General features: G+C 29.1%; 52 protein-coding genes, 6 tRNA genes and 2 riboswitches (1 of these 60 cut by a window edge). Of the genes, 2 read left to right on the top strand and 56 right to left on the bottom strand.

What is annotated here, in order from left to right; translation table 11 throughout:
* The 16 genes from guaA to BN8917_RS05200 form a co-directional block, all read right to left on the bottom strand.
* Positions 1 to 485, bottom strand: partial view of a glutamine-hydrolyzing GMP synthase gene (gene guaA, locus BN8917_RS05275; protein ID WP_066871611.1) — the 5' portion only. It extends 1,045 nt beyond the left edge of the window; only the first 485 of its 1,530 coding nucleotides appear in the window; the start codon lies at positions 483 to 485; its stop codon lies beyond the left edge, outside the window.
* A gap of 41 nt (positions 486 to 526) precedes the next feature.
* Positions 527 to 1,981, bottom strand: a complete 1,455-nt coding sequence (gene guaB, locus BN8917_RS05270) for an IMP dehydrogenase (RefSeq protein WP_066871608.1) — start codon at positions 1,979 to 1,981, stop codon at positions 527 to 529.
* 177 nt (positions 1,982 to 2,158) lie between these two features.
* Positions 2,159 to 2,257: riboswitch (purine riboswitch) on the bottom strand.
* A gap of 229 nt (positions 2,258 to 2,486) precedes the next feature.
* On the bottom strand, positions 2,487 to 4,565 hold the full coding sequence (locus BN8917_RS05265) for a vWA domain-containing protein (RefSeq protein WP_066871605.1): 2,079 nt from the start codon (positions 4,563 to 4,565) through the stop codon (positions 2,487 to 2,489).
* Positions 4,566 to 4,595: 30 nt separating this feature from the next.
* Positions 4,596 to 5,198, bottom strand: coding sequence for a prepilin-type N-terminal cleavage/methylation domain-containing protein (locus BN8917_RS05260; protein WP_159426728.1), 603 nt, complete (start codon positions 5,196 to 5,198; stop codon positions 4,596 to 4,598).
* Between the two features lie 24 nt (positions 5,199 to 5,222).
* Positions 5,223 to 7,631 (bottom strand): type IV pilus modification PilV family protein, encoded by a 2,409-nt coding sequence (locus BN8917_RS05255; RefSeq protein WP_066871598.1) that lies wholly within the window; start codon positions 7,629 to 7,631, stop codon positions 5,223 to 5,225.
* Between the two features lie 13 nt (positions 7,632 to 7,644).
* A complete protein-coding gene (locus BN8917_RS05250; protein WP_066871590.1) occupies positions 7,645 to 8,607 on the bottom strand; it encodes a type II secretion system protein in 963 nt (320 codons plus the stop codon).
* 18 nt (positions 8,608 to 8,625) lie between these two features.
* Positions 8,626 to 9,912 carry a hypothetical protein gene (locus BN8917_RS05245; protein ID WP_066871587.1) on the bottom strand — a complete coding sequence of 429 codons (1,287 nt, stop codon included), beginning with the start codon at positions 9,910 to 9,912 and terminating at the stop codon, positions 8,626 to 8,628.
* Positions 9,902 to 10,465, bottom strand: coding sequence for a PilN domain-containing protein (locus BN8917_RS05240; RefSeq protein ID WP_066871584.1), 564 nt, complete (start codon positions 10,463 to 10,465; stop codon positions 9,902 to 9,904). The genes BN8917_RS05245 and BN8917_RS05240 overlap by 11 nt, the downstream gene beginning before the upstream one ends.
* Positions 10,466 to 10,479: 14 nt before the next feature.
* Positions 10,480 to 11,652 carry a pilus assembly protein PilM gene (pilM, locus tag BN8917_RS05235; protein WP_066871581.1) on the bottom strand — a complete coding sequence of 391 codons (1,173 nt, stop codon included), beginning with the start codon at positions 11,650 to 11,652 and terminating at the stop codon, positions 10,480 to 10,482.
* 110 nt (positions 11,653 to 11,762) lie between these two features.
* A complete protein-coding gene (locus BN8917_RS05230) occupies positions 11,763 to 12,170 on the bottom strand; it encodes a type II secretion system protein (RefSeq protein WP_066871577.1) in 408 nt (135 codons plus the stop codon).
* A gap of 25 nt (positions 12,171 to 12,195) precedes the next feature.
* Positions 12,196 to 12,636, bottom strand: coding sequence for a type II secretion system protein (locus tag BN8917_RS05225; RefSeq protein WP_066871574.1), 441 nt, complete (start codon positions 12,634 to 12,636; stop codon positions 12,196 to 12,198).
* 85 nt (positions 12,637 to 12,721) lie between these two features.
* Positions 12,722 to 13,933, bottom strand: a complete 1,212-nt coding sequence (locus BN8917_RS05220) for a type II secretion system F family protein (protein ID WP_066871571.1) — start codon at positions 13,931 to 13,933, stop codon at positions 12,722 to 12,724.
* 28 nt (positions 13,934 to 13,961) lie between these two features.
* Positions 13,962 to 15,644, bottom strand: a complete 1,683-nt coding sequence (locus tag BN8917_RS05215; protein ID WP_187117187.1) for a GspE/PulE family protein — start codon at positions 15,642 to 15,644, stop codon at positions 13,962 to 13,964.
* Between the two features lie 124 nt (positions 15,645 to 15,768).
* Positions 15,769 to 16,536, bottom strand: coding sequence for a prepilin peptidase (locus tag BN8917_RS05210; RefSeq protein ID WP_066871564.1), 768 nt, complete (start codon positions 16,534 to 16,536; stop codon positions 15,769 to 15,771).
* Positions 16,537 to 16,879: 343 nt separating this feature from the next.
* Positions 16,880 to 18,502 (bottom strand): chaperonin GroEL, encoded by a 1,623-nt coding sequence (groL, locus tag BN8917_RS05205; protein WP_066871561.1) that lies wholly within the window; start codon positions 18,500 to 18,502, stop codon positions 16,880 to 16,882.
* Between the two features lie 22 nt (positions 18,503 to 18,524).
* Positions 18,525 to 18,809, bottom strand: a complete 285-nt coding sequence (locus tag BN8917_RS05200) for a co-chaperone GroES (RefSeq protein ID WP_066871558.1) — start codon at positions 18,807 to 18,809, stop codon at positions 18,525 to 18,527.
* Positions 18,810 to 19,118: 309 nt separating this feature from the next.
* Here BN8917_RS05200 and BN8917_RS14820 point away from each other — a divergent pair, with 309 nt between their 5' ends.
* On the top strand, positions 19,119 to 19,775 hold the full coding sequence (locus BN8917_RS14820) for a TIGR01906 family membrane protein (protein WP_084748495.1): 657 nt from the start codon (positions 19,119 to 19,121) through the stop codon (positions 19,773 to 19,775).
* Between the two features lie 6 nt (positions 19,776 to 19,781).
* Here BN8917_RS14820 and BN8917_RS05195 read toward each other — a convergent pair whose 3' ends face one another.
* The 32 genes from BN8917_RS05195 to BN8917_RS05040 form a co-directional block, all read right to left on the bottom strand.
* Entirely contained in the window at positions 19,782 to 20,498 is a 717-nt protein-coding gene (locus BN8917_RS05195) for a TVP38/TMEM64 family protein (RefSeq protein ID WP_066871555.1), read from the bottom strand.
* A 347-nt stretch (positions 20,499 to 20,845) separates the two neighbouring features.
* On the bottom strand, positions 20,846 to 21,778 hold the full coding sequence (locus BN8917_RS05190; RefSeq protein WP_066871552.1) for a DNA-3-methyladenine glycosylase family protein: 933 nt from the start codon (positions 21,776 to 21,778) through the stop codon (positions 20,846 to 20,848).
* A 150-nt stretch (positions 21,779 to 21,928) separates the two neighbouring features.
* Positions 21,929 to 23,152: an ammonium transporter gene (locus BN8917_RS05185; protein ID WP_235829980.1), complete on the bottom strand. Its 1,224-nt coding sequence runs from the start codon at positions 23,150 to 23,152 to the stop codon at positions 21,929 to 21,931.
* Between the two features lie 528 nt (positions 23,153 to 23,680).
* Complete coding sequence (locus tag BN8917_RS05180) at positions 23,681 to 24,526, bottom strand: urease accessory protein UreD (RefSeq protein ID WP_066871549.1); 846 nt, start codon at positions 24,524 to 24,526, stop codon at positions 23,681 to 23,683.
* A gap of 3 nt (positions 24,527 to 24,529) precedes the next feature.
* Positions 24,530 to 25,141 carry an urease accessory protein UreG gene (gene ureG, locus BN8917_RS05175; protein WP_066871546.1) on the bottom strand — a complete coding sequence of 204 codons (612 nt, stop codon included), beginning with the start codon at positions 25,139 to 25,141 and terminating at the stop codon, positions 24,530 to 24,532.
* Positions 25,142 to 25,182: 41 nt separating this feature from the next.
* Complete coding sequence (locus BN8917_RS05170; protein WP_066871543.1) at positions 25,183 to 25,887, bottom strand: urease accessory protein UreF; 705 nt, start codon at positions 25,885 to 25,887, stop codon at positions 25,183 to 25,185.
* The gene (locus BN8917_RS05165; RefSeq protein WP_066871540.1) at positions 25,880 to 26,335 is read right to left on the bottom strand and encodes an urease accessory protein UreE; all 456 of its coding nucleotides are present in this window, start codon (positions 26,333 to 26,335) and stop codon (positions 25,880 to 25,882) included. The genes BN8917_RS05170 and BN8917_RS05165 overlap by 8 nt, the downstream gene beginning before the upstream one ends.
* A gap of 83 nt (positions 26,336 to 26,418) precedes the next feature.
* A complete protein-coding gene (gene ureC, locus BN8917_RS05160) occupies positions 26,419 to 28,134 on the bottom strand; it encodes an urease subunit alpha (RefSeq protein ID WP_066871537.1) in 1,716 nt (571 codons plus the stop codon).
* Positions 28,135 to 28,164: 30 nt separating this feature from the next.
* Positions 28,165 to 28,476, bottom strand: a complete 312-nt coding sequence (locus BN8917_RS05155; RefSeq protein WP_066871534.1) for an urease subunit beta — start codon at positions 28,474 to 28,476, stop codon at positions 28,165 to 28,167.
* Between the two features lie 25 nt (positions 28,477 to 28,501).
* Positions 28,502 to 28,804 (bottom strand): urease subunit gamma, encoded by a 303-nt coding sequence (locus tag BN8917_RS05150; protein ID WP_066871531.1) that lies wholly within the window; start codon positions 28,802 to 28,804, stop codon positions 28,502 to 28,504.
* Positions 28,805 to 29,306: 502 nt separating this feature from the next.
* On the bottom strand, positions 29,307 to 30,695 hold the full coding sequence (gene gltA / locus BN8917_RS05145; RefSeq protein WP_066871528.1) for an NADPH-dependent glutamate synthase: 1,389 nt from the start codon (positions 30,693 to 30,695) through the stop codon (positions 29,307 to 29,309).
* Positions 30,695 to 31,585 (bottom strand): sulfide/dihydroorotate dehydrogenase-like FAD/NAD-binding protein, encoded by an 891-nt coding sequence (locus BN8917_RS05140; RefSeq protein WP_066871525.1) that lies wholly within the window; start codon positions 31,583 to 31,585, stop codon positions 30,695 to 30,697. Before BN8917_RS05140 ends, gltA begins: the two co-directional genes overlap by 1 nt.
* 117 nt (positions 31,586 to 31,702) lie before the next feature.
* Positions 31,703 to 32,902 carry an iron-containing alcohol dehydrogenase gene (locus tag BN8917_RS05135; protein ID WP_066871522.1) on the bottom strand — a complete coding sequence of 400 codons (1,200 nt, stop codon included), beginning with the start codon at positions 32,900 to 32,902 and terminating at the stop codon, positions 31,703 to 31,705.
* Positions 32,903 to 33,132: 230 nt separating this feature from the next.
* Positions 33,133 to 33,693, bottom strand: coding sequence for a phosphatase PAP2 family protein (locus tag BN8917_RS05130; RefSeq protein WP_066871519.1), 561 nt, complete (start codon positions 33,691 to 33,693; stop codon positions 33,133 to 33,135).
* Between the two features lie 145 nt (positions 33,694 to 33,838).
* Positions 33,839 to 35,539: an ABC transporter ATP-binding protein gene (locus BN8917_RS05125; RefSeq protein WP_066871516.1), complete on the bottom strand. Its 1,701-nt coding sequence runs from the start codon at positions 35,537 to 35,539 to the stop codon at positions 33,839 to 33,841.
* Between the two features lie 228 nt (positions 35,540 to 35,767).
* Positions 35,768 to 36,616, bottom strand: a complete 849-nt coding sequence (locus tag BN8917_RS05120; protein WP_066871513.1) for a 3-hydroxybutyryl-CoA dehydrogenase — start codon at positions 36,614 to 36,616, stop codon at positions 35,768 to 35,770.
* Positions 36,617 to 36,713: 97 nt separating this feature from the next.
* The gene (locus tag BN8917_RS05115) at positions 36,714 to 37,721 is read right to left on the bottom strand and encodes an electron transfer flavoprotein subunit alpha/FixB family protein (protein WP_066871510.1); all 1,008 of its coding nucleotides are present in this window, start codon (positions 37,719 to 37,721) and stop codon (positions 36,714 to 36,716) included.
* A 20-nt stretch (positions 37,722 to 37,741) separates the two neighbouring features.
* Positions 37,742 to 38,521 (bottom strand): electron transfer flavoprotein subunit beta/FixA family protein, encoded by a 780-nt coding sequence (locus BN8917_RS05110; RefSeq protein WP_066871507.1) that lies wholly within the window; start codon positions 38,519 to 38,521, stop codon positions 37,742 to 37,744.
* Between the two features lie 17 nt (positions 38,522 to 38,538).
* On the bottom strand, positions 38,539 to 39,678 hold the full coding sequence (locus BN8917_RS05105; protein WP_066871504.1) for an acyl-CoA dehydrogenase: 1,140 nt from the start codon (positions 39,676 to 39,678) through the stop codon (positions 38,539 to 38,541).
* Between the two features lie 30 nt (positions 39,679 to 39,708).
* The gene (locus tag BN8917_RS05100; protein WP_066871502.1) at positions 39,709 to 40,491 is read right to left on the bottom strand and encodes a short-chain-enoyl-CoA hydratase; all 783 of its coding nucleotides are present in this window, start codon (positions 40,489 to 40,491) and stop codon (positions 39,709 to 39,711) included.
* Positions 40,492 to 40,667: 176 nt separating this feature from the next.
* Positions 40,668 to 41,303: a redox-sensing transcriptional repressor Rex gene (locus tag BN8917_RS05095; protein ID WP_066871499.1), complete on the bottom strand. Its 636-nt coding sequence runs from the start codon at positions 41,301 to 41,303 to the stop codon at positions 40,668 to 40,670.
* Positions 41,304 to 41,612: 309 nt separating this feature from the next.
* Complete coding sequence (locus BN8917_RS05090; protein WP_066871497.1) at positions 41,613 to 44,270, bottom strand: heavy metal translocating P-type ATPase; 2,658 nt, start codon at positions 44,268 to 44,270, stop codon at positions 41,613 to 41,615.
* 49 nt (positions 44,271 to 44,319) lie between these two features.
* On the bottom strand, positions 44,320 to 44,688 hold the full coding sequence (locus BN8917_RS05085; RefSeq protein ID WP_066871494.1) for an ArsR/SmtB family transcription factor: 369 nt from the start codon (positions 44,686 to 44,688) through the stop codon (positions 44,320 to 44,322).
* 193 nt (positions 44,689 to 44,881) lie between these two features.
* Complete coding sequence (locus BN8917_RS05080) at positions 44,882 to 45,517, bottom strand: GntR family transcriptional regulator (protein WP_066871491.1); 636 nt, start codon at positions 45,515 to 45,517, stop codon at positions 44,882 to 44,884.
* 132 nt (positions 45,518 to 45,649) lie between these two features.
* Positions 45,650 to 46,222, bottom strand: coding sequence for a zinc dependent phospholipase C family protein (locus BN8917_RS05075; RefSeq protein WP_321220963.1), 573 nt, complete (start codon positions 46,220 to 46,222; stop codon positions 45,650 to 45,652).
* Positions 46,223 to 46,298: 76 nt separating this feature from the next.
* A complete protein-coding gene (locus BN8917_RS05070) occupies positions 46,299 to 46,868 on the bottom strand; it encodes a DUF3867 family protein (RefSeq protein ID WP_066871485.1) in 570 nt (189 codons plus the stop codon).
* A gap of 375 nt (positions 46,869 to 47,243) precedes the next feature.
* Positions 47,244 to 48,311: a mannose-1-phosphate guanylyltransferase gene (locus tag BN8917_RS05065; protein WP_066871483.1), complete on the bottom strand. Its 1,068-nt coding sequence runs from the start codon at positions 48,309 to 48,311 to the stop codon at positions 47,244 to 47,246.
* Between the two features lie 150 nt (positions 48,312 to 48,461).
* Positions 48,462 to 49,169 carry a GntR family transcriptional regulator gene (locus BN8917_RS05060; protein ID WP_066871480.1) on the bottom strand — a complete coding sequence of 236 codons (708 nt, stop codon included), beginning with the start codon at positions 49,167 to 49,169 and terminating at the stop codon, positions 48,462 to 48,464.
* Between the two features lie 131 nt (positions 49,170 to 49,300).
* A complete protein-coding gene (locus BN8917_RS05055; RefSeq protein ID WP_066871477.1) occupies positions 49,301 to 50,677 on the bottom strand; it encodes an aldehyde dehydrogenase in 1,377 nt (458 codons plus the stop codon).
* Between the two features lie 118 nt (positions 50,678 to 50,795).
* Positions 50,796 to 51,482, bottom strand: coding sequence for a DUF3298 and DUF4163 domain-containing protein (locus tag BN8917_RS05050; RefSeq protein WP_066871474.1), 687 nt, complete (start codon positions 51,480 to 51,482; stop codon positions 50,796 to 50,798).
* A gap of 247 nt (positions 51,483 to 51,729) precedes the next feature.
* Positions 51,730 to 52,647 (bottom strand): 23S rRNA pseudouridine(2604) synthase RluF, encoded by a 918-nt coding sequence (gene rluF / locus BN8917_RS05045; protein ID WP_187117204.1) that lies wholly within the window; start codon positions 52,645 to 52,647, stop codon positions 51,730 to 51,732.
* Between the two features lie 47 nt (positions 52,648 to 52,694).
* Complete coding sequence (locus BN8917_RS05040) at positions 52,695 to 53,750, bottom strand: anti-sigma-I factor RsgI family protein (protein ID WP_066871471.1); 1,056 nt, start codon at positions 53,748 to 53,750, stop codon at positions 52,695 to 52,697.
* Positions 53,751 to 53,933: 183 nt separating this feature from the next.
* Between BN8917_RS05040 and ispF the strand changes: the two genes are divergently transcribed.
* The gene (gene ispF, locus BN8917_RS05035) at positions 53,934 to 54,401 is read left to right on the top strand and encodes a 2-C-methyl-D-erythritol 2,4-cyclodiphosphate synthase (protein WP_066871468.1); all 468 of its coding nucleotides are present in this window, start codon (positions 53,934 to 53,936) and stop codon (positions 54,399 to 54,401) included.
* Positions 54,402 to 54,485: 84 nt separating this feature from the next.
* Here the strand turns inward: ispF and BN8917_RS05030 are convergent, their stop codons facing one another.
* The 8 genes from BN8917_RS05030 to BN8917_RS04995 all read right to left on the bottom strand — a co-directional run bounded on the left by BN8917_RS05030 (position 54,486) and on the right by BN8917_RS04995 (position 57,661).
* Positions 54,486 to 55,802, bottom strand: a complete 1,317-nt coding sequence (locus BN8917_RS05030) for a Na+/H+ antiporter NhaC family protein (RefSeq protein ID WP_066871465.1) — start codon at positions 55,800 to 55,802, stop codon at positions 54,486 to 54,488.
* Between the two features lie 129 nt (positions 55,803 to 55,931).
* Positions 55,932 to 56,056: riboswitch (SAM riboswitch) on the bottom strand.
* A 76-nt stretch (positions 56,057 to 56,132) separates the two neighbouring features.
* Positions 56,133 to 56,978, bottom strand: a complete 846-nt coding sequence (locus BN8917_RS05025) for a pyridoxamine kinase (RefSeq protein ID WP_066871462.1) — start codon at positions 56,976 to 56,978, stop codon at positions 56,133 to 56,135.
* A gap of 121 nt (positions 56,979 to 57,099) precedes the next feature.
* Positions 57,100 to 57,176, bottom strand: a tRNA-Lys gene (locus tag BN8917_RS05020).
* 22 nt (positions 57,177 to 57,198) lie between these two features.
* Positions 57,199 to 57,275: transfer RNA gene (locus BN8917_RS05015), tRNA-Lys, on the bottom strand.
* 21 nt (positions 57,276 to 57,296) lie between these two features.
* Positions 57,297 to 57,373 (bottom strand) — tRNA-Lys (locus tag BN8917_RS05010).
* Between the two features lie 12 nt (positions 57,374 to 57,385).
* A tRNA-Gly gene (locus BN8917_RS05005) sits at positions 57,386 to 57,459 on the bottom strand.
* A 26-nt stretch (positions 57,460 to 57,485) separates the two neighbouring features.
* Positions 57,486 to 57,559: transfer RNA gene (locus tag BN8917_RS05000), tRNA-Gly, on the bottom strand.
* A gap of 28 nt (positions 57,560 to 57,587) precedes the next feature.
* Positions 57,588 to 57,661: transfer RNA gene (locus BN8917_RS04995), tRNA-Gly, on the bottom strand.
* Between the last annotated feature and the right edge of the window lie 10 nt (positions 57,662 to 57,671).

The following is a 57,671-nucleotide window of genomic DNA, read 5'->3' as shown; positions in this document are numbered from 1 at the left end:
AATTTCTTTTCTGTATTTTCAATAGCAGCCATTGGACAATCTTTAGTTTTTCCTATTACTTTAAATCCTTCTGGTGCTTTTTCTACATAATCAACATGAGTCATCCAACATTCTTCATTTGAATTAATACCTTCAAATAAGGCTGAAGAACCATCAAGCTCAATAGCAGTTTTTCCATGTTCTCCATTAGGAGCTGTTGAAACTTTTCCTCCTAAAGTATGAGCCATTAATTGTTCTCCATAACAAATTCCAAGTACAGGAACTCCAAGTTCATAAATAGATTTATCTATTTGTGGTGAATCTTCTCCATAAACTGAATTTGGTCCACCAGTAAAAATAATTCCTTTAGGATTTCTTGCTTTTATTTTTTCTACTCCATAAGTGTAAGGAACTATTTCACAATAAACTCCACACTCTCTAACTCTTCTTGCTATAAGTTGACCATATTGTCCACCAAAGTCAACTATTAAAACTAAATCCTTCATATGAACTCCTCCGTAACTAATTTATTTAATCTAAATAAAGATTATTGATTTACACTATAGTTTGGTGCTTCTTTTGTTATATTAATATCATGAGGATGACTTTCTCTAAATCCAGCAGCTGTTTGTATAACAAATGTAGATTTTTCATATAAATCATCAAGTGTTGGTGATCCAAGGTAACCCATTCCTGATCTTATCCCTCCAAGAAGTTGGAATATAGTATCTGAAACTGAGCCCTTAAATGCTATTCTTCCTTCTACTCCTTCTGGAACAAATTTCTTAGTTCCATTTTGGAAGTATCTATCACTTGATCCTTTAGCCATAGCTCCAAGTGAACCCATTCCTCTATAAACTTTATAACTTCTTCCTTGATAAATTTCCATTTCTCCTGGTGCTTCTTCACATCCAGCAAATAATGAACCCATCATAGCAACGCTAGCTCCTGCTGCAAGTGCTTTAACTATATCTCCTGAATATTTAAGTCCTCCATCAGCTATAACTGGAACTCCATATTTCTTTCCTTCTTCTGCGCAATCCATAACTGCTGTAAGTTGAGGAACCCCAACTCCTGCAACAACTCTTGTTGTACAAATTGATCCAGGTCCTATACCAACTTTAACACAGTCAGCACCTGCTTCTATTAAATCTCTTGTAGCTTCAGCTGTAGCAACATTACCTGCTATAACTTGAAGATCTGGGTAAGCAGCCTTAATTTTTTTAACTCCATTAATAACTCCCATTGAATGTCCATGAGCTGTATCAAGAGTAACAACGTCTACTCCAGCTTCAACTAAAGCCTTAACTCTTTCCATCATATCGTTAGTAATACCAACTGATGCTCCACATAAAAGTCTACCCTTTTCATCTTTAGCTGAGTTTGGATATGCTTTAGCTTTTTCTATATCTTTTATAGTAATAAGTCCTGTAAGATTTCCTTCTGCATCTACTAATGGAAGTTTTTCAACCTTATGTTTCTTTAAGATTTCTAAAGCTTCTTCTACCTTAGTTCCTTCTGGTGCAGTAAATAAAGGACTCTTTGTCATAACTTCTTTAACAGCTTTTGTGTAATCTGTTTCAAAAACAATATCTCTATTTGTAAGAATACCAACAAGTTTTTTTCCTTCTGTTATTGGAACACCTGATATTCTGTATTTAGCCATAAGTTCTAAAGCTTCTGCTATTGTATTATTTTCTGATAAGAATATTGGATCTGTTATAACTCCATTTTCTTGTCTCTTAACTCTATCTACTTCTTGTGCTTGTTGTTCTATTGTCATATTTTTGTGGATTATTCCTATTCCACCTTCTCTAGCCATAGCTATTGCCATCTTAGATTCTGTAACTGTATCCATACTTGCACTCATTAAAGGTATATTTAATGAAATCTTCTTTGTTAACTTAGTTTTTAAACTAACCTCATTTGGTAATATTTCTGATTTGTTTGGTACTAATAATAAATCATCGAATGTATATGCTTGTTTTAATATTTTTGCCATTTTGACCCCTCCATTAATTAACCTCATTACTATTTTGAATATTTTCTTGCATAAATTTTATATTTTAGAATTTTTTCTTTCATTTTAATTTAATTTTATATATTTACAAAAATTAGGTGAACTTATAAAAAAAGACATATTATTCTCTAAAGTGAGATAATATGCCTTTGATAAAATCAAGTATATTAAATCACTCATAGAGGAGAATTTAACGGTTCTCCGTAGATACACTTTGCCATATTCAAAGCTTATACGAGTCTTTTCTGCTTTTTTAGTTCGTCGATTTTTATTAATTATAAAATATAGAATAAAGCTTGTCAACACACTTTAGATAAATTTTTAACTATTTATTAAATGATTTTTTTCTTTCATATTTTATATATCATGAAATATTTTATTCATACATATAATAAAAGCAATACCTCATATGAGATATTGCCTCTTCTCTTCCTTCATTTTAAAAAAATAATAAAACAAAAATATTTTATCTACTTAATTATCTTTACTAGAAATGTTCTGGTTTATCTACTATCTTAATTTTTATAGTATCTTCTAAGCTTTTACTATCATCAGTTAATTTTATCCCAACATCTGTAGTTGCATTAATATCTCCTATATCTTTTATATAATAATCAACTACTACAATATATTCATTTCCTGGTGTAATCTCATTAGAATTAGAAGCTATCATTTTACCATCTTGGTAATTATAAATCTTCACTTCTTTATCTTCTATAAATTTTTCATCTATATACTTATCCACAAATACATTAGTATTAGCTGTAACATGAAAAGCTAAAGCAAAGGTATTATCTTTAGATAGTTCTACTAAATCATTATTATCGATTTCTTGTATTATATTGCCTGACTTCCTACCTGTGTAAAAACCTCTACGTTTTATATCAAAAGGTGATGTTCTCTCTACATTTCTTACTAATATATTATCTTGGTTGAAAATCACCTCTTCATCTTTCATAGATATTCTATCTGCTTTATAGCTAACAGTTATATTATCATTATGGGCTAAGTCTATAACTCCGCTCCCACTAAGTGTTATTGGTATATTTACTACTTGTTCTGTTTTGATTGGTTCAAAAATAATATTTCCCTCTTCATCTTCTATAATATTTCCATTCTCATCTTTTTTAATATTATAATAGAAAGACATATCATAATCTTCATTTGCTTCACCAAACAATTTTATATCATCAGATTTTAAATCTATATTTAAACTACCATCAACTTTAAAATCAGCATTGAGTTCCTTTGCTATATTTATAAAATCATCTGAATATGGATTTTTAATATTAATTGCATTTCCTCCAAGTTTGCTAACAATATCAGTTGCATCAGTTTGCCCCTCTACTAATCCATAGTTTACTCCTACCCATTTAATATCATTATCTGTTTCTACTATTATCTGATCAGCTATATTATTTGCATACTCAGTAGCTCCTTCTAGTCCTGATTTAATTTTGCCCTTCTCTTTATCTAACTCTACAACAAACTCTCCATCATTTTCTGTATAATAAATAGGATTTCCTGAAGATATTAAAATTACTGTAGCTTCATAAGAAGAATCTTTATTTGCTAAATTAGAAGCTTTTTTAATAGCATCACCAAGATTACCATTCTGCTCTGATACTTCTAAAGCTTGTATATTATTAACAAGCTCATTTACTGAATAAAACTCTAAGCCATTTGATTCAATAACTTTTGCTTCTTTTCCATAGGAAATTAAAGCTGTCTCAATATTATCTGTTTCATCTAATAAAGACTGCATTCCCATTATTATAGAATCTTTTGCAATTTCATTATTAGCAGACTTATCATCTAAAACACTTTCTTCTATAACATATATAACTCTTTTCTTTTTACTAAACAGCTTATCCATTTCTCCATCATAATCTACACCTGGTGCTAATTTAAGTTGACCTGCTTGTACATTATATTGAAGACTAAGCATCTCACCTGAATTTATTTGCTCTGGAATACCATTATCTAAACCTGAGATATTACTTGGAGTATAAATTAAATTATCAATTTTTATATCAAGACTTCTTCTATTATCATCAAAAGATAAATCAATATTCTCAACTTTGTTTCCAGCTACATCTGTATAATTAAGCTTTAAATTTTTCTCAATAGATAATTCACCCTTATAAACTCCATTACCATTTGCTAAATATGTTAATCTAACAAGCTTTGGCTCTGCTGTAATCTTATCTCCACTCTTTTTATAATCAAAATCTTTAAGCTTAATCTTCCCATTTTTAATATCCACTTCACTCTTCTTACCATCTTCACTAGCAGAAATTAATGAAAAAGCTGCTTCATTTGCATAACTTAAATATATATCTTGCTTATCATAAGCTTCAGACTTTATTTCTCCAGCTTGAATTTCAACATCAACATTGAATTTCATTCCATTAATAACATTAATATTTTTAGTTCTAACTACAGCTTTCATATTTGGAGTAGCTTCTCCAGCAATAACATTACCAAACTTACTAATAGCACTAATTCCTATACCTATCCCAAGCAAAGCAATAAATCCAATAATAATTTTTTTCTTAAAACTCATACTCTCTCCCCCTGTATTTTTAAGAGGTAATTATCTTGCATTCCTTAAATTAAGTTCCATTACATGACCATATTCTATTTTCTTATTATAATAATCTTTTTCTAAAGTAATTTTTAAACCTACATTCTTCTCATCTTTCAACTTATCTTCATCATAGCTATATTCAGTTAATAAGCTCTTATTTGTTAATTCAACTTTTTGTATATTTTCACTAATAGTCTGAACCTTCTTCCACTTAGAACTATCAGCTACATCCTCATCTTTTTTAATAGCTAATAGTTCTAATTTATTTCCATCTACCTTATACTTTATCTTAACTATATCAGTAAAAGCAGTCTTTCCTTTTAGCTCACTTGGTCCAACAAGATTAAAAGTAATCTCTTTTAAATTATTAGTAGTAGCATCCTTTTCTACCTTAAAAATATTTTTAGCCTGTAAAAGATTATCCATCATACTCTCTGTAATCATAGTTCCCTGATGTTGAAGCTTCTGTCTTATATCAAGTTCCAAAGACTTTCTTTGAGTTAAATTAACAAAAGAAAAAACTAAATATGTTATTATCCCCATAAGCCCAAGTACAATAACTAGCTCTAAAAGAGTGAGTCCCTTTTTCTTTTTTAATTTCTTATTCACCATATAATCACCCTTTGTTTAACACTATTTAATTAACTGCCATTTCTCTCTCTTAATAAGATCAGAAATTTCTATAGCTTCTTTTACCTCTATATTCTCAGTTGAACCAAATATACTTCCACCAATTCCTGATAAAATCCCATTACTACCTAATGAGTACTTAAATAATTCATTTATTAATCCTTTTGATGATGGTACTGAATAATTACCAATATGTGTACCTACTGCAGGAGTAGAAACTACTGTATCACCAGCAGTTAAAATCATAGAATAATTATTATGTGTTTCTGTTTTAAATTCTACATCTCCTTTAGATATAATTAAAACTGGATTTATAAGCAAACCAAATGGAGAATTCTCAAAATAATAAGTTATTGTTGAACCATCATCTTCAATATCCCCCGCCTTTGAATGCCCATTATTAACTTGTTCAATTTTTAGCTTTTTATCAGTTGCATTAAGAATTAAATTTATTTTTTGATCTCTTAAATCAGTTGGCCCTGAAAGTCCTGGTTCTTTTCCAAGCTCACTATTTTCATCTGGATTTTTTTCACTTTCAGCGATAATATCCTTTATAGTTACTTTACTTTGTAAATGTAAAAATCCATCTTTTTTAATTTTTATAGTATTATTAAAAGTAAGCTTACAAGTATCACATGTTTTACAATGTGTATCTTGTTGTTTACAATTTCCTGTAGCATCATAATTGGGACAATCCTTGCATTTTCCATACTCCTTTATTATCTTAGCCATTCCAAACCAATCAAATGAATCTTCAACACTAGCTTTAACTTCTTTCTTTTCAAAATCATCACTACTTACATTTTTATCATTTCCCATATTAAAAACTTCTGTAACATATTCTTTTTGCTTTTCTTTTACAATATCCATATTAATATTTTTATTAGGTCCAATAACATTACCTTTAGCTAAAACAGCAGCTGTATTATATATATTAAGAGCTTGAATACCATTAGAAAAAGTATTTTCTCTATCTGTTAATGGCTTTTTAAGTACTAAATCTGCTTTTTTAAATATATCTAATTCATTTCCAGCTTGATCTGTATCTATTATATGAACCTTTCCCTTTTCATCATAACTATATATATAGTCATCATATCTTACAGTATAAGGACTAGATATCCCATTTATAACTACTGATTGCCCTGTTTGATAAGGTTTAGTTAAATCTAAATAAGAACTTCCTAAAATATACATATCATTTCCTATATTAATATTAGAACCTTGACCAAAATCATTAGAATTAATTATCATAGAACTTGATCTTTCCGATTCATCAAGCTTATCTCCTGTAGTTACATTATTTTGATAATTATTGATATCATTAATAGCATATAAATTTTTCATATTTAACTTACTACTCTTAGAGTTATAAACAAAATCATTATATAAATAAACATCTAATGAATTACCAAATAAATTGGAATTATTCTCAGTATTAACAACTAAGTTTTTTGCAAATATTTTATGTGCTCCTGTTCCATTAGTTCCTATATTAAGATTTACATCTGATACTTCTAAATTTGATGCTGTTGCTATATTCCCATCCCAAGTTATATTAGGGTTTTTATAAATATCACTCCCAGACTTAAGAACCATTCCATTTTTATATTTATCTTCTATATGATTATCTGATTTAGTTTCTCTTCCTTTTACCCATATATCACCTAACACACTTACAGTTCCACCCGCTCTTAGTTCATAGTTTCCATCTACTGCAAATATATAATCAAATATATCAGGTGAACTTGAATCAGCTTTAGAAATAGCTTTTCCATGATCAGGTATATCAATATTAAATTTAACTGCAACTCTTCTAGTTTTTGAGTTTTTCTTATACTCTGATTCTAACTCTAATCTAAAACCTTTAATAAGAGCCATAGTATCTTCTGATAGTGTTACAGGATATACAAGCTCTTGATAATTACTTTTATCAATATCTGTTGTATAGTAAAGTTTAACATTTTCTATTGAAACATCTTTTCTATTAAATTTTTTATAATATTCATTAATACCAATTTCCTCTATTAATGGTTTGTATTCATACTCTCCACTAATTAAAGTAGGATTATCATATAAAGGTAGTTTTGTTGATTTTCCACCTTCGATAATAAATTTATTAAAACTCTTCTTAAATTCCTTATTTTTCTCATCTACATCTAAACTACTAGAAACAGCTTTATTAGAAGTTTCTATATTAGCTTTTAAATAATCTTGTAATACTTTTTCACTTATTTCTAGACCTGAATCTGCTCCATAGAATCCTTCAACTCTATTATTAGAATCAACTCTTAGCTTATATCCTGAGGTAGTCATTGCTAAAAGAGAGACTATAAGCACAGATAATATAGCCATCATAGCAACAACCACTAACAAAGAAGCACCTTTTTTCTTTCTTCTTTTATTAATCATTTCATCCCCCAATTTAATTTTTTACTACAAACTCACTAACTGTCTCTTCTCTAACATTATCTTTTTTAAGATTTAATTTAATAGTATATAATCCTTTGTTCTTTCTTTGACTCTTGCTAAAGTATCTTATATTATGTGTTATATCTATATCACCTTTTATAGTTTTATTTTTCTCAAATGAATCTTGTAATTTTCCATTTCCCCCAGGATTACTCCCTGTAGCTATATCTACATCACTAAACTTATTTTGAATAAAATAAATCTTTGGAGTATTAGATGAATTGATACTTCCAGATATATAATCTAAAGAATTACTTTTTTCTAAATGTAAGCTAATTAATTTATCATCAGGTCTTACCTCTTTTACATAAACAGCAGCTTCTTTAATATCTTTATAAGTCCCATCTGCTCTATCATTTTTTACTTTCAAATCATTATCTTTATCAAAAATAAGTTCAAGTAATTTATCTCCATTTAATTCTTGAACTGTAGCTAAGTTTAAATTTTCTGCATCTGATATATGTTCATCTATAGTTTTCTTAGTTGAAGCATCATAAGAATATCTTATTGAATTGTTATCAATATAAAATAAAATATCAACCTGTTTTTTTGCATACTCATCACTTTGTTCATTTATTTCACCAGCATCTATTTGCTTTGAAATACTTCCACTAAGCTCTATATCACCAATATTACCTGAGATACTAAACTTTGTTTTATCTAAAGGACTTTCCTCTTTTATTTTAATTTGATCTGACTTTACCCCAACTCTCATAGTCATCTCTTTAACATCTCCTAAATTTCGAAGTTTTTCGATAATTTCCTGGGAAATTTGTTTAGATTCTTGTTTTGTTTCAGCCATCTTATTAGATGTAACTGATGTTAATAATGAAGACGCTAAAGGAATCATAACTATTCCTATGATTCCTAATGCCATAACTAATTCTAAAAGTGTATAACCCTTTTTTCTTTTCATATTAATACCTACTTAAAATTATTTACTTATATAATAAACATTTCCCTCAGTTCTCATCTTAATTCTTGGATTTTGCTTATCATCATCTTTAATTTCAACTTCTACTTTTTTATCAGTATTATTTTTAACATTTAATTTTACTGCAACCATATCATCTGTAGTTTTTCTTTTAGCTGAATTAACAAGCATTTTTAAATTCCCCTTAGAATTACATTCAATTCCATTACCTGTTGTTGGATAGACCTCATCTCCTAATTTATATTTAACATAATAAGTACCACTTACCTTAGTAAATTCAACTGTTGCTTCTACTACTTTATTTTCGTCTTGATATAAGAATCCTTTTTTAGAAATTCCATTACTCTTACCAAGAGTCACAGCTGCCATATCTGAATTAGAAGGTCTTACTGTCATTGAAATTGAGTAATCTTCTTCTTCCTCTTCTTCATAACTTGCAGTATCTATATCTTCATCTTCATCAGAATTATCTGCTTTCTTAGTTGTAATACTAGAAATAGAACTAGTGTAAAAATCATCAAATGGATTTTTCTTTCCCTTAGTTCCTTCAGCTTTCCAATCATAATATTTATCAAAATCACCATCTATTCTTGGAGCTGAATAAAATTCCATGCTAAGACTTCCTGAAACTTCTCCATTACCACTTGGAGCAATACTTATATCTGGTATAGCAACAAGATATTTATAATCTTCAACAAGTTTTATAAACTTTAAGACATTTTCATATCTTCCAGTAAAACTTGCTGTAACTTTCATTTGCTGAACATTAATAGATGTTTCTTCTTTTGCTTTTTCATCTTTTTTCTTTGCAGCTGTTTCTTCTTCTTTTTTATACTCTATAGCTTGATCCTTAGGCATTTTTTTATTATATTCATCTATTAAAGAATCTAAGCTATTTGTAATTTCTTTTTCCTCTTCTTTTGATGTGAAATATTCTGAGATAGGTGCATATGTTGGCTGTGTATAACTAAAATTTATATTTATATTTGCTTTTGTTCTAAGCTCACTTAATTCTTTTATAAGCTTTGGTTGCCATAAATCTGGATATATATTCTTTGAAACCTCTTCTATGCTTAGATTTAATTTTTTTATATCCTTTTCATTTTGTGGTGTAAGTGCTATCTTTGTCTTTTTATCATTATAATCAGTTTCTAAAGTTTCTAATTCTAATTTCTTATCTTCTATTAGCTTTGCTTGAGGAGTATATGCAAACTGGTAATATGAATAACCTACACCTATAGCTAATACAATTGATAATATAATCTTCTCTCTTTCACTAATTTTCATAATAACTCTCCTCTAAAACACAAGTAATTGAAAAACTAAATTCTTCTGGGCTTCCAAAATCTGAACTTATAGATGGTATAAATGATTCCTTAATAATAGGAAGCTTGTCTAAATTATATTTAAAATCAGCTGCTTGTTTATCAGAACTTGATGTTACATTCATAGTTATTGTTCCACCTTGAATTGAAAGACTCTTTAAATTAACTCCATTTGGAACTGCAGAATTTAATTTATTTATAATATCCATTTGAATCATTGATCTACCAACAATTCCATCACTAACAGAAATTAAAGCTGTATTATACCCAGATAATAAGCCTTTCTTCAATGATACTTCTTGACTATATTGATACTGCTCTACAAACTTAGCATCATTTAAACTAGCATTAACACTTTCTATTTCACTCTTTAAATTCATAATTTGAAATGAATTATATCCTAATGTTGCTGCAACTCCTATTGTAAGTATAGCTATGACTCCTGTAATTACTGTTCTTGAATTACTTATTTCCTCTTGTTTTATATAGGGAGTAAAAAAATTAATATCTCTCATTCTTCTTCCCCTCTCTAAAATCTTATTATTGTTCCAAGAGTACTTATAAACTGGTCAATACTATGAATATTTACCCTTTTATCTAACTGCACTCCATCAAAACTTTTTATTTTCTCTGTCTCTATATTAAGTCTTTCTTGAATAAATTCTGAAACACCTCTAAGTCTTGATCCACCACCATAAAGATAGATTTTTTCAATTCTTTTTTGCTCTTTATTATTATAGAACTGAATAATTCTCTCTATTTCATCAATCCAACCATTAACAACATCTCTAATAGCCTTGTTTATATCTTTTTCAACTCCAACAAGTTCATCTGCCATAAGGTTACACTTTTCAATCTTTTCACTTTCAGCATCTTCTATTGTCATACCGATTTTAAAAGCTATTTTTTTATCTATTTCACTTCCTCCACCAGAAAGAAGTCTCATAAACTCAAGCTTTTTATTATTAATTATTGATGTATTAAATGATTCTGCTCCCATATCTATAAATAAGTACACTTTTTCTTTATCAATCTCTTTACCATTGATAGTATTAATATGTTTAAAAACTTTTTGAAGCGAATTATTAGTAACATCTAAAGAACAAGGCTTATATTTACTACCTAATCCTTCAATTATAGTAAGATAATTTTCTATAAGTTTGTTTGGATAAGCAATAACAAGAACCTTCATCTTCTTAACTCCATCTTCTTCAAATCTACCTGCATCAGTAAACTGAATCTTATAATCCTCAAGATTAATAAGAAGATATTGCTTAATCTCATTCTCAACTAACATCTGTCTTTCCTTTGGACTTATCTCATCACTATCTAAAATAGTAATCTCTCTACTAATAACATTATTAGAAATTCCAGTAAAAGATATATTCTTCGTAGAAATATGTCTCTTAGATAATGTATTCTTAAGAACAGCAGCTATATTAGGAAGATTATGAAGTTCTCCACTACTACTCGTTTCCTTAGGTGCTTCAATCTTAACAGCAGAATTTACATGTATAACATCTTTCTTCTTCTTTGCTTCAATAAGCTTAATATATTTACTACCTATTTCTATAGAAACAAGCTTAACATCCTTAATCTTAGGAAGCTTTTTTATCTTCTTTTTCTTAGGAATTTCCTTACTTGTATCTATTTCTTTACTATTAATACCTACTGATGCAGTAGGATCTAATTTAGTTGACATTTCATCACCTCTAAATTCCCCTTAAACTTTTAATAACCTTGTAAATTAAGAAATCAAACTTCTTTTAAAAAAACACCTTAAAATCCTTATTTTAAGGTGTCTTTTATTAATTATGGTGTTGTTGTAACTGTAACATCTCCATTTGCATCAACTGTTACTTCATATTTTTCTTTTCCATTCACTTGTGGATCTTCAACTTCTTTTATCATCTCATTAAAATTATCTGACTTTACTCCGCTACCTCCAGTTACAGTTACTGATGCGCCTTGTATTTCTAATTTAACCTCTCCTCCAGTAGTAGTTGGTACTGTTATATCCTCATTAGCTATTGCCATTAATGTTATCTTTTCAATTTGTTCCATTGTTCTTGCATCAGCTTTTTCTAAAGAATCATTTCTAACCTTTGTAAAATTTGGTATAGCTATTAATGCTATTATTGCTAATACTGCTAATACTATTACAAGTTCTATTAGTGTAAATCCCTTTTTCTTTCTTTTCTTATTTAACTTATTAATCATACTATCCTCCAATATTATTTAAGTTTTACTTAGTGTTAGTAATAGAAGTATTATCTGAATAAGTAACTACAACACTTCCATCATCTTTTACTGTTATCTTGTATGCAGTTTTACCATTTACTTGTGGTTTCTTTATTTCTTGAATCATACTTGTATATGATTCCTTTCCTTTAGATGAAAACATTTTAGAATCACTAGGTGTTCCAAGTGTCTTATCTCCATTAATATTAATACTAAAAGAACCACTCTCCGGCACTATTATATCTTGATTCGCAATTGCCATTAATGTTATTTTTTCTATTTGTTCTCCTGATCTCATATCAGCTTTTGTTAATGAATCATTTCTAACCTTTGTAAAATTAGGTATTGCTATAAGTGCTATTATCGCTAGAACTGCTAGAACAATAACAAGTTCTATTAGTGTAAATCCTTTTTTCTTTCTTTTTTTGTTAAGAATGTTTGTCATAAAAAAACTTCCCCCTTATTTTTGTTTATTTAAATTTTTATATATTCTAAAGAGCTTTTGCTCATATAGACAAATTTTTATTATGTTAAGCAATTGTATGGTACATTTCAAACATTGGAGTTAATACTGAAATTATTAAGAATCCAACTATTATCCCCATCACAACTAACATTATTGGTTCTATTATTGAAGTTATAGCTTCAATTGCTCTATCTAGTTCATCATCATAGAAATCAGCTGTTTTTGATAAGATATCATCTAGTGATCCAGATTCTTCACCTATCTTAACCATTGAGCTTAGCATTAATGGGAATACTCCAGTATCTTTTATTGGTTGAGCAAGTCCTTCTCCCTTTAATACTCTTTCTTTCACTGATTTAATTTCATTTTCTGCAAATTTATTTCCAAGAACTCCACCAACAACTTCTAAGGCATTTATAACTGTTACCCCTGCTGAAAGAACTGTTGCTAAACTTCTTGTAAATCTTGATACTACAACTTTTTGATTTAATTCCTTAAATGGTGAATATCTTAATTTATAAATATTATAATTTCTAATTCCACTTTCAACTTTTGTTGTATAGAACCAGAATCCACTACTTATAGCTGCTACAAGAGCAATTACTATATACCAACGTTCTCTAAGGAAATCACTAATAGCTAAAGTAAGCTTAGTTGTCCAAGGAAGCTCTGCTCCTGAACTTTCAAACATTTCAATAAACATTGGCATTACAAATACTAAAATGATTGTCATTACTGCAACTGTTACTAAAGATAAAATAACTGGATATATCATTGCATTTTTAATTTTTCCATTAAGCTTATGTTGCTTTTCATAATAAACAGCCATTCTAGCCATAATTGAATCAAGAGTACCACTCATTTCTCCAACCTCTACCATGCTTATAAGAAGAGATGGAAAATAATCTTCATGTTTTCCCATAGCTACTGATAAAGCTTCACCCTTTTTAATATCTTCATCAATTACTGATAAAACTATCTTTAATTTTTTATTTGGCAATTGTTCAGCAAGCATATTAACAGAAGCATTTATAGTAACCCCAGCTTCTAGCATAGTTGAAAACTGCCTACAAAAGATTGCTATATCTCTAAGCTTTACCTTGCTTACAAAATCAAATTTTATCTCTGCTGATTGCTGATTTTCTTCAACATTCAAAGGCATCATATTATTTGACTTGAGCATTGCATATACATCTTCAATTGAATCTGCTTCGAAATTTTTATACTCTTTAATTTCTCCAACACTACTCATAGCTCTATAATTAAACTTTGGCATCTTTTCTCCCTCCTTTTAAAATAAAAATTTATTCTAAGAACATAAGTGAAATTAACTCACTAATACTTGTTAAACCTTGAAGAACTAATTCCTGACAGCTCATAGCTAAAGTCTTCATGCCTTTTTTAACTGCTAAGTCTTTTAAAACATCTGAATTTTTAGTTGTTATTATAAGATCCTTAAGCTCTCTATCAACTTGTAAAACCTCATAAACACCTATTCTCCCTTTATAACCAAGTTGTCCACAAGCTACACAACCTTTACCTCTACTTAAAATTACATCTTCCTCCAAACTTAAACCAAGTATTTCTTTCTCATGATCACTAGCTTGATATTCTTCCTTACAGCTTGGACATATCTTTCTAACAAGCCTTTGAGCAATAACTCCTTTTATAGCTGTTGCTGCAAGATAAGGTTCAACTCCCATATCTACTAATCTTAAAATAGATGAAGCAGCATCATTTGTATGTAATGTACTTAAAACTAAGTGACCTGTAATCGCAGCTCTAACCCCTATTTGTGCTGTTTCACTATCTCTCATCTCCCCAATCATTATTATGTCAGGGTCTTGTCTTAACATAGACCTAAGTCCTGCTGCAAAAGTAAGACCAGCTTTTGAATTAACATGAACTTGATTTATACCTTCAACAGTATATTCAACAGGGTCTTCTATAGTAGTAATATTTTTCTTACCATCATTAAGCTCAGCTAAAACAGTATATAAAGTAGTAGATTTACCACTTCCAGTTGGCCCAGTAACAAGTATTATTCCATATGGAGAGGATACTATATCATCAAGTTTTTTTAGCATCTCTTTACTCATTCCAAGCTTTTCTTTCCCAATTTTATAATTACTTTTATCAAGTATTCTTATAACTACCTTCTCTCCAGTAATTAAAGGAATACTAGAAACTCTCATATCAACAGGAACTCCATCAATAGTAGTAACAATTCTTCCGTCCTGAGGAATCCTTCTCTCTGCTATATTCATATCAGCTAGTATCTTAATTCTTGTAATTATTGCACTTAATGCATCAATATCTATATTAAGAATTTCTTTTAACATCCCATCTATTCTATATCTAACTCTTATAACTTCCTCATAAGGCTCAATATGAATATCTGATACTTTTCTTTTAATAGCATCAGTTAATATCTGATCTACCATTTTAACTGCTGGTGCATTCTTAATATCATCAATCTCATCATCTTTTTTCTTTTTATTAACTTGTTTTTCTTTTGAAAGCTCTTTTGCTGCACTTTGAACATTTCTTCCTGAATAATATCTCTCAACAGTTGTTTCAATATCCTCTTTTCTTGCTATGTACGCCTCAATATCTAGACCTGTTGTAAAATTAATATCATCAATTGCAAAAATATTTAAAGGATCTGCAAATGCTATCTTTATCTTATTCTCCTTATGATTAATACCAAAAGGAAAGACTATATGTCTTTTACAAATAGATTCATTTAAAAGCTTTGTAACTTCTTTATCAACTATCAACATACTTAGGTCAACTCTCTCTATACCTAACTGTTGCTCTAAAGTCGACATTATATCATCCTCTGTTACAAGCCCTTCTTCTATTAATATCTCCCCTATTCTTCTCCCAGTATTTCTTTGTATTTCTAATGCTGACTGTAATTGAAGATTTGTTATCTTTTTATGCTCTATTAATAAGTCACCAATTCTTACTCTTTTTCTCGCCATCATATCCCTCTTAAATTCACATTTCAAACTATTATTTTACATAATTTATAATTTTATACTTTTATTGTATTGTTATATGACATAAAAAACAATAATTATCGTTTGTTTAATATCGACATTAAAATTAAAAATTATATATATAATTATTAATAAAATTAATTCCTAAATTAAACATTACATAAATACCTATAGCTAGACTTGGTCCAAAAGGTATATAATCTGTTTTCTTCTTTTTTCTTAATAAAATTAAACTTACTCCTAAAATTCCACCTATAATAAATGAGAATAAAAGCATAAAAATACTAAGTTTCCATCCTATAAAAACTCCTCCTAGGACAGCAATCTCTATATCCCCCTCACCCATAGCTCCTGTTAAATAACATATTCCAGCTATAACTACAAAACAGATTAATCCTCCAAGCAAAGCATAAAATAAATTAATAAAATAACTACCTATACTTATAGCTCCATTAAAACTCTCAATAACTGCAAAAATTATTCCTAAAATAATAGCAGGTATTGTAGTAACTGCATAAACATCCGTAGTATCATAATCTATAAGTGCTATAACTATTAAAAAGAAGGTTAATATTGAATATTTAAAAAACAAATATGTTAAACCAAAATTCAAATATATTATGCTAATTAAAATCCCTGTAAAAATTTCAACAAGTAAATATCTTATACTAACCTTTGAATTACAGTATCTACACTTTCCTTTTAAGAAAAGATAACTAAAAATAGGTATTAAATCTTTTATAGCAAGTCTCTTATTACATGTTCCACAACTAGATGGCGGACTTACCACTGATTTTTCTGCTGGAATTCTATAAATACAAACATTTAAAAAGCTTCCAATTACCACTGCAAATACAAAAACAATAAAAACCATATGCCACCTCCTCTAAAATTCTACTTTTATCTACATATTTGTATACACCTATTACTTTTATTTGTTAATTTTACATTTTATTCTATTTAATATTACACTATATTATCGTTCAATTCCATAGTTTAATTTATATTTTTTACTAAGATTTAATATATTTTTTAAATTTATTATATTTTTTTAATTTAATAATGTTTTCTATTTAATTTTTAATATAAATAAAAATAAGAAGAGTCTATTTTCATAAATATATAAACCCTTCTTACACTTTAACTAGAAATATTTATTTAAATTTTATAAAAAAAATAAAGAGATATCTAAAAAGATATCTCCTTATTTTTATTTGTTAATACATTCCTTCCATTCCAGGTGCTCCTTGTGGAAGTCCTGCATCTTTTTGTGGAATATCAACTACTGCTGCTTCTGTTGTTAAGAATGTAGCTGCTACTGAAGCTGCATTTTGAAGAGCTGATCTAGTAACCTTAGTTGGATCAACTATACCTGCTACTACCATATTTGTATATTTTCCATTTAAAGCATCATAACCTACTCCAGCTTCTGAATCTTTAATTTTTTCTATTATTACTGAACCTTCAACTCCAGCATTAAATGCTATTTGTCTCATTGGTTCTTCTAAAGCTCTAACTACTATATTTATTCCAACTTGCTTATCAGAATTTTCAGAAGATAACTTTTTAACAGAATTTATAACATTAATATAAGCTGTTCCACCACCAGCAACTATTCCTTCTTCAACAGCTGCTTTTGTAGCATTAAGAGCATCTTCTATTCTAAGTTTTCTTTCCTTAAGTTCTGTTTCTGTTGCTGCTCCCACTTTAATAACAGCAACTCCACCTGCAAGTTTCGCAAGTCTTTCTTTAAGCTTTTCTTTATCAAACTCTGATGTTGCTTCTTCAAGTTGATTTTTTATTTGAACTATTCTATTTTGAATATCTTCAGAATTTCCTCTTCCATTAACAATTACAGTATTTTCTTTTGTAACTTTGATACTTTCTGCTTGACCAAGCATATCTATAGTAACATCTTTTAAATCAATACCTAATTCTTCTGATAAAACTGTTCCTCCAGTTAAAATAGCTATATCACGAAGCATATCCTTTCTTCTATCACCAAATCCAGGTGCTTTAACTGCTACACAAGTGAATGAACCTCTAAGCTTATTAACAACAAGAGTTGCTATAGCTTCTCCTTCAACATCTTCTGCAACTATAAGAAGTTTTCTTCCTACTTGAACTATTTGTTCAAGAACAGGTAAAATTTCTTGTATGTTATTTATCTTTTTATCTGTAATTAAGATATATGGATTTTCTAAAACAGCTTCCATCTTTTCAGCATCTGTTACCATATAAGCTGATAAGTATCCTCTATCAAATTGCATACCTTCTACAACATCAAGTTCTGTTCCCATTGTCTTTGATTCTTCAACAGTAATAACACCTTCTGTTCCTACCTTTTCCATAGCTCCAGCAATAAGCTCTCCTATAGATGTATCTCCAGCTGAAACTGCTGCAACTCTTGCTATATCATCTCTACCTTCAACTGGTTTTGAAATAGCTTTAATTTCTTCTACAGCTTTTTCAACAGCCATATTAATTCCTGTTCTAACAAGCATAGGATTTGCTCCAGCTGTTACATTTTTAAGTCCTTCTCTAATAATAGCTTGAGCTAAAAGAGTAGCTGTAGTAGTTCCATCTCCTGCAACATCATTTGTTTTAGTAGCTACTTCCTTAACTAATTGAGCTCCCATATTTTCATATGGATCTTCAAGTTCAATTTCTCTAGCTATAGATACTCCATCATTTGTTATTAATGGAGTTCCAAATTTTTTGTCTAAAACAACATTTCTCCCTTTTGGTCCAAGTGTTACTTTAACTGTATTAGCAAGTTTATCAACACCTGCTTGCATTGCTCTTCTTGCATCTTCACCAAACATTAATGATTTTGCCATAATAAACTCCTTCCTCTCCTACTTATTCAACTATTGCTAGTATATCTTCTTCTTTTAATATTATATATTCTTCACCATCAAGTTTTACTTCTGACCCTATATATTGTGGGAATAAAACTTTATCCCCTACCTTAACTTGCATTTCATGTTTAATTCCATCAACAACTTCTCCAGGCCCCACAGCCTTAACTATTGCATATTGTGGTCTCTCCTTAGCTGTTCCTGTTAAAAGTATTCCACTTTTTGTTTTTTCTTCAGCCTCTACTCTCTTGATAACTACTCTGTTTCCAAGTGGTTTAATATTCACTTAAAACCCCTCCTTATAATTACTTATATAGTTAATCTTATTCATCAATTTAGCACTCTATTCCTTTGAGTGCTAACATTACTATTATAATATTAGAAATATTAAATAATTTCAATAATAAACTTTCCTTTTTTACCTTATATTATAACCAATAAATACCATTTATATTAATTAAATTATAATCTCTTTAAATTCCTCTAAATATCTTTGTTTTAAATCTATATTTATTTATTATAACTCTAATGATATATTTTCACAATTTTAGGCAATAATCAAAATATACTTATCTAAGAAAGAAAGGATTTAACTATGTCAAAATATATAAAAAACTTTAGCTTAGCTATATTAGGATTTATATTTCTACTATGTACCAATATAATAATAATCTTTAATAGTAATTTTATCTTTAAATACTTTACCATATTTAATAATACTTCATCTAAACTTTCTATGGGACTTAACAATATTCTAACAGACTATAACAATATAATAAGCTATTTAAGAAATCCTTTGATATACAAGCTAGAATTTAATAACTTCACCCTAAGTGATACTGCTGCAATTCATTTTTTTGAAGTAAAAAAAATCTTTTTCACACTACATCTAATAGCATTTATAATTTTACTTCTATTCTTTACATTAATGATTAACAGAAAATTTTTCAGCAACCACACTATTTTAAAAACAAATTTAAATAATGAAAGATATCAAATAAAAAAATATTTTAACTCAATAGTAATATCAATAATACTTATATCTGTAATATTTATTTTCTTAGACTTCTCTACCCTATTTAATAAATTTCACTCTATAGTATTCAATAATGACTATTGGATGTTCAGCTCAGTTAATGACTCAATAATAAATATTCTTCCTGAAAACTTCTTTATGATTTGTGTAATATCTGTTCTATTACTATTATTAATAGAAACATTACTAATAAATAAATTAATAAGAAAAAGATAGTGAAGATTACTCCTCACTATCTTTTTTAAGTTTATCAATATGTTTTCTACTATAAAAGAAAGCTATCGCAAATACAATTGCAAAAACTATAACAAAACCTATTAAAACATCCATATTCTTCATAGATATTTGATCCCCAAAGAAACAAGACATAAATACCCCCGGAATTCTACCTACTGTTGATATAACTAAAAACTCTTTTAAAGTTAAATCAGAAATACCACTAATATAACCTAATACATCCTTTGGTAATCCAGGGATAACATAAAGAATAAACATTATTGTTGCAGGTTTATTATGATTTTCCTTACCATTTTTCTTATGTTTACTTGATTCCAATTTATTTATGATCCAATGAGTTTTTTCACTGGCAATCTTCTTTACAAAAGGTTTTCCAAGCTTTCTACCTATACTGAAAGTTATTAAACTACCTATTATTGAACCAGTCATACATAAAATAAAAGCTAAAAGAGGTCCAAAAATATATCCACCAGCAATTTGTACTATTTCTCCTGGAATAATAAATACAACTATTTGAATTACTTGTATCAAAATAAATACTAAGAAACTATAGCTTCCATAGCTCAGTACTATTCTTTTAACATTTTCAACATCATCTAGAACATGCCATAGTCTTTGTATATCACCCATAAAAGGTATTGCTGCTATAATAACAGCAATAACAATAACCGCAGCTATTATGTACTTTTTCTTATTACTCATAAAGTCACTCCCTTCTAAATTAAAAGGTTATTTTTAATTCTACCAAAATCTTTTATTCACCTTATAAATTTTTATGTTATTATTTCATCTTTAAATTCATACAATATTAGTTTATATAATATTATAATAAATTATTTATGTATATATTTCATTTTTATTTCAATATTTATTACATCCTTTTTATAAGTATATAATCCTTATATTAAGATAATTTTAAATACATTTTAGTTATTAAATTTAAAATTATAAAATAAATAAATCTAATAATAAAATAAATGCATGTTTTATAAGTTAAACTTTTTAAAATCATACATTTATTATTTATAAAAATATATCGTTATATATTTTTATAACTTTATACTATTTTCTCTAGCATAATAGAATAAATACTGTTGAGCTGCTCCTGATAGCTCTTTAAATTTATCTCTAGCAAACTTTCTTATTTTAGGTAATGATGCTTCTTCTGCATTATAAAAATACATCATTGCTCTCCTTACCCAAATATCAACTGGAAAAGCTGAATGTTTTTCCATTGAGAATAACATAATACAATCAGCAACTTTTGATCCTATCCCCATATAATTTTGAAGAGCTTTATGACATTCATCATCACTTAAATTCATTATTCTTTCTAAGTCATACATTTTAATAAACTCTTCTTTTTCTTCTACCTCTAATTTGCCTTGTCTTATTAGTTCTGCCTTATTAATTTTATTTACTGTATCAACTATATACTTACTTCTAAATGAACCTCCAATTTCTTTTATTTCATCTAATGTAGCTTTAGCTAACACTTCTTTTCTAGGAAAAGTATAATATTCTTTGCCTTTATATATTATTTTATTTCCCCATCTTTCACATATATTATTGATAGTCTTACTTATAACAGGAATACTATTTCTAGCTGATATAATAAATGAAACTACAAGTTCAAAAGGTTCTTGATTTAATATTCTTATTCCATATCCATATTCAACAGATTTTCTTAAAATTTCATCCTTAGAAAGTTCTTCTTTTATCTTTGAATAATCTGTCTCTAAATCAAAATATCTAAGCCAAATATTTTTAAAATCTTCTTCATTTGTATTATGTAAAATAACATCATTATCTATTTGCTCTACTTCTAAAACTCTTTCATAAGCTACTCCAATATATCTATTATCAGCTTCCTTTTTCCATCTAAAACATTGGCCAGACTCACAAATCTGTTTTATATTAAAATCTTTAATATCCTTAAGGATAACTTTATTCTCTAAAAACTCAATATGTTTAAAATTCATCCCTTATAACACCTCCATAATTATTATTAGTTAACTATTATTAGCAACTAATTTAATTTTATACTAGAACTATAACTTTATAAATAATTATTTATAAAAAAAGAGATGTCTCAAATGAGGCATCTCTTTTTCTTATATCAAAAGTTTAGATTATTCATCAATACTGAATGATTCATGTAAGATTGTCTTATCTAATCCTTCTTTTTCTGTTTCTTCTGAAACTCTTATCTTACCTGTCATATCAACAAGTTTGATAATTATGAATGTTACTATGAATGAGTAAACTGATACTAATACAACTCCGAATAATTGTACTAAGAATTGGTGTACTCCAGCGTGAACTCCATTGATAGCTGATTGAGCGAATACACCGATTAATATTGAACCGATACATCCTCCCATTCCGTGTGTTCCCCATACGTCAAGAGCATCGTCCCAACCCATCTTCTTAGCGAATTTAACACATAAGAAGCACCAGATTGCTGCGATTATACCAATTGCTACAGCTGCTAATGGTGAAACATATCCAGCTGCTGGTGTTATTGTTGCAAGTCCAGCGATTGATCCTGTAACTGCTTCAACAAATGATAAGTGTTTTTCTTCGAAGTATGTGATAATCATCCATACTACCATAGCTACAGCTGCTGCGATTGCTGTGTTAGCAAATGCTACTGCTGCAAGTTCGTTAGCTCCAAGAACTCCACCTGAGTTGAATCCATACCATCCGAACCATAGAAGACCTGTTCCTAAAGCAACCATTCCTAAGTTTCCGTGCTTTCCAACATATTTTCTCTTTCCTAAGAAGATAATACATGCTAAAGCTCCAAATCCAGCTGTTGCGTGGATAACAGTTCCTCCAGCGAAGTCAACGAATCCCATTTTAGCTAAGAATCCGTTACCCCATACCCAGTGAGCTACTGGGAAGTAGATAAAGATCATCCAAAGAATAAGTATCTTAACATAAGCACCAAACTTCATTCTGTTAGCAAACGCACCTGTTGCTAATGGGAATGTAATAACTGCAAACATTAATTGATACATAAAGTATAATAAGAACGGAATATGTCCGCCATATGTTGCATTAGTTAATAATGTAACATCTTTAAATGCGAAAAATTGTGCTGGATTACCTATAATTCCTGCTCCTGAAACAGAGTCACCGAATACTAAGCTAAATCCACCAAAGATCCACATTATAGTTACTATAGCAAAAGCTACAAATGATTGTAACATTATAGTAACTGAGTTTTTCTTCTCTACAAGTCCACCGTAGAAGAAGGCAAGTCCTGGTGTCATTAAGGCAACAAGAGCTGTTGATATTACCATAAATGTTGTATCCCCAGCGTTAACTGGCATTGGATGTACTGGTAACATTTAGATCACTCCTTTTTTTCTTTTGTTGCATTAAAAAGCTATCTAACACACTAAATATGTATAATTTCTTAATCCTAAACCCTAAATAGCTTTTTAATCCAAAATATATTTTGACTTCTAAGTATTACCTTTAGAGAGATCTAATATTTTATTTTTAACTTCCAATTATATATTATAACCTTCCTCAAGTAAATACTTTTTGGCCTTTCATATATAGATTTTACAACATATTTCGACTTTTTTCAATTAAATTTAACAACTTTAAACACTTTTAAATGTTTAACTATTTATCTAATACTTTACTAGTATTTTTAAATGTTTGTTTTTAGCTTATTGATATTTTGTTCGCTCTTTAATAAATTTGTTATTAAATTTACAATTCAATCTTTAATAAAGCCAAAGAAATAATCTAAAATTTACTTATTATATTGGAATTTCACCTCTAAACATATCATTTGTTATTATAAAATAAATATTCTAGTAGAAATTTTCCATAAAAAAATGCCTAGCTAAATAGCTAGGCATTTTTTATCTTTTTCCTAATTCTAATTCTATGGAACCAAACTTTTCTTTTCTTATATGATTTACACAAACAAATATAGCTTTTTCTAAGTGTTGTGTTAAGTTTCCTAAAGCTCTAAGAACAAATCCATTTACTTCTAACTTACTTATTCCAACTTTTATATCTAAATCTAATTCTTTGATTTTTTCTCTTAAAGTAGCTATAAGTTCATCATCAACCATATCATCAATAACAATAAGTGAACTATAGTTATTATATTCTTCCATAAATCCTAATGAGTCCATTCTATCAGCTCTTGGATCTAATTTAAGGTTATCTAATAATACTGGTTTATCATCTATATATAGTCTTAACTTCATTTGTACATTACTATATTTAAATTTTCCACCATCTGGTGACCATCCTGATGTTATACCATCAGTATATACTAATGATGCACTATCCTTCATTCGGATTTCTGTTTCTTGTCTAAACATAGCATCCTTATATAAAATTACACTATCTGTAATAAATTCTAAATTTGAATTATCTTCTAATATAATTTCATTTTTTTGATATGAAGGTAAATCATTTTCACATTTATATATCTTTGTAGCTGCTTGAGTTGTTACAACAGCTCTTGCATTTTCCTTTAGATGTACATATGTTCTAAATCTTTCATTTTCAACATATCCTCCACCTAATTGCATTAAATAATAACAAGGAATTTTTTCTGAATCTAAGTGTAAAGCTCTAGCAAGCTTTGCTATACCTGTGAAATATGATTTTTCAGTATAATTTTTACCATCTCTATTAGCTATAACTAATTCACTATTAGCTGCATATTCATTTTGATTATTTGCAGTAGTCATATCTTATGAAATTCCTTCTAATAAGCAGTTTTTCTTAATCCAATTTTGAACTTGTTCTATTCCTGAATCAGTTTTTAAGTTTGTGAATATGAAACTATCTTCGTTTCTAAATACTAATGTATCTTTTCTCATTATATCTAAGTCAGCACCTACATATGGAGCTAAGTCAACCTTATTTATGATAAATAAGTCACTCTTTATCATACCTTGACCTGCTTTTCTTGGTATTTTTTCTCCTTGTGCAACGTCTATTATGTACATTGAGAAATCTACTAAATCTGGGCTGAATGTAGCAGCAAGATTATCTCCACCACTTTCAACAAATATAAGATCTAAATCATTGAATTTGTGCTTTAATTCTTCAATTGCAGCAAAGTTCATTGAAGCATCTTCTCTTATTGCTGTGTGAGGGCATCCCCCTGTTTCTACACCTATAATTTTTTCTGCTGGTAAAACAGAATTCTTAACCATAAACTTAGCATCTTCTTTTGTATAGATATCATTTGTTATAACTGCACAGTTATACTCATCATTCATAGCTCTTGTTAATCTCTCTATTAATAAAGTTTTTCCTGCACCAACAGGTCCACCTACTCCTATTACAACTGGTCTCATTTTAAGACACTTCCTTTCAAATTTACAATTTAAACAAATTATTAAGACATAAATAATCTAAATATTTGTGTTTCGTGTTTTATTTGTGCCATTTCTAAACCTGGAACATTCGCACCAAAATCATCTTCTGTTAAAGTTGATATGTAAGAATATAATCTTTCAAAATCATCTGAAAACTCTTTAAGAACTAATTGACCATCTTTTTGACCAAGTGGTATTGTTCTAACTGCATTTTGTACTAATGTAGATACTGTTGCATACATATGGTACATTGTAGCTCTCTTTAATGGTACTTCTAATTTATGCATTAATATTGCAAAAGCTATAGCTGGATGTCCATAAGCCTCTTTATTTTTAATTTTTCTACTATATTCTTCTAATAAATCTGATTCATGTAAATCTAAAAGAAGTTCACACATTCTTCTAGCAACAAGTTTACCAGCGTTTCTAGTTTCCATAGCAACACTTTGTACTGTTATCCATGTATCAAGTTCCCATATTTTGTCTATAGTATTATTATCAATACTTTCATAAACAAATCTTATAGCCAAAGCATCATTTTGACTAAATGAATCTTTTAAGAAAGCTTTTATCCATATTTTTAATGTTTCTGCACTATTAACTTTTCCAGTTCTTAGATAGTTTTCCATTCCATATGAATGGTTGAATGATCCCACTGGGAAGTTAGAATCACATAATTGCATCATATTTAAAATTTCTAATATATTAACATCATTATTATACATGTTTATGACCGAACTCGACATGCCTAAACGCCTTTTCAAGCGTAACATGCTCTCTTGAATATTTTATAGCTTCTTGTTTTAATAAATCTTCAACTAGTTTATCATATTCTAAAATCATCATACCGTCTCTAAATTGAGCTGGTAAATGTCTATTTCCTAAATTATGTGCAATTCTTCCCATTTCTGTTATAGTTTCTGGCTTAATTATTAGTACGTCATCTGATTTAACACTAACAACAACCATGTTCTTTTCATCTTTGTATAGGATATCTCCATCCTTTAATACTTCACCTTTATCTATTGAAATACCATATTCATGACCATGATCTGAAACAACTCTATTGATTCTCTTTAAAAGTTCATCACTTCTTAAGTATAGTTTTTCAACATGTAATCCTTGAGTATCAATATCATCATTTATATTTCCTAAAATTTTATTTAATATCATAGTAAAATACCTCCTACATCAATTATCTTTATTATAAACATCTGGCATAGTTTTATACAAAACTATGCCAGATAGATTATCTATTAGAATAAGAAGTACTTTTGTGTCATTGGAAGTTCTGTAGCAGGTTCAGCTACTATTGGTTCTCCGTCAACACTAACGATGTATGTTTGTGGATCTACTTCTATCTTAGGAGTAGCATCGTTAAGTTTCATGTCCTTCTTAGTAAGGTTTCTAATTCCCTTAACTGGTAATACTTCTCTTTCAAGACCTAATTCTTCCTTGATTCCGTTTTCCCATGCAAGTTTTGAAACGAATGTTATACATGATTGAGCAATTCCTTTTCCTTCTGCATAGTACATCTTTCTTAAGATTCTTGGTTGAATTGTTGGGATTGAAGCATTTGGATCACCTGAAACAGCCATAGAAATAAGACCCTTCTTGATTATCATTTCTGGCTTAACTCCGAAGAATTGTGGTGTCCATAATACTAAGTCAGCATACTTACCAACTTCAACTGATCCGATGTATTCTCCTACACCTTGAGCGATAGCTGGGTTGATTGTGTACTTAGCAACATATCTCTTGATTCTGTTGTTATCGTTATATTCGCTGTCTCCTTCTAAAGGTCCTCTTAGGTTCTTCATGTGGTGAGCAACTTGCCATGTTCTTGTAACAACTTCTCCGATTCTTCCCATAGCGATAGCATCTGAACTTGTCATACTTATTACACCCATATCGTGTAATACGTCTTCAGCTTCGATTGTTTGGTGTCTGATTCTTGAATCAGCAAATGCTACGTCTTCTGGTATTTTTGGATCTAAGTGGTGACATACCATTAACATATCTAAGTGTTCTGCTATTGTGTTATGTGTGTATGGTAATGTTGGACTTGTTGAAGCTGGTAATACGTTGTTGTATTGAGCAGCCTTTATGATGTCAGGTGCGTGTCCACCACCTGCTCCTTCTGTATGGAATGTGTGGATACATCTTCCTGCTATAGCATCTATTGTATCTTCTAAGAATCCATATTCATTTAATGTATCTGTGTGGATTGATACTTGTATATCATACTTATCAGCCATTTCTAAAGCCTTATCGATACATCCTCTTGTTGCACCCCAGTCTTCGTGAACCTTGAATCCAGCTGCTCCAGCTGCAATTTGTTCTACTCCTGGTGCATCATCGTGTGCTCCAGCTTTAGCTAATATACCTATGTTTACTGGTAAATGTTCAGCTGCTTCTAACATTCTCTTGATGTTGAATGGTCCTGGTGTTGCTGTAACAGCGTTTGATCCGTCTGCTGGACCTGTTCCACCACCGAATAATGTTGTGATACCACCTTGTAAACCTACAGTTACTTCATCTGGGTTGATGTAGTGAACGTGTGTATCTATACCACCAGCTGTTATGATGAATCCTTCTCCAGCTAATGCTTCTGTAGCAACCCCTACTATAAAGTCTACATCATCCATGATGTCTGGGTTACCACCTTTACCGATAGCCATGATTTTTCCATCTCTGATACCGATATCTGCTTTGTATATTCCTGTGTAGTCTATGATTGTAGCTCCTGAAATAATTAAATCAGCTACTAATGGGTTGTTTCTTGATTCTGTTATGTTAACTCCCATACCAGCTCTAAGTGTCTTACCACCACCGAACTTACATTCATCTCCATGCTTTGTTAAATCTTTTTCTATTTGTGCAAATAAGTTTGTATCTGCAAGTCTGAAACTGTCTCCTACTGTTGGTCCGAACATATCAACATATGATTTTCTATTCATTTCAAAACTCATGACATTGACCTCCTCTTTATATATTTTAAATTATTTATCTAATGGTCCGTTAACCTTATCATTTAATCCAAATATTCTTCTTGAACCTTGGATATCTATTAAAGATACTTCTTTTTCATCACCTGGTTCAAATCTTACAGCTGTACCTGATGGTATATCTAATCTCTTACCGTATGCTGCTTCTCTATCGAATTCTAACTTTGTGTTAACTTCTGCAAAGTGATAGTGTGATCCTACTTGAACTGGTCTATCTCCTGTATTTACAACTCTTAGTTTAATACTTGTTGTACCTTCGTTCATTACTACCTTTTCATCTTTTAAAATGTATTCTCCTGGTATCATCATTGAAACCTCCTTTTTTTTAAAATTATTGTATTGGATCGTGAACTGTTACAAGCTTTGTTCCATCTGGGAATGTAACTTCAACTTGAATTGAGTGAATCATTTCTGGAACACCTTCCATAACTTCTTCAGCCTTAATTAATTCTCTTCCTTCTGACATTAATTGTTCAACAGTTTTACCGTCTCTAGCACCTTCTGTTATAAAATCAGTGATTATAGCTACTGATTCAGGGTAATTAAGTTTTAATCCTCTGTCTCTTCTTCTCTTAGCTACATCAGCTGCAACAACCATCATAAGTCTTTCTTGCTCTCTTAATGTAAACTTCATTGATTATTCCTCCTTTTTAAATTCATTAACTCAACAATAACTTAAAAAAACATAATTTAAAATTGAATTACTAAATTATAAAAAAATTTAAGTTCTAAATTAATTCAAAAATAGTTTATCCAAAAGAAATATTATTATTCTTTTAAATTATCGATTATTAATATAATTTAACCCAACTCAAATTTTGAATTAGTTTATGAATAAATAATACCTTTTTGTATTAAATTCGTCAAATTTCGATTGTTTTTATTTTATTATTTAAATAGGTCTCATAATTTTAACTTTTTATTTAAATTTAGCTTTTTTAATAAAAGATAATATTTATTACTAGGAATTGATAAACAATATATAAATTTCACCTTTATTTAAAATATTCTGCTAGTGTTATTATTTATCTTTTTACAACAAAAAACTATCATTTTATAACAAAAAAACAGACTTTTTATAATATAAAAAATCTGTTTTTTATAATCATTATTTCTTTTACAAGAAAGTATTTCCATTACCTATTTTTAATATATTTATCTATACCTATTGCAGCTTTTTTTCCTGCTCCCATTGCTAAAATAACAGTTGCTGCTCCAGTAACTGCATCGCCCCCTGCAAATACTCCTTCTTTTGATGTCGCTCCACTTTCTTCATCTGCTACAAGACACTCCCACTTATTTGTTTCAAGACCTTTAGTTGTAGAGCTTATTAGAGGATTTGGTGATGTCCCAAGAGACATAATTACATTATCAATATCCATAATAAATTCTGACCCTTCAACAGGTACTGGTCTTCTTCTCCCTGAACTATCAGCCTCTCCAAGCTCCATTTTGATACACTTCATTCCTTTAACCCAACCATTTTCATCTTCTATAATTTCAATTGGATTAGTTAAAACATCAAATATTACTCCCTCTTCTTTAGCATGATGTACTTCTTCTTTTCTTGCTGGTAATTCTTCTTCACTTCTTCTATAAATTATATGAACTTCTGCTCCAAGTCTTAAAGCAGTTCTTGCAGCATCCATAGCAACATTTCCCCCACCAACAACTGCAACTTTTTTACCTATTTTAACAGGAGTATCATATTCATTTTTATATGCTTTCATAAGGTTATTTCTTGTTAAAAATTCATTTGCTGAAAATACTCCATTTGCATTTTCACCTTTTATACCCATAAACTTTGGAAGTCCAGCACCTGATCCAATAAATACTGCTTCAAAACCTTCTTCTTCTAAAAGTTCATCAATTGTAACTGTTCTTCCTACTATAACATTAGTCTCTATTTTAACTCCTAATTTCTTCACATTTTCTATTTCAGCCTTTACTACTGAATCTTTAGGTAATCTAAATTCTGGTATACCATAAACTAAAACTCCACCCGCTTCGTGTAAAGCTTCAAATATTGTAACATCATATCCCATCTTTGCAAGATCCCCAGCACAAGTAAGTCCAGCTGGTCCACTTCCTACTACTGCTACTTTTTTATTATTTTTATTAATTTCTATATCAAGCTCTATATTATTTTCTCTAACGTAATCTGCAACAAATTTTTCTAACTTACCAATAGCAACAGCTTCTCCTTTTATGCCTAAGACACATTTCCCTTCACATTGAACTTCTTGTGGACATACTCTGCCACATACTGCTGGAAGAGCTGATGCTTTAGCTATTACTTCTGCTGCCTCTTTTATATTTCCATCTTTAAGATTTTTTATAAAACCTGGTATATCAATAGCTACTGGGCAATTTCCTACACATTTAGGATTTTTACAGTTTAAACATCTTCTAGCTTCATTTATTGCTAAGTCTAAATCATATCCAAGACAAACTTCTTTAAAATTATTAGCTCTTACCTTAGCTTCTTGTTCTCTAACAGGAGTTCTATTTAAATTTACAGCCATTAATTTTCACCTCCACAGTTTCCACATCCACCATGATGAGTATCACCTTCAGCTTCTTTAAGTATTTTTCTTCCTTCTTCAGTCTTATAAATTTGTTGTCTTCTCATAGCTTCATCAAAGTTAACTAAATGCCCATCAAATTCTGGTCCATCAACACAAGCAAACTTAACTTCATTTCCTACAGTTACTCTACAAGCTCCACACATACCAGTTCCATCAACCATTATAGGATTAAGACTCGCTATAGTAGGAATATTTAATTTTTTAGTAAGAAGACAAACAAATTTCATCATTATCATAGGTCCTATAGTTACTACTAAATCATATTTTTTACCTTCATTAATAACTAAGTCTTCTATTAAATTAGTTACAAGTCCCTTTTTACCATAAGAACCATCATCCGTCGCTATATATAAATTACCTGCAACCTCTCTCATTTCATTTTCTAAAATAAGCATATTTTTATTTTTTGCTCCAACTATAACATCAGCTTTTACCCCATTTTTATTTAACCATTTAACTTGTGGATAAACTGGTGCTGTTCCAACTCCGCCTGCTACAAATAATATTTTTTTATTTTTTAAATCTTCTAAATTTTCATCAATAAGCTCTGATTGTCTACCTAAAGGTCCTACAAAATCTTTAAATTCATCACCAACTTCAAGTTCTTGCATCCTTTTAGTTGATTCACCTATTGTTTGAAAAACTATACTGACAGTTCCTTCCCCTTTATCATAATCACAAATAGTTAATGGGATTCTCTCTCCCGTTTCATTAATCTTAACAATTACAAACTGACCTGGATTAGCAGATTTAGCTACTCTTGGAGCTAAAATATCCATAAGATATATATTTTGTGCTAACTCTTGCTTTTTAGTAATTTTAAACACCTTAATTCCCCCTATATTTATAATTAATTAAAATTATACATTTTTTACATTTTTTATTCAATATTGATATCACAAATATATTAAAGGCATCAAGAGAAAACTCTTAATGCCAAAACTTTAAAAATCTACTTTTGTTCCATAGAACGTAGCTTCATATAATTTTTTCATTTCTTCTTTATTAATAGTCCTTGGGTTGGATGCTGTACAAGCATCTGAAACTGCTCTTTCAGCAATTAATTCTACTTTAGCTTTAAACTCATCTTCATTAATTCCAAATTCCTTTATAGTTTCTGGAATATTCATCTTAACATTCATATCTTTTATCATAGCTGTTAATGAATCAACTAACTCTTCATCAGTATTACCTTTTAATTCTAATCTTTTTGCTATCTTTGCATATCTATCCATACAAGCTTTTTTATTAAAGTCTATAACATATGGTAGATATATTGCATTAGCACAACCATGTGGTATATGTTTTAATTCATTTTCTTCTTTACCTTCTTCATGGAATACAGCTCCTGATTTATGAGCCATACTATGTGTAATTCCTAATAAAGCATTTGAGAATGCCATTCCAGCAAGACATTGAGCATAATGCATATTTTCTCTTGCTTTCATATCTCCATTATAAGAATCAATTAAATTATCTCTTATAATTTCTATAGCTTCCATAGCTAAAGGATCTGAAAATGCAGAATGTAATCCAGCAACATAAGCTTCTATAGCATGAGTTAAAGCATCCATACCTGTATTAGCAACTAATTTTTGTGGCATTGTTTCTGCAAGTTCTGGGTCTACAATTGCTATATCTGGAGTTATATTATAATCAGCTAAAGGATATTTAATTCCTGTTTTATAATCAGTTATAACAGAAAATGCTGTTACTTCTGTTGCTGTACCTGAAGTTGATGGTATAGCAAGAAATTTTGCTTTATTTCTAAGCTTTGGAATAGTAAATGGATCCTTTATATCATCAAAAGTTTTTTCTGGATGTTCATAAAATACCCACATAGCTTTTGCAGCATCTATTGGTGATCCTCCTCCCATAGCTATAATCCAATCTGGATTAAATTCACTCATAACTTTAGCACCATTAAAAACTGTTTCAACTGATGGATCTTGTTCTACGCCATCAATTATCTTTGTTTCTATATTTGCTTCTTCTAAGTAATTTAACACCTTATCTAGGAAGCCAAATCTTTTCATTGAACCTCCGCCAATAACTATAACAGCCTTTTTTCCTTCTAAAGTCTTTAATTGTTCTAATGAGCCTTTCTCAAAAAATATATCTCTTGGTAAAGTAAATCTCTTCATAAATCAACCCTCTTAAACATAATTTTTTTCACATTAATTATTCTATTTCATTATATATATATCCTCTTTAATATAAAATTTTATTCAATTTATCCAAAATTTTAAAATTTTTTACTATTTTTTATAAAGATTTATGATTATGATAAGATTTTTTAATTATTATAAACATAAAAAATAAATTAAAAGGACTGTTTCATTTATCTGAAACAGTCCTAATTATTTAAACTTAATTATTTTTTCTCTATTCCAAGTCCCCTAAGAATTCCATTAAACCAGCGTTTAAGTATAACTCTATAGAAGAAGAATGCTAATATAACACTTATTGTTCCAATAATAGCTCCACCTATAACATCTGATGGATAGTGAACTAATAAGTACACTCTTGAAAATGCTATAGCTACTGCAAGTGCATATGCTGGTATTGCCCATGCTCTAAAGTAATAAGCTATTATAAATGCCCCTACAAATGCTGATGATGCATGTCCTGAAGGGAATGAATAAGAATGTGGCACAGGCCCTATTACATGTAGACCTGGAAGTGTCATAAATGGTCTTGGTCTCTTAACTATGTGTTTTAAAACTTCTACTAAAACAAAGTTTATTGATGATCCAAAGAACATCATAAATCCTGCTTTTCTATATTTTTTTGTTATTAAGAATATTAATCCTAATACTAACCATATAAGACCATCTGTTCCTATTCTAGTAATCCATAGCATTATAGTATTCAAAACTGGTGTATGCATATCTTGAAATGTATACATAATGCTACTATGAGTTGCTGCATCCATATTGTTTCCTCCCAAATTTCTCTTTTGTTTAAACCTTTAATGAATTTTCACTTATTGTCTATAAGTATATTATATTATTTTTAACAGCTTGTCTATATTGTTAATATAAAATCTAAACTTTTAACAAAAAATACTTTTCCTTTTATTAAATACTGTTTAAAGTACTATAAAATCCTTCGTTATCCATAAGCATTTCATGTGTTCCTTGTTCGATTATTCCCTCTTTACCAATAACAACTATTTCATCAGCATTTCTAATAGTAGATAATCTATGAGCAACTATTAATGTTGTTCTATTTTTACTTAAGTCTTCTAATGATTTTTGTATTTCACCTTCAGTAATATTATCAAGTGCAGATGTTGCTTCATCTAATATTAATATTGAAGGATTCTTTAAGAATACTCTAGCTATAGATATTCTTTGCTTTTGTCCTCCTGAAAGCTTAACTCCTCTTTCACCAATATAAGTATCATATCCATCTTCAAGAGACATAACAAAATCATGAAGACAAGCCTTCTTTGCCGCTTCTATAATTTCTTCATCAGTAGCTCCTAATTTTCCATACTCTATATTTTCTCTTATAGTTCCAGTAAATAAAAATACATCTTGTTGAACTATACCTATATTATTTCTAAGTGATTCAAGAGTTACATCCTTAACACTAATTCCATCAATTTTTATATCTCCACTATCAAATTCATAGAATCTAGGAATTAAATTACATAAAGTAGTTTTTCCTCCACCAGAAGATCCAACTAAAGCAATTTTCTTTCCTGCTTCTATTTTTAAATTAAAATCTTTGAGAATATCATTAACTCCATCATAATTAAAACTTAAATCTTCTATTGTTATTTCACCCTTAACATTTTTAAGCTCTTTTGCTGTTCTTTTTTCTTCTTCCTCTGATTCAGTAACTATCTCATTTAATCTTTGGAATCCTGTCATACCATCTTGTAACATCTCATTAAAGTTTATAAGTTTTCTAATAGGTTGTAAAAACATCTTAATATATAATATATAGGCTACAAAATCACCAATATTTATTCTTCCAATGTAAGTAAAGTATCCTCCACCTATTAAAACAATTAATTCTAATAAATCTATAAATAAAAACATTCCTGAGAAATATTCAGCCATAGTTTTATAAGCCTTTATTCTCGCAAGCTTAAATACATTATTACAATCCTCAAATCTATCTATCTCATATTCAGCATTTGAGAAAGATTTTGTTACTTTAATTCCAGATATACTATTTTCTATTCTTGCATTAACTTCACCTGTTTTGATTCTAGTATCTCTAAAAGCACTTATCATTTTCTTTCTTTGTCTTAAAGTAAAGAAAATCCCTATTGGTAAAATTGCAAAAATAATTAAAGTAAGCTCTATATTTATAGAAAGTAAAATTCCAAAAGAACCTAATATAAGTACTATTGATATAAATAAATCTTCTGGTCCATGATGCGCAAGTTCTGATATTTCATTTAAATCATTTATAATTCTAGACATTATAACACCAGTCTTATTATCATCAAAATACTTATTAGGTAGTTTTTGAAGCTTCACAAAGATATCTTTTCTCATCTCCCCTTGCATTCTAACCCCTAAAATATGCCCTTGATACTGCATAAAATAATTAAGTCCTGCCTTAAATATAAATATAAAAAATAAAATTATTGAAAATACCCATAATAATCTTAGATTTTTATTAGGTATTACATCATTCATAATATTTCTTGTAAGCATAGGATAAACTAAATCGCATAAAGCCATAAGAAACGCAGCCAAAATATCTAATATGAATAATTTTTTATGTGGTTTATAATATTTTATAAATTCCTTAATCATATTTTCCCCCTTAGTTTGATTAATCTTATATAAATTATAACCTAACATGTAATGATTATCAATTTTAACAAATAATAGTTATCAAGTATTTAAAATTTGATTGTAATATTTAATTATATGCTATACCTTACTAATTAAAAATAATATCTTCTATATAATAAATAAAAGAAGCTATCTTTCACTGATAGCTTCTATAATACTTCAATCTAATTTAACTTTACCTAATTTTTATTTAGCGTAATTGTGGAATCCTCTTCCTGATTTTCTTCCAAGCCATCCAGCTCTAACATACTTTCTTAAAAGACTGTGTGCTCTATATTTACTATCTCCTGTTTCTTTATATAAAACATCCATGATAGCAAGACATACATCAAGTCCTATTAAATCCCCTAAAGCTAAAGGTCCCATTGGATGATTAGCACCAAGTTTCATAGCTGTATCAATATCTTCTTCTGAAGCTATTCCTTCAGCTAATATTCCAGCGGCTTCATTTATCATAGGAATAAGAATTCTATTAACTACAAATCCAGGAGCTTCTGCAACTTCTACTGGTGACTTACCGATATTTTCAGAAACTTCTTTAACAGCATCAAAAGTTTCTTTTGATGTTGCCATACCATTTATGATTTCAACAAGTTTCATAACTGGAGCTGGATTAAAGAAATGCATTCCAATTACTTTATCTGGTCTATTTGTCGCTGATGCAACTTCTGTTATTGATAATGATGATGTATTTGAAGCAAGTATTGTTTCTGGTTTACAAATTTTATCTAACTCTGAGAAAATAGATTTCTTTATATCCATATTTTCAACAGCAGCTTCAATAACTAAATCACAATCTTTAGCCATTTCCATATCTACTGTTCCTGAAATTCTTGAAAGCATATCATTTTTAGCTTCTTCTGTTATCTTTTCTTTAGAAACAAGTCTTGTAAGGCTCTTTTCAATTCCAGCTATTCCTCTATCAACAAATTCTTGTTTTATATCTCTAACAATAACTTCATATCCTTTTTGAGCAAAAGCTTGAACTATGCCTGCTCCCATTGTTCCAGCACCAAGTACAAAAATCTTCTTCATTCTCAATACCCCCAAATATTTTTAGAAAAGAGTTTAAACTCAAACTCTTTTCTTATATTAATTTTGTTTTATACCATAATCAAAATTTGAATAAATTCTACATTGCTTCTTTAATATTTTTAAGTTGACTAATAAGCTCTGGTACTACTTTTGAAACTTCTCCTACTATCGCATAATCAGCAACTTTCATTATAGGTGCAGATTCATCTTTATTTATAGCTATAATTAAATCTGAATCCTGCATTCCAGCAACGTGCTGAATAGCTCCTGAAATACCACAAGCTATATAAATATTAGGTCTAACAGTTTTACCAGTTTGTCCAACTTGATAATCTTTATCTACCCAACCTTTTTCTATAGCTGCTCTTGAAGCTGCAATTGAACCACCAAACTCATCTGCAAGAGCTTTTAACATATCAAAGTTTTCTTTTGATCCAACTCCTCTTCCACCAGCAACAAGAACTCTAGCTTCTGAAATATCTTTTATATCTTTATTTTCTTTTACTACTTTAACTATCTTAGTTCTAATATCTGAATCCTTTAGATTTACTTGAATAGTTGAAACAGTATATCCATTATTATTAGCAGGAAGCTTTGAGAAAACTCCTGGTCTTACTGTTGCCATTTGTGGCCTATGATCTGGACAAGCTATTGTAGCCATTAAGTTTCCACCAAATGCTGGTCTTGTAGCAAGAAGATCACCAGTTTCAACATCTACATCTAAACTTGTACAATCAGCTGTAAGTCCTGTTGAAAGTCTTGCAGCTACTCTAGGCCCTAAATCTCTACCTATAAATGTAGCTCCTATGAAAAATATTCCTGGTTTTATATCATTTAAAACTTCACAAATAGCTGTTGTATATCCATCTGTTGTATAGTCTTTAAGTAATGGATTATCTACAACTAAAACTTCATCTGCTCCATATTCTCCAAGAATTTTACCCATTCCTTGAATTTCATGTCCTAAAACTAAAGCTATTAGCTTTGTTCCTAGCTTATCTGCAAGTTTTCTTCCTTCACCTAAAATTTCTAAAGAAACTTTTTGCATAACCCCTTCTCTTTGTTCAGCGAATACGCAAACTCCATTATAATCTGCTAAATTCATAATAAATTCTCCCCCTTAAACTAGATATAGTGTTTTTCTTTTAATTTTGCCATAATATAAGTTACTGCTTCATCTGCTGACTTATTTATTATTTCTCCTGAACTCTTAGCTTCCTTAGTCATTGATTTCTTAACCTTTGTAGGTGATCCTTTAAGTCCAAGTTCTGCTTTATCAACATCTATATCATCAGCTGTCCAAGTTATTATTTCCTTATTTGCTGTTGCAAAAATATACTTAGCATGCATATATCTTGGTTCATTTAACTCTTTAATTGCTGTTAAAAGAACTTTCCCTTCAACTTTTATAAGTTCATATCCATTTTCTAATGCTCTATTTATTAATAATCCATCTTCCTCAACTTTAACATCTTGAACATATGTTACTTGAGGAATTCCTAAATGTTCTGCTATTTCTGGCCCAACTTGAGCTGTATCTCCATCTATAGCTTGTCTTCCGGCAAAAATTATATCATAATCTAATTTCTTTATAGCTCCAGCTAAAGCTTTTGATGTTGCAAGTGTATCAGCTCCAGCAAATGCTCTATCAGTAATTAATATTGCTTCATCCGCTCCCATACATAAAGCTTCTCTTAAAGCATCCTTTGCTTGAAGTGGTCCCATACTAATTACAGTTATTTTTGCTCCATATTCATCTTTTAAACATAATGCTGCTTCTAAAGCATGTTTATCTTCCGGATTAATAATTGATGGAACTCCATTTCTAATTAATGTTCCTGTTACAGGATCTATCTTAACAGCTGTTGTATCTGGTACTTGTTTTAAACAAACTACTATATTCATATTTTAATCCCCCTAAATTATCTTAACAGACTTCCTGAAATAACCATCTTTTGAACTTCTGATGTTCCTTCATAAATTTCAGTTATTTTTGCATCTCTCATCATTCTTTCAATAGGATATTCTTTAGTATAGCCATATCCTCCAAATATTTGAACAGCCTTAGTTGTTACATCCATAGCTACTTCTGCTGCATATAATTTAGCCCTTGCTGCTTCAACTGAATATGGAAGTCCTTTTTCTTTAAGCCACGCTGCCTTATAAACTAAATTTCTAGCTGCTTCAACTTTAACATCCATATCTGCCATCATCCATTGAAGACCTTGGAATGCTGAAAGTGATCTTCCAAATTGTTTTCTTTCCTTTGTATAATTTACTGCTTCTTCTAAAGCTCCAGCTGCTATTCCTAGTGCTTGAGCTGCTATACCAATTCTACCTCCATCAAGAGTTTTCATTGCTATACCAAAGCCTTTTCCAAGCTTACCAATTAAGTTTTCTTTTGGAACTATACAATTTTCCATTATTATTTCAGTTGTAGACGAAGCTCTAATACCCATTTTTTGTTCAACCTTACCAACTGATAATCCTGGGAATTCTTTTTCAACTATAAAAGCTGATATTCCTCTAGTTCCTTGGCTCTTATCTGTCATAGCAAAAATTATAAATGTATCTGCTACTCCACCATTTGTTATAAATATCTTACTTCCATTTAGAATATAATTATCTCCTTCTAATCTAGCAACAGTTTGTTGACCTGCTGCATCTGTACCCGCACCTGGTTCTGTAAGGCAAAAAGCTCCTAGTTTTTCGCCCTTTGCAAGTGGAGTTAAGTACTTAGCTTTTTGAGCAGCATTACCAAATTGGTCTATTAATGATGCACATAAAGATGTATGAGCTGAAAGAATAACTCCAGTTGTTCCACATACTTTTGATAATTCTTCAACAGCTATTATATATGACAATGTATCACCATTTGCTCCACCAAACTCGTCTGAAAAAGGAATTCCCATTAAGCCAAGCTTGGCCATTTTTTTCACATTTTCCATAGGAAATCTTTCTGTTTCATCTATTTCAGCAGCTATAGGTTTAACCTCATTTATAGCAAAATCTCTAACCATTTGTCTCATTAATTTTTGCTCTGCAGTTAATTCAAAATTCATTAATTTAGCCTCCCCTTATTTTCAATACCCTTATTTATTTTTAAAATTCTTTTCTCTTCTTTCAATAAAAGCTGACATTCCTTCTTTTTGATCTTCTGTATCAAAACATTTACCAAAATCATTAGCTTCTATAACTATTGCACTATCTATATCTACTTGTGTTCCTCTATTGATAGCATCCTTACAAAGCTTAACAGCTATTGGAGCATTTATAGATATCATATCAGCAAGCTTTTTAGCTTCTTCCATTAATAACTCTGGAGATACAACTTTATTAATAAGTCCTATTCTAAGAGCTTCATCAGCTTTAACTATTCTACCTGTATAAATCATTTCTTTTGCTACACCTGTTCCAACAAGTCTTGGAAGTCTTTGAGTACCGCCAAAGCCTGGAGTAATTCCAAGTCCAGCTTCTGGTTGAGCAAATTTTGCTTTTTCACTAGCTATTCTTATATCACAAGCCATAGCAAGCTCACAGCCTCCACCTAATGCAAATCCAGAAATAGCTGCAATTACTGGTTTATCTAAATTTTCAAGTCTTCTAAAAACTTTATTTCCTAAAAGACCAAATTCTTTGCCTTGTTCTTCATTAAGATTTTTCATTTCAGATATATCTGCTCCTGCCACAAATGATTTATCACCTGCACCTCTTAAAATTACTGCATATATATCACTTTCATTTTCAAGCTGTTCTAATGCTTTATCTAAATCTTGTAAAGTCTCTGAGTTTAATGCATTTAAAGCCTTAGGTCTATTAATAGTCAAAATAGCTATGTTCCCTTCTTTTTCAAGAAGAACATTATTAAATTCCATTTTTCTCCCCCTTAATACCTTTCTCTTTTATACCCAAAGTTATTTGTTATAAACTTAACAAATTGCAAAAAAAATAATTGAAGTTTAGATAAACTTCAATTAAATTATAAGTGCTATTAATTGTATTTGCAATATATTTTTGGATATTTTAGTATTTTTATCCAAATATTTTTTTATTAATTATTTTTTTCGTTTAATAAGTACACTAAAGTTAAAAGACTTTCACTTAAATGAACATTTTCTACTGTAACGTCATCTGGAGTATTTAAATCTATAGGAGCAAAGTTCCAAATTCCTTTAACACCTTTACTTATTAATTTATCTGCTACCTTTTGCGCATTAACTTTAGGAACACATATTATACCAATATCAATTTGATTTCTTTCTAAGAAACCTTCTAATTCATCTATATCTTGTATAGCAACATCTCTTATTTGTATTCCTAAAAGCTTAGGATTTGCATCAAAAATACCTTCTATAGTAAATCCAAGCTTTCTAAATTGATTATAATTTGCTATCGCTTGTCCAATGTTTCCAGCTCCTATTATTACAGCTCTATATTCTCTACTTAACCCTAAAATATTACTAATTTCATTATATAATGCCTTTACATTATATCCATATCCTTGTTGTCCAAAATCTCCAAAACAATTTAAATCTTGACGAATTTGTGATGCTGTAAATCCAATCTTTTCACTTAATTCTTTTGAAGAAATTCTATCTACATCGTTATTCATTAATTCATTTAGATATCTATGGTATTTTGGTAGTCTCTTTATAACCGCCATAGATATTAGCTTTTTCTTTTCCACTGTGGCACCTCTCTTTTTTATCTTGTTAAATATATAACACATTATTTATATATTATCATAATTTAAACACATATTTAAATAACTTTTTAATATTGATTTAATGAATATATATCAAATATAAAATAAGGCTCATACAAAGCGATATATCGCAATGTACAAGCCTCATTAAGATAAATAGTATAACTGTTATACCCTCTACCTGAACGTATTCTTATATACTGATTATATTTAAAGTTAATTAAAATGTCAATAAAATTTCGTCAAATTTTTTAACTTTTTTAAAATAAAAGTAAACTTTTGACTATTTTTTTATTTTTTATTTATTAAAACTCTCATTGAATTTAATATTGCTAAAATAGCAACCCCAACGTCTGCGAAAACTGCTTCCCACATTGTTGCAAATCCAAATGCTGCAAGTAATAATACTATAAACTTAATTCCAAGTGCAAAGATAATATTTTGCCATACAATAACTCTTGTTCTCTTAGCTATCTTAATTGCTTGAATAATCTTACTTGGTTCATCTTTCATAATAACAACATCAGCTGCTTCTATGGCCGCATCTGAACCAACACCACCCATAGCAATTCCGATATCAGCTCTTGCAAGTACTGGAGCGTCATTAATACCGTCTCCAACAAATATTACATTATCTTTTTCACCTTTATTTGATAATATTTTTTCAAGTTCTGTTACCTTATCTTGAGGTAATAATTCTGCATGAACTTCATCAAGTTCTAAGTTCTTAGCAACAGCTTCTCCTGCTTTCTTATTATCTCCTGTAAGCATAACAGTCTTAATTCCAAGTGATCTTAATCCCTTGATTGTTTCCTTAGAATCACTCTTTACCATATCTCCGATTAATATGCTTCCTGCATAATTACCATCGATAGCAAAGTGTACAACTGTTCCAAGTTCATCTGTTTCTTTAAACTTAATATTATTTTCACTCATAAGTTTTGCATTACCTGCAAATACTTTAGCTCCATCTAATTTAAGTGAAACACCTCTACCAGCTATTTCTTCATAATCTGAAATAGAGTCTTTATTTATTTCACCTTTATACTCAGCCACTATTGACTTAGCAATTGGGTGATTTGATAAATATTCACTGTGAGCAGCTATTTTTATTAACTCTTCATTTGAATAATTCTTTGCATTTATCTTAAGAACTTTGAACTTACCTTCTGTAAGTGTTCCTGTTTTATCGAATACTACTGTCTTAACATTATTTAATGCTTCTAGGTAGTTTCCACCTTTAACAAGGATACCATTCTTTGAAGCTGAACCAATTCCACCAAAGAATCCTAATGGGATTGAAACAACTAAAGCACATGGACATGAAACAACTAAGAATACAAGTGCTCTCTTTAACCATTCAATAAATGTTGCATCTGGAAGTACTAATGGTGGTACTATAGCTAAGAATACTGCTATTCCAACAATTACTGGTGTATAGTATCTTGAGAACTTAGTTACAAATTTTTCTGTTGGAGCTTTCTTGTTTCCTGCATTTTCAACAAGCTCTAATATCTTAGAAAGAGTTGATTCCTTAAAATCATTAGTAACTCTTAATTTGATAACTCCATTTAAATTAATACATCCTGCTAAAACTTCATCATTATTTTTTATTGATCTTGGAAGTGATTCACCTGTTAATGCTGATGTATCAACACTTCCGCTACCTTCAATAACAATACCATCTAAAGGAACTCTTTCACCAGCTCTAACAGTTATGATTTCTCCAACTTTAACTGCATATGGTGAGATAGTTGATTCCTTTCCATCTCTAATAACTCTAGCAAAATCAGGTTTAATATTCATAAGTGAGCTAATTGACTTTCTTGAGTTATTAACTGCATATCCTTGGAACATTTCACCTATTTCATAGAACATGATAACTGCAACTGCTTCTGAATGTTCACCTATTGCAAAAGCACCTATACTTGCAATCATCATTAAGAAGTTTTCATCAAATATATTCTTAGCTCTAACTATATTCTTAAGAGCTTTTAGAACTGTTGGATATCCTAAAATAATATAACTTATTATAAATATAATATTACTAATAGTATCTGAGAAACCAGCCCATTCAGCTATTCCAAATAATACAACACCTATAATAAATCTTGTTATATTATAAGCTGAAAATCCTGATTCAACCTTTTCTTCTTTCTTTTCTGTTGATACTGGTGCATCATCATAAACTACTTCTTCTTTAACTTCACTAACCACTACATCTGGTTCAAGTTTTCTTACTATTTCTTTAACATCAGCTTTAACTTTTTCATAGTCCTTAGCATCATTAAGATCTATAACTATTACTTTAGTTGCAAAGTTTAAGTTTGCTTCTTTTACTTCTGGAAGTTTTGCTGTTCCTTCCTCTATCTTCCCTGCACACCCTGCACAATCAAGACCTGTTAAATTAAGCTTAAGTGTTTTTGATGCTTCTACTGATTTACTTTCTCTTTCATATTTAACAACTACATCTGGTTCAAGCTTTTTAGTAATTTCTTTAACTTTTTCGTATACTTCCATATCAGATTGTCCATCTTTAAGCTCTACAAACATAGACATATTTGTGAAATTAAGATTAGCTTCTTTTACTTCTGGAAGCTTACCTGTCTTTTCTTCTATCTTACCTGCACACCCTGCACAGAAAAGATTTTCAAATGTTATCTTCATTTCATTTGTTAAGCATGAATTATCAGCACATACACTTACATTACTTTCTTTAACCTTATCTCTTTTTACTACAACGTCTGGCTCTAATTTTCTAACTATTTCTTTAATAGTAGTAACAACTTCTTCTTCATTAGTGCCATTCTCTAATTGAAAGACCAAAGCTTTAGTAGCGAAGTTTAAACTTGCTTCTTTTACTTCTGGAAGTTTATCAGTCTTTTCTTCTATCTTAGCTGCACACCCTGCACAATCTAAGCCCTCTAAATAAAGTTTAACTTCATTCATAAAAATAGCCATCCTTTCCTAAAATTTATTTAATCATTTCTCTAAAAATCTATTCCTTAATATGATTTAGACCTTCATTAAATATTCTCTTAATATGATCGTCATCTAGTGAATAATACACTACTTTTCCTTCTCTTCTGTATTTTACAAGTCTAGCTTGTTTTAAAACTCTTAATTGATGTGATACAGCTGATTGACTTATTCCAAGTATTATTCCAATATCACACACACACATTTCTGCTTGGAATAATGAATATAAAATTTTTATTCTTGTACTATCTCCAAAAACCTTAAATAATTCGGCTAAATCATATAGTACTTCATCATCTGGTAAATCTGTTTGAACTTTATCTACTACCTCTTGATGAATTGCTTTCACCTCGCAGCTTTCTAAAATTTTATCTTCTTTTTTATTCATAGCAAAAATCCCCTTTCCATTATCATATGAACAACTGCTCATATGTTCACTTTTATTATATGCTAATTGAAAGTACATTGTCAATTATTTCTTTATACTTTTTATAATTTTTCTATAGTACTCTAGAAATTATATAAACATTTATTATTTTTCTCTTATCTTATGTAAATATAATAAAAAAAGTTATCCTTTTTTAGGATAACTTTTTCTTCTCAAAATATTTATCTATACTATCTAAAATTCCATCATTTCCAACAACTAAAATAACATCAGATTTTTCAAAAATAAGATGAGGACCTGGAGAAATAATTAATTCACCATTTCTTCTTATCCCAATAATAGTCGCCCCTGTATTTTGCCAGAACTTAGCTTCTGAAATACTCTTTCCTATAATATCTGAATCATCTGGTATCTCAACTTCTATAGGAGTTAAAGGATTTGTATATCTTAATTTATTTGAATAATCTACTATTTTTTGTATCATACAATTTATATTATTTTCAATTTGTTGCTTTTCTTCAAATAATTTATTTATATTTTGCTTTAAAGTAGTTACACTTTCAATAGAGTGAAATCTTTCAATAAATTCATAAGCATTTTCCTTAGAAACTATCTTTACCCCACTGCCTCTACTTGAACGTACAACATCCATATCTTCTAAAAGTTTAATTGCCTTTCTAACTGTCTCTGGTGAAACATTATAATTACTTGCTAAAGTTGATCTACCTGAAATTTTTTCTCCGACTTTAACATCTTCATTATAAATTCTACCTGCTAAATCTAAAGCAATTTGCTTATAGACAGGTTCTGTTGTCGTTTTATTTTCCATCTTACTCCCTCACTCTCTCATATTTATTAATACTATTTTACCTTTTTTTATCATACGCTTTCAAGTTATTTGCTATCAACATTAAAATAAACCACCTTCGTATATAATAACATACAAAAGTGGCTTACCTAATTACGATATTCCTATTGAATTTACTAGTCTTCCTCCAATACTACTATTGAATTCTATACAATCAATTATATAATCAACAACACTGTTGCATACATAACTTGAAAATACTAAGTCATTAACAAAAGAGCTATCTTCTCTATAAAATTCATGAGCTCTTAATATAAACTCTTCTATATTATAAAAACCAAATACCTTAGCTCTTTCTCTAGGTAATTTAAATTCTTTTGCAAAGTTGGATAAATCTTTTTCATACTTAACATGTTTATTCATACTATGCTTGAATTCCCATCTTTCACTATGTGGAATACAGAAAAAGTCACATAAAAAATGACATACAACTCCAAGTTCTTGACTAAAGCTAACTATTTCAGGTAGTTTTCTTATCTCATTATCAGATAAAGAACTAAGAACCTTTATCTTGTCCATAACCATATCAAAAGATTCATCCATATAATGTTTTTTTAATTTATATTTAGATACCATGTCTGGCTTTATATTTCCATAAAGAAAATTTCTATAACTTACTACTCTCTTTTCCTTGAGATTCAAATTTGAATATATATGTTTCGCCATAACAATATGGGTATTTGCCATCATAATGTGCATCTCCAGTCAAATTTATTTAAAGAGAATAAATATATCTAAAAGCTTAATATATATATGTTTGTATATTAGAACATAGTTCTATACTTAAAGAAGAATCTTCTAAAGTCTTCTTATATGAACATAAAAATTCATTAAGCTCTATATCTTGAAGGTCAATATCTTTAGAACTCTTTATAAGTACATTATTCCCTTCTAAGTATATTTCTATATCATTCTTTTCATTCTTTATTCTATAAGTAGTTACTGTTTTGCTTGAAAGTCTAGTTTTGTACTTTTCTTGGAAGCCCATAACTTTTCTCATATCTTCATAAGCTTTTGAATTCATACCAGTCATTGTTGCTGGATCAATTCCCATTCCTTTAAGCTGTCCATCTATATCATCCATGCTTACTCCATATCTACTAAGCATTTCTTTTTGAATGTTAACAAACTTTTCTTCTGAAATATTGTTCTCTTGCATATATGAAGTAATTTCCTTTGTGAACTGCATCATATTCATTTTACCTTCAGCCATTTTAAAATAAAGATTATATATATAATTTTCAAAGTCATTAATATCTTTATCTCTAACCTTTTCTTTTAATTTACTGAAATCTACAATCTTGTCGTCCATTTTCCATTCCTCCTAGTTTTCCAGAGAATTTATTCACTATATATTTTACCACAAAAGAATTTCTTTTTGTTATTAGCTAAATTTTTAATTTCATACTTCTTTACTAAGAATATTAAATATCTACTTTATCATATATAGTTTTAAAATATTATTAATCATAATATTTTATCTCAATATATAAATAAAAACTAAATAAATCTTCCTATATTTAATATATACCAAAAATTATTATTTTATAGCTTAACTTTTACCTTTATCCAAATAAATAACACTTCTATTAGTGATATATCAATTAAATTAAATATTTTCTAAAGTTTAAATCTTAATTAACATACAAAAAAGGAAAAAAGCTGCTATACAGCCCTTCTCCTTTTATTACAAATAGTCTTTATAATCATCTATTTTATTTATCTTTGATAATAAATGCTTTATTTCTTGGTCTTTATTTTTATCCATCAATAAAAGCACATCACCAGTATCAACTACTACAAGATCTTTAAGTCCAAAGCCTATAACTAGCCTCTCCCTACCAAAGATACAACAATTTTCTGAATCATCTAAGTAAACATTTTTACTAACTGCGTTCGTATCATTTGTTTGTAGAAATCTACTTAGTGCTTTAAAACTTCCTATATCATCCCAAGAAAAATCACATTTTATCACTGCTGCTCTTCTAGTTTTTTGCATTACTCCAAAATCTATAGAAATTCCATCAACTAATGAATATTGATTTTTTATTATCTCTTCTTCATCTTCTAAGCCTATATGCCTATATATTTCACTTAAACATTTATAAAGAGTTGGAATATATTTTTCTATTTCCCTAAGAATCACATCTGCTCTAAAAACAAACATACCACTATTCCAGAGATAAGTTCCTTTTAATATAAAATCTTTTGCAACTTCAAGATTAGGTTTTTCAGTAAACCTTGCCACTTTATAAGTTGGTATTACACCATTTATTCTCTCACCCATCTCAATATAACCATATCCCATTTCTGGTCTGGTAGGTTCTATTCCCATAGTGACTATAAGTTTTTTCTTATCAGCTATAGTCACTGCTTGTTTTACGGTTTCAAGGTAATTTTCATCCTCTTTAATATAATGATCTGAAGGCAAAACAACCATTACTGCATCCTTATCTTTCTTTAAAAGCTTAATTGCAGCAAGACCTATGCAGGTCGCAGTTTCTTTATTAGCTGGTTCAGTAAATATATTTTCTGAATTTATATTTGAAAGCTCTTCCTTAACCTTTTCTTCGTAATCTTTATTTGTGATAACGTAAATATTCTCATTCGGAATAAGTGGACTTACCCTTTCCACTGTATTAGCTAAGAAACTCTTATTATTCAATATTTTCAAAAACTGCTTAGGTTCTTTGCTCCTTGAAAGAGGATATAGTCTTGTGCCCTTTCCTCCAGCTAGAATTAATGAATAAAGCACCCCTGCCTTCAACTCCATAACTTGCTTATACTTCATTCTATGAACTTAAATTTTACAGTGTGCTATTTTTATCTTTATTTATTCTTATTTTTCTTAACAAAATAAAAATAGAGTAAGCTTCTATATAAAATCTTACCCTATTCAATCTGATTAATATCTATTTCTAATCATTATAAAATTTGCTCTATCTCCCCTATGAATATCTAATGAATACTCAAAAGCTTGTCCATTATCTAAATAAACTGTTGATTCATTTAATAAAAGTGCTGAACCAACTTCACAATTTAATATTTCAGCTAAATTAGCATCTGCCTCTTTTGCTGTAACATTATCAGTTGATTGTTGTATCTTATAACCAAGGTCATTTTCAATATATGAATAAATCGATGACTTTATTATTTTCTCACTTAAACCTCTAACGTATTTCTCTATAAAATAACTTTTTTCTAAAACATATGGTTCATCTTCTACTATTCTAAGTCTCTCAACATAATAAATTATATCGCCTTCTTTGCAATATAATTTTTCTGATAAATCCTTATCAGCTGCAATAATTTTAAAATCTAACATCTTACTTTCAATCTTTTTATTATGTAAATACTGTGTTAGTCCAAACGTTCTAGCAGCTCCTGAATAACTTTTTCTATTTACATCTTTTTTAACGTAATTTCCACTTCCTTGAATTCTATAAAGCCAACCGTGATCAATAAGCTTTTCTAAAGCTTTCCTAATGGTCATTCTACTTACATCATATTTTGCACATAGCTGCATTTCAGTTGGAAGCTTATCCCCTTCTTTATATACACCACCATGAATTTTTCTTTCAAGATCAGATGCTATTTTCAAAGCCTTCGACATAATACCCCTCCGCATTACCTAAAAATATATATAATGTTAATCTATTACATATAATTCTAAAACGAAAAAGTTACTTTGTCTATACATTTATTACTTTATTTGTAAAATACACATTTTATTTACTTTAGATATCATTTTAAAATTTTCTTTGCTAGAGATAATTTATCCTTAAATGGTGCATATCTAAGTGGCATATCAAACCAAGTTGCTCTATTTAAAACTGATTTCTTATGAGAAAATGTTGTAAAGCTCTCTTTTCCATGATAACTTCCTATCCCACTATTACCAACGCCTCCGAAAGGTAAGAAAGCAGATGATACATGCATTAAAGTATCATTAATTGTAACTCCACCCGCAGTTGTATGTTTTAAAATATAATTAATCTTATCTCTACTTTCTGAGAAATAATATAAAGCAAGTGGCTTTTCTCTATCACTTACAATTTCTATAACATCATTTATATCCTCAAATTCTAATACTGGGAATAAAGGTCCAAAAATTTCACTTTGCATAACATCATCATTCCAATTAACATTTGATAATACAGTTGGCTCTATATAAAGATCTTCTTTTTCACTATTTCCACCAAAATAAATTTTTTCTTTGTTTATATAACTAATTACCCTTTCAAACTCTCTTTCATTAACCATTCTTGGATAATCTTCTGAAAATCTTGTATTCTCTCCATATTGAATTTTTATTTCATCAGCTAAGGTTTGTAAAAACTTATCTTTTATACTTTTATGAACATAAATATAATCTGGTGCAACACAAGTTTGACCTGAATTTATAAGCTTTCCCCAAACTATTCTTCTAGCTGCAAGTCTTAATTTTGCATCACTATCAACTATACAAGGACTCTTTCCTCCAAGTTCTAAAGTTATAGGAATAAGATTGTCTGCTGCTGCTCTCATAATAATTTTTCCTACTGTAACACTTCCAGTAAAGAAAATATAATCATACTTAAACTTTAAAAGTTCCTCTACTACTTCTTTACCTTTTTCAGGATTTACATATGCTATGTAATTCTCATCAAAAGTTTCCTCTATTATTTCTTTAATTATATTAGTAGTTTCCATTACTGATTCTGATGGTTTAATCATAGCTGTATTCCCAGCACTTATAGCTCCAACAAGTGGTGAAAAATTAAGCTGAAATGGATAATTAAAAGGTCCTATAATAAGAACAGTTCCATAAGGTTCATAATAAATATAACTCTTAGCAGGAAGAACTGCTAAAGGACTTTTTACCTTTTGTTTTTTACTCCATCTTCTAAGAGATTTTATACTTAAATTTATTTCTTCATATACCATAGAAACTTCTGTTATATATCCCTCAAATCTTGATTTTCTAAGATCTTTATTTAAGGCCTCTAAAATTTTATCTTCTTTTCTTTTAATAACTTCTTTTAACTTTCTTAATTGTTCTATTCTAAAATCTATATCTAAAGTTTTTCCTGTTTTAAAAAACTGTTTCTGCTTATCAAAAATTTCTTTATTAATACTCATAAAAATCACCCTCTCAATCTACTAAATAAATTATAACACCCAAAACTTATTTATTTATATCATAATAATAACTTAAACTAAACAAAAAAGGCTTATCCTTTCAGACAAGCCTAATAAATTAATAAATTTTTATCTTTAATCCATTTTCAATTTTTGCTTTAGGAATTAAAAATTCTCTAATTCCTGATGAATATGGTGCTATTTCATAAAGTTGAAAATAAACAACTATTCCCTCATCAGAAATATAAAAATCTTGATTATCCTTTATTCCCTTAAAATCTTTACCATCATTAAAATAAATTTCTTTATCTTTACTTATTTCCTTAGTTATTACTTCATTCATTATCTTCTTATAATCAAAATCATCTTTAAATAACTCTTTTAAATTTAAATTTTTTCCTGTCATCATATTAAAATTATAAGGATATAAAGTAGTAATCCCATGTGCTCCACCAGTATATTGATAATAAGTTATAGGAATACTAAGTATATCATTCTTATTATATGCAACTTTAAAAATACTATACAAATCAAATTTTCTTCCTGTCTCTTTAACATCATCATGTTTTGCAAGGTCTGTTAGATCATTCACCCAATTTTCAGTATGTTTATTTATTTTATCGGTCAATTGTTTTCCTATTCCATCACTTGTTTTTATAATAGGAACTTTTACATTTACTTCTATATATTGATCCTTTCTATTAATTTGTTTTTCATTTATCTCAACATTAGAAGCTAATGCAAAAATATTAAAATTTATAATAAGGCTAAAGAAAGTCAAAAATAATAATACAGCTTTTTTCATTTTTTTCTCCTTTTCAAATACTTATTTTACTCTTAGTATCTCTCTACCTTATATAAATATGTAGCTTTCTAAACATCAAAAAAATTTTAATAATAAAAAAGTTATCCACATCTCCTTGTGGATACTGTGGATAACTTCCATTTTTTAACTATTTTCCAGTATATTTTATTGATAAATTAAAGTTTCCCTGTGGATAACTTTTAATTTTTCCTAATTTTAAAGCTAAATTAACTTTACAATTAAAATTCTATTTTTCTCTAAATCTTTTATTTATTTTTGACTTATTTCTATTTGATTTAATTCTATCTTTATCTCTACTAAAAGATTTTTTACTACTATTCTTTACATTAAAACTAGTTTTCTTTTTACTCTTAGGTTTATCTCTTTGATTTACTCCATCTCTAGGTCTTAAACTTTGATCTGATGCTTCTTCTGTACTAACTGATTCTTTAGTTAATCTATTTATTTCATCAAGTTCTTTTTTAGTAATATATCTCCACTCACCAATTGCAAGTCCTTTAAGAGTAATATTCATAATTCTTATTCTTTCAAGCTTTTTAACCTCATATCCAAAGTAACCACTCATTCTTCTAATTTGTCTATTTAAGCCTTGAGTTAAAATTATTCTAAAAACATATTTACTCTCTTTAGTTATCTTACACTTTTTTGTTACAGTCCCCAAAATCGGAACTCCATTAGACATCCCTTTAATAAAACTATCAGTTATAGGCTTATCAACTGTAACTAAATATTCTTTTTCATGATTGTTCCCAGCTCTTAAAATTTTATTAACTATATCACCATCATTAGTTAAATAAATAAGACCTTGTGAATCCTTATCAAGTCTACCTATTGGAAATATTCTTTTTTCATGTCCAATAAAATCTACTATATTACCTTTTACATGTTTTTCTGTTGTACATGTTATACCAACTGGTTTATTTAAAGCAATATAAACAAGTTCTTCTTCCTCCATAATAGGCTTATTATCAACTGTTACTTTTTGACCCTTCTTAACTTTTGATCCCATAGTAGCAACTTTTCCATCAATTTTAACTCTACCTGCTTCAATAAGTGCATCTGCTTCTCTTCTTGAAGCAAATCCACTCTCTCCTATATATTTATTTAATCTTATTTCTTCTCTTGAAGACTTATCTGCCTGAATATAATCTTTATTTAATCCTTTGTTATTATTTTTTTTTAAATTCACTTTTATTTCTCCTTTGGTTTTTGCTTTTCTGGAGACATAGTTTCCTCTTGTCCTGAATTATTAATTAAAAGAGAAAATACTCTTTCTTTTTTATCCTTATCATTATATTGATTTTTAACAAGAGAATTTGTTTCCGTTAATTCCTGAAAATTAATCTTATCACCTGTTACAGCTACATTTATAACTCCATTCTCTGGAACCATCGAATTATCATCTATGTACTCTAAAATATTATGTATCGCTGTATCTAGCTTTTTATTTTCTAATTTCATATTTTCTATAAGCTCTTTTCCCTTTTCACTAGGTGAATTAGCATCCACTACTCTATTAAACTTATTTACATCAAGTTTAATCTCAGAGGTAGTTCTTATAACTATTTTACTATCTGAAAGCCTATATATAAATGATAATCCACAATAAATACAAATTAAAATTAAACTAACACCAATAACATTTGGCATATATGCAGAAAATCCACTAAACTTTTTAGAAATTATTTCTTCTCCAAGAATTGAATTATCTATATATCTAACTCTTATAACTTCCCCTTGCCTAGTTAAAATAATTATTGATTTATGATGAAGCCCTATAGTAATCCCCTTAAAAAGACCTTGCCTTTCCTGTTCACCAACAACTTTTAATAATTTTACATCTTCTGATTGTCTAGGTTTTATATTTAAATATTTAACTATTTGAGAATATCTTTTATCAGAAAATAAAATTACATATAACTCTAAATAATCTTCATATTTTCTTAGAAATTCAATTCTTGCACCTGTCTCCTCACCAATTCTTATTAATGGAAGCTTTTTATGTCTTCTATAAGTATCTAAAATTTCTGGTTCATCCTTTACAAACATAGCTATATTAAGTATTATATTTCTTCTATTTTCATTAATCTCAACTTGTGAAATATTATGTAACTTTATACCGTTCTTTCTATAAGTTCTTCTTAATAGCTTTATTTCTTTTAATAACTCATCTTCATTTATATCTTTATTATGTTTTTTATTGTTCGAGAAAATATATTTATCCCTCTGGAATTCAAAGTTCTCCATCTTAGCCCCCTAAAACTTTAAAAATTTCTTAACAACTTAATAAAAACTTCAATTTTTTCAAATTATTTCTACAACAATAAATTATATCATATATATATCATAATTAAAGAAAGATTCTCTATTAAATGATATAATATATTTAAATAATAAATAGATAAATACAATTATATAAGGAGAATTTTTATGAGAATAGGATTAGGCTATGATGTACATAAATTAGTCAAAAATAGAGACCTAATTATAGGTGGAGTTAAAATACCATTTGAAAAAGGACTTCTTGGACACTCAGATGCTGATGTACTTTTACATGCAATTTCTGATTCTTTGCTTGGAGCTGCAGCCCTTGGTGATATAGGAAAACACTTCCCAGATACTGATGAAAAATTTAAAGGAGCAGACAGCTTAGTCTTACTAACTGAAGTTGGTAAACTTATAAAATCTAAAGGCTATAAAATAGGTAATATTGATGCAACTATAATAGCTCAACAACCTAAAATGAGACCTCATATAGATTCTATGAGAGCAAATATCGCAAAAGCTTTAGATATAGACATAGATTGTGTAAATGTAAAAGCTACAACTGAAGAAGGTCTTGGATTTACAGGTTCAATGGAAGGTATTTCATCTCAAAGCATAGCATTATTATTATAGAAATATATTAATTCAATATAAAATTAAAATGCACGATTTTATTTAAATCGTGCATTTTCTATAGGATATATTAAAATTTAAAAACTAACTAACTAACTCTTTATTTACTTTTAAAACTTTTCTTTTTGAAAATATAGTTATAAATATTACTGCACTAACCCCCATTAAATAAGGATAGAATAAATATTTCATTATTTCAAAAGGAGCAAGTCCTGCAAGTGATGCAGCAGTTAAAAGTTGTGCTCCATATGGTATTAAACCTTGGAATACACAAGAAAACATATCAAGTATTCCTGCTACTCTCTTTGGATCTAAGTCATATTTATCAGAAATATCTTTAGCTATTGGCCCTACAGTAACTATTGCTATTGTATTATTTGCAGTAGCTATATCTATAATACTAACTAAAACACCAATTCCTATTTCTGCACCCATTTTAGTTTTTATTTTACTAGTCACAGCATTAAGTATAAATTCTATACCACCATTTACTTTAATTAATTCAACAATTCCTCCTATTATAAGTGAAATTATTATAAGCTCACTCATTCCTGAAATACCTGTTGATATTGAACTAAATAAACTTCTTAAATCCATTGAGCCTGTCATAAATCCAATTATAGCTGCAAGTCCTATTCCACCACTTAAAACTATAATTACATTTACTCCTGCTAAAGCTGAAATAAGTATTACAAGATAAGGAACAACTTTTATTAAACTATAATCATATGCTTGTGATGAAATTTGTGCTCCTGAACCTAAAATAACATATAAAACTATTGATATTAAAGCTGCTGGAAGCACTACTTTAAAATTCATTCTAAATTTATCTCTCATATTACAACCTTGAGTTCTAGTTGCCGCTATTGTTGTATCTGAAATAATTGATAAATTATCACCAAACATAGCTCCACCAACAACTGCTCCCACTATAAGAGGCAAAGATAATGTTGTTTTCTCTGCTATTGCTGTAGCTATTGGAACTATAGCAGCTATTGTCCCCATTGAAGTACCTAATGATATTGCTATAAAACCTGATATAACAAATACTCCAGCTACAAGAACTCCTTTTGGAAGTACAGTAAGACCTAGGTTAACTGTTGATTCTACTGCTCCCATTGAACTAGCAACCTTTGCAAAAGCTCCTGCTAAAATAAATATTAAACACATTAATATAATATTACTATTTCCTGCACCTTTACAAAAATGCTCTAAACTTTTTTCAAAGCCTATTTTTCTATTCATAAATAAAGCTACTATAGCAGCTAAAAGTCCTGGAACTAATATAGATACTGCATAAAAATCATCTAAAATTAATGACATACCTAAATAAGATACTACAAAAACTATTAATGGTAATAGTGCTAACGCACTTCCTTTTTGTTTTTTCATAATTTGCATCCCCCTTCATTTAGAGACTTTCTATTATCATTTGTTTTTATCTAAAAACTCTCCGTAGTCTAATTCTTACATAAATAAAAAAAACTCCTGTTTTTAGACAGAAGTTAATACTCAAAACGCTTAGTAATCTTCTTATCTATCAGTCTTCTAATAACTGCTGGAATTAGCACCGTTCTAAATTTAGATATAATTAACCTAAATATATTGGTTGCCGGGTTTCATAGGGCCAGTCCCTCCACCACTCTGGATAAGATAATAAAAAGTTCTTAATTTAATTTTAATGATATTTTACTATTAATTTTTTTACAATACAATGCTTAACTTTCTAAATTAATATTTTTTTAACAATTGGGGTAATACTTTTTCTAAAAGTATTCCTTCCTTGGAATTATAATCATATTTGGCACTCTCAGCTATAGATAATCCAATAAATTCACTAGCTTTTTTAGCTGCTTCTTGTATATTTACTCCATTTAAAATTTCACCTATTAAAATAGAAGCAAAAAAGTCACCAGTTCCAGGATAATATTTATTAACTTTTTCTACTGATATCCTTATAAGTTTTTCTGTTTTTCTATCATAACTTATAGTATCTATATAATTACTTCCTTTTTTACTTGGGACACTTGTTATAACAACATTATCAATTCCTAAATCTGCAAGCTTTATCGCCCATATATCAACTTCCTCAAAATCAAATATATCATTATAATCTTTTCCTAATAAAAAAGCTGCTTCTGTTATATTAGGAGTTATAATATCAGCTTCTAAGATTAAATCTCTCATTGCTTCCACCATATCTACTCCTATATTACTATAAAGCTTACCTTCATCAGCCATTACAGGATCTATAACTACTAGTTTATTTCTTGATTTAAAATCTTTTATTATATCTTTTATTAATTTTACTTGTGATGCATTTGATAAATAACCTGTATAAATACAATCAAACTCTAAATTTAATTCTTTCCAATGATTCTTTGCATTATCTATAAAATTACTTAAATCAACTTGCTCTGGTTTTCCATAACCACCAGTATGAGTAGATAAGATAGCTGTTGGAAGTGGACATACTTGAACTCCCATTATAGATAAAGTAGGAATTATTGTTGTCAATGAAGCTCTTCCATAACAAGATATATCATGAATAGCCATAACTTTTTTAATTTGATACATTTTTATTCCTTCTCTCTTTTTAAATAAATTAATTATATACCTTTATTTTCCACCAATCAATTGTATGGATACAAAACAATATTAAACGAACAAAAAAAAGCAGTATATTTTACTGCTTTAATGGTACACCATCTGGGACTCGAACCCAGGGCACCCTGATTAAGAGTCAGGTGCTCTAACCAACTGAGCTAATGGTGCATATTATTTATTTTTTAAAAAATGGTACACCATCTGGGACTCGAACCCAGGGCACCCTGATTAAGAGTCAGGTGCTCTAACCAACTGAGCTAATGGTGCATATTATATTTTTTAAAAAAGTGGTACACCATCTGGGACTCGAACCCAGGGCACCCTGATTAAGAGTCAGGTGCTCTAACCAACTGAGCTAATGGTGCATATTATTTAAATGGAGCGGGTAGCGAGAATCGAACTCGCCTATTCAGCTTGGAAGGCTGACGTTCTACCAATGAACTATACCCGCAGGTATTATAAATTTATTATTTTTTGTGGAGCGGGTAGCGAGAATCGAACTCGCCTATTCAGCTTGGAAGGCTGACGTTCTACCAATGAACTATACCCGCAAGGTATTATAAATTTATTATTTTTTTATGGAGCGGGTAGCGAGAATCGAACTCGCCTATTCAGCTTGGAAGGCTGACGTTCTACCAATGAACTATACCCGCAAGGTATTAT

The organism is Clostridium mediterraneense (assembly GCF_900091705.1).
Classification (GTDB): domain Bacteria; phylum Bacillota; class Clostridia; order Clostridiales; family Clostridiaceae; genus Sarcina; species Sarcina mediterraneense.
Note: the sequence above shows the minus strand (reverse complement) of the source record. Positions and strands in the feature narration are given on the sequence as shown.

Bases quoted from the DNA above. Each gene is read 5' to 3' on its own strand.
- BN8917_RS05210 (WP_066871564.1), bottom strand. From the start codon at position 16,536: ATGGTTTTTATTGTTTTTGTATTTGCAGTGGTAATTGGAAGCTTTTTA.
- BN8917_RS05165 (WP_066871540.1), bottom strand. From the start codon at position 26,335: ATGATATTAAATAAAATTTTAGGAAATATAAATGATGATATTGATACT.
- BN8917_RS05255 (WP_066871598.1), bottom strand. From the start codon at position 7,631: ATGATTAATAAAAGAAGAAAGAAAAAAGGTGCTTCTTTGTTAGTGGTT.
- ureG (WP_066871546.1), bottom strand. From the start codon at position 25,141: ATGAGACCAGTTGTAATAGGAGTAGGTGGACCTGTTGGTGCAGGAAAA.
- BN8917_RS05090 (WP_066871497.1), bottom strand. From the start codon at position 44,270: ATGAATGAAGTTAAACTTTATTTAGAGGGCTTAGATTGTGCAGGGTGT.
- BN8917_RS05030 (WP_066871465.1), bottom strand. From the start codon at position 55,802: ATGCAAATTATGAAAAAACAAAAAGGAAGTGCGTTAGCACTATTACCA.
- BN8917_RS05190 (WP_066871552.1), bottom strand. From the start codon at position 21,778: ATGAATTTTAAACATATTGAGTTTTTAGAGAATAAAGTTATCCTTAAG.
- BN8917_RS05220 (WP_066871571.1), bottom strand. From the start codon at position 13,933: ATGCCAAAGTTTAATTATAGAGCTATGAGTAGTGTTGGAGAAATTAAA.
- BN8917_RS05070 (WP_066871485.1), bottom strand. From the start codon at position 46,868: ATGGACGACAAGATTGTAGATTTCAGTAAATTAAAAGAAAAGGTTAGA.
- BN8917_RS05080 (WP_066871491.1), bottom strand. From the start codon at position 45,517: ATGGAAAATAAAACGACAACAGAACCTGTCTATAAGCAAATTGCTTTA.
- BN8917_RS05050 (WP_066871474.1), bottom strand. From the start codon at position 51,482: ATGAAAAAAGCTGTATTATTATTTTTGACTTTCTTTAGCCTTATTATA.
- BN8917_RS05060 (WP_066871480.1), bottom strand. From the start codon at position 49,169: ATGTCGAAGGCTTTGAAAATAGCATCTGATCTTGAAAGAAAAATTCAT.
- BN8917_RS05105 (WP_066871504.1), bottom strand. From the start codon at position 39,678: ATGAATTTTGAATTAACTGCAGAGCAAAAATTAATGAGACAAATGGTT.
- BN8917_RS05245 (WP_066871587.1), bottom strand. From the start codon at position 9,912: ATGAAAATTAGTGAAAGAGAGAAGATTATATTATCAATTGTATTAGCT.
- ureC (WP_066871537.1), bottom strand. From the start codon at position 28,134: ATGAGTTTTGAAATGAATAGAAAATCATATGTTGATATGTTCGGACCA.
- BN8917_RS05230 (WP_066871577.1), bottom strand. From the start codon at position 12,170: ATGATTAATAAGTTAAATAAGAAAAGAAAGAAAAAGGGATTTACACTA.
- BN8917_RS05120 (WP_066871513.1), bottom strand. From the start codon at position 36,616: ATGAAGAAGATTTTTGTACTTGGTGCTGGAACAATGGGAGCAGGCATA.
- BN8917_RS05100 (WP_066871502.1), bottom strand. From the start codon at position 40,491: ATGGAATTTAATAATGTTCTTCTTGAAAAAGAAGGGAACATAGCTATT.
- BN8917_RS05135 (WP_066871522.1), bottom strand. From the start codon at position 32,902: ATGAAGAGATTTACTTTACCAAGAGATATATTTTTTGAGAAAGGCTCA.
- BN8917_RS05155 (WP_066871534.1), bottom strand. From the start codon at position 28,476: ATGATACCAGGAGAATACATTTTAAAAGATGAAAAGGTAGTAATGAAC.
- BN8917_RS05185 (WP_235829980.1), bottom strand. From the start codon at position 23,152: ATGTTACCAGTACATCCAATGCCAGTTAACGCTGGGGATACAACATTT.
- BN8917_RS05180 (WP_066871549.1), bottom strand. From the start codon at position 24,526: ATGACTACTGCAAATAATCAAAATGAATATGCAGCTAATAGTGAATTA.
- BN8917_RS05075 (WP_321220963.1), bottom strand. From the start codon at position 46,222: ATGGCGAAACATATATATTCAAATTTGAATCTCAAGGAAAAGAGAGTA.
- BN8917_RS05055 (WP_066871477.1), bottom strand. From the start codon at position 50,677: ATGAGTATTAATAAAGAAATTTTTGATAAGCAGAAACAGTTTTTTAAA.
- BN8917_RS05130 (WP_066871519.1), bottom strand. From the start codon at position 33,693: ATGGATGCAGCAACTCATAGTAGCATTATGTATACATTTCAAGATATG.
- guaB (WP_066871608.1), bottom strand. From the start codon at position 1,981: ATGGCAAAAATATTAAAACAAGCATATACATTCGATGATTTATTATTA.
- BN8917_RS05085 (WP_066871494.1), bottom strand. From the start codon at position 44,688: ATGAATAAAAAAGAAGATAAAATTTTAGAAAGCTGCGAGGTGAAAGCA.
- BN8917_RS05195 (WP_066871555.1), bottom strand. From the start codon at position 20,498: ATGAGTAATAAGAAAAAGTACATAATAGCTGCGGTTATTGTTATTGCT.
- BN8917_RS05150 (WP_066871531.1), bottom strand. From the start codon at position 28,804: ATGAAGTTTACATTAAGAGAGCAAGAAAGACTTATGATGGTTGTTGCA.
- gltA (WP_066871528.1), bottom strand. From the start codon at position 30,695: ATGGCTGTAAATTTAAATAGAACTCCTGTTAGAGAACAAGAAGCTAAG.
- BN8917_RS05250 (WP_066871590.1), bottom strand. From the start codon at position 8,607: ATGAAAAGAAAAAAGGGTTATACACTTTTAGAATTAGTTATGGCATTA.
- BN8917_RS05170 (WP_066871543.1), bottom strand. From the start codon at position 25,887: ATGTATAATAATGATGTTAATATATTAGAAATTTTAAATATGATGCAA.
- pilM (WP_066871581.1), bottom strand. From the start codon at position 11,652: ATGTCAACTAAATTAGATCCTACTGCATCAGTAGGTATTAATAGTAAA.
- groL (WP_066871561.1), bottom strand. From the start codon at position 18,502: ATGGCAAAATCATTAATGTTTGGTGAAGATGCAAGAAGAGCAATGCAA.
- BN8917_RS05025 (WP_066871462.1), bottom strand. From the start codon at position 56,978: ATGTATCAAATTAAAAAAGTTATGGCTATTCATGATATATCTTGTTAT.
- BN8917_RS05215 (WP_187117187.1), bottom strand. From the start codon at position 15,644: ATGGCGAGAAAAAGAGTAAGAATTGGTGACTTATTAATAGAGCATAAA.
- BN8917_RS14820 (WP_084748495.1), top strand. From the start codon at position 19,119: ATGTCAAAATATATAAAAAACTTTAGCTTAGCTATATTAGGATTTATA.
- BN8917_RS05240 (WP_066871584.1), bottom strand. From the start codon at position 10,465: ATGAGAGATATTAATTTTTTTACTCCCTATATAAAACAAGAGGAAATA.
- BN8917_RS05040 (WP_066871471.1), bottom strand. From the start codon at position 53,750: ATGGAGAACTTTGAATTCCAGAGGGATAAATATATTTTCTCGAACAAT.
- ispF (WP_066871468.1), top strand. From the start codon at position 53,934: ATGAGAATAGGATTAGGCTATGATGTACATAAATTAGTCAAAAATAGA.
- BN8917_RS05115 (WP_066871510.1), bottom strand. From the start codon at position 37,721: ATGAATTTAGCAGATTATAATGGAGTTTGCGTATTCGCTGAACAAAGA.
- BN8917_RS05265 (WP_066871605.1), bottom strand. From the start codon at position 4,565: ATGAGTTTTAAGAAAAAAATTATTATTGGATTTATTGCTTTGCTTGGG.
- BN8917_RS05110 (WP_066871507.1), bottom strand. From the start codon at position 38,521: ATGAATATAGTAGTTTGTTTAAAACAAGTACCAGATACAACAGCTGTT.
- BN8917_RS05225 (WP_066871574.1), bottom strand. From the start codon at position 12,636: ATGACAAACATTCTTAACAAAAAAAGAAAGAAAAAAGGATTTACACTA.
- BN8917_RS05125 (WP_066871516.1), bottom strand. From the start codon at position 35,539: ATGATTAAGGAATTTATAAAATATTATAAACCACATAAAAAATTATTC.